We start from the raw sequence: 56,856 nt of genomic DNA, 5'->3' as shown, positions 1-56,856 counted from the left end.
CGCCGACAAGTACGGCATCCGCCCGAAAATCCGTTTCCAGACCGAAGTCAGCGGCGCGCGTTTTGACGAGGCGCGGGCACGGTGGATAGTGGAAACATCCTCCGGCGAGACCGTCGAGGCGCGCATCCTGATCAGCGCCTGCGGCCAGCTGAACCGTCCGGCGTATCCGCGCCTGAAGGGCTTGGAATCGTTCAAGGGCGACACCTTCCATTCCGCGCGCTGGAACCACGAGGTCAAGCTGAAGGGTAAGCGCGTTGCCGTCATCGGCACCGGCGCCAGCGCCATCCAGTTCGTGCCGGAACTGGTGAAGGAGGTCGGCGCGCTGACCCTGTTCCAGCGTTCCGCGCCCTATGTCATTCCCAAGCCGGATCGCGGCTATACCCGCGCCGAGCAGGCGGTCTACGCCCGTCTGCCGCGCCTGCAGGAGCTGAGCCGCACCGGTCTGTACTGGCAGCACGAGGCCCGCGCCTTCGCCTTCGGACCGCTGAAGAAGCTGATGAAGGTGTTTGAATACGATTTCCACCGTCATCTCAACGCCTCGGTCTCCGATCCGGCGCTGCGGAAAAAGCTCACCCCGGATTACCCGCTCGGCTGCAAGCGCATCCTCATTTCCAACGAATATTACGAGGCGCTGGCCAAGCCGCATGTCGAGGTGGTCAACGACGGTATCGACGCCGTGACCGAAACCGGCATCCGCACCCGGGACGGTCGCGAGCATCCCGCCGACGCCATCATTTTCGGCACCGGCTTCCAGGCCACCGATTTCCTGGCGCCGATGAAGATCACCGGTCGCGGCGGCCAGGACCTCAACCAGGCGTGGAAGGACGGCGCGGAGGCCTATCTCGGCATCAGCGTCCACGGTTTCCCCAACCTGTTCATTCTTTACGGCCCCAATACCAACCTCGGCCACAACTCGATCCTGTTCATGCTGGAAAGCCAGTTCGATTACATCGAGCAATGCCTGAAGGCGATGCAGGCGCGGCAGCTGGCGACGATGGACGTGAAGGCGGCGGTGCAGGGCAAGTACAACCGCTGGGTGCAGGACCAGATCAAGCGTACGGTGTGGGAAGACGGCTGCACCAGTTGGTACAAGAACGAGGCGGGCAAGAACACCAACAACTGGCCGGGATTCACGCTGGTCTACAAGCAGCGCACGCACGCGTTGCGGCTGGGCGATTACGAACTGGTGGGGGAAGGACAGGTGACGCGCGCGGCCTGAACCGCCGCCATGAAAAAAGCCCCGCGTGACGGGGCTTTTTTCATGAACCGGGCGCTTACTTGCGCAGCGATTCCGGCAGGTGCGGCGAAATGGTGGTGACCAGCGCCTTCATCACCTTGATGTTGCCCGCGACAACGTTGCCCGACTTCAGGAAGTTGTGGCCGCCGCCCATGTCGCAGACCATGCCGCCCGCTTCGCGGATGATCAGGTCGCCGGCGGCGATGTCCCAGGACTTCAGGCCCAGTTCAAAGAAGCCGTCCATGCGACCGGCGGCGACATAGGCCAGATCCAGCGAGGCGGCCCCGGCGCGGCGGATGCCGGCGGTGTTCAGCGCCACGTCCTTGAACGCGGCCAGATACGAGTCCATGTAACTGTGCTGGTCGGGACGGAAGGGGAAGCCGGTGCCGATCAGCGCGCCTTCCAGACCGCGACGGTTGCTGACGCGGATGCGGCGCTCGTTCAGCGTCGCGCCGTGGCCGCGGCTGGCGGAGAAGCATTCATCGTTGATCGGGTCATAGATCACGGCGTGTTCGGTCTGGCCGCGATACTGCACGGCGATGCTGACCGCGAACTGCGGGAAGCCGTGGATGAAGTTGGTGGTGCCGTCGAGCGGGTCGATGATCCAGAGGTAGTCCTTGCCTTCCGCCTTGCCTTCGATGAAGCCGCTTTCCTCGCCCTGGAAACCGTGGGTCGGGTAGGCCTTGCGCAACGCCTCGATGATGATGCGCTCGGCGTCGCGGTCGACGCGGGTCACGAAGTCATTGACACCCTTGGCCTCCACTTCGACATCGATGTACTGGAGTTGCTGGGCGGCCTTGGCGATCATCTGGCCGGCCTGTTTGGCGGCGCGAACGGCCATGGTCAGCATGGGTTGCATGGAGGACATGGGCAGGGAACTCTGAAAGAACAAAAAAGGGGCGGCGCATTATAGCAGAGGTTTGAACGCGAATTTGCTACCATTGACGGCCGTTCCCCGCTAAACGGCGTCAAGCCGACGGATGTCACCGCACATGTTCAGCAATATTCGTGTCGTCATGGTCAACACCAGCCTGCCCGCCAACATCGGCGCGGCGGCGCGCGCCCTGAAAACCATGGGTCTGGGCAACCTGGTGCTGGTCGACCCGCAAATGTTCCCCAACGCCGACGCCACCGCGCTCGCCTCCGGGGCCTCCGACATCCTGCATCGCGCCCGCGTCGTGCCGACCCTGCAGGACGCCATTGCCGACTGCAAGCTGGTGATCGGCGCCAGCGCCCGCAGCCGCACCATTCCCTGGTCGATGCTCGACTCGCGGCAGGCCGGGGAGTTGGTGCGCACCGAGTCGGAACGTCATCCGGTAGCGCTGGTCTTCGGTCGGGAAGACCGGGGTCTCACCAATGAAGAATTGCAACAGTGCCACTATCATGTCTATATCCCCAGCGACAGCGAGTACGGGGTGCTGAACGTGGCGGCGGCCATCCAGGTGATCTGTTACGAAGTGCGTATGGCGCACCTGATTGCCGAAAACCGCCCGACCACCGACATCGTGCAGCCGGCGTCGATGCCGCTGCCGCACGCGCCCTGGGACGAGGAACTGGTCAACGCCGAGGACATGGAAGGCTTCTACCAGCACTTCGAGGCGGCGATGGTCGAGTCCGGTTTCCTCGACCCGGACAATCCCCGGCAGATGCCGGTGCGGGTGCGGCGCATGTTCAACCGCATGCGGCTGGACCGGCTGGAATATAACTTGTGGCGTGGTATCTTCAGGCAGATGCAGGCCATGGCGGCGGAAATCGCCCGAGCGAGCAAGAAATGATGATCAACGAATTCCTGGAACAGTTGCGTGAGGATGTCGATTCGGTCTTTGACCGCGATCCGGCGGCGCGCAACACGCTGGAAGTGCTGCTGAACTATCCCGGCATCCACGCGCTGATGTTGCACCGCGTGGCGCACGGGCTGTGGAAGCGCGAGTACAAGGGCGGGGCGCGGCTGGTGTCGACGTTCAGCCGTTTCCTGACCGGTATTGAAATCCATCCCGGTGCGAAGATCGGCCGCCGTTTCTTCATCGACCACGGCATGGGCGTGGTGATTGGTGAAACCGCCGAGATCGGGGACGATGTCACGCTCTATCACGGCGTTACGCTGGGCGGCACCAGCTGGAATAAGGGCAAGCGCCACCCGACGCTGGAGGACGGCGTGGTGGTCGGCGCGGGCGCGAAGGTGCTGGGGCCGTTTACCGTCGGCAAGGGCGCCAAGATCGGCTCCAACGCGGTGGTCACCAAACCGATTCCCGCCGAAGCGACGGCGGTCGGCAACCCGGCGCGCATCATCATCAAGCAGCCGCTGGTGCTGGGCGAGGAAGAAGAGGCCCGCCGCCACTTCGCCGCCAAGATCGGCTTCCAGGCCTATGCCGCCACGCCCGATTTGCCCGACCCCGTGGTGGAGGCGCTGCGCGTGCTGCTGGACCACATGCAGGCCACCGACAAGCGACTGGACCTGATGTGTTCGGCGCTGAAGCGCGTCAACGGCGACTTCTGTGACCAGAAACCGGAAAAGCTGGATACCGAACAGCTGATGCAGAAAACCGAACACTACTAGGCCGCCGTGCCTGCGGAGGGCTTACCCGCAAGCCCTCCGTCCTCCTTCTTCCCCTCCCGGTATTGCCCCGGGGTTTCCCCCGCCAGCTCCCGGAACCAGCGGACAAAGGACTGGCTCCCCCCGAAATGCAGTCGCAGGGCAATGCCGCTGATCGGCTCCCGGCTTTGCGCCAGATACCGTTTCGCCATGTCCAGACGTAACTCGTCATGCAATTCCCGGTAACTGCTGCCCTCCCGCTCCAGCTGGCGGTGCAGGCTGCGGCTGCTCATGCCCATGATTCGGGCCAGAGCTTCCCGCGACCCCTGTCCCTGCTGGAGCAACGACAGCAGTTGCGCTCTGGCCCGGCTCAAGAATGAATCGGCCTGGTCGCGGCGGTCGATCAGCTGCAGCGCATGTTGTTCCAGTACCTGTTGCAAGGCGGCGTCCGGGTGTGCCAGCGGCCGTGTCAGGGCGCTGTTGGGCAACACCAATGCCGATACCGGTTGGTTGAACAACACCGGGCAACCGAAGATTCGTTCGTATTCTCGGATCAGCGCCGGCTCGGCAGGGGGAGCGTGACGCAGCAGAACTCGGAGCACCGGGTGCGGCCCCGTGTTCAGCATGCGGATCTGGATCGTTCGCCAGCATCCCAGCAGGTATTCGGTGGCCTGACGGCGGAAGAGCGGATTGTCGGTCTTGCAGTCCCAACACCAGAGCGTTACGCCGGGACGCCGCATCAACGTCGTCCGGCCGATATCGCTGACCAGCACCTCGTAGCGGATGGTCATGTCGATGACCTCCTGCAAGGTGGCGCAGGACTGACGAATATAGCCCAATACCCCGAAGCCGGTGGGGCTGGCGTGCTCGGACATGTGCAGGCCCAGCAGCGGGTCGCGGGCCAGTTTGACGCCTGCGCAGACCAGCCGCTCCAGATAGCGGGCGGCAACGCGGCCGCCGGGATCGGCGGACAGGGTCGGTGGCAACCCCGCCGCCTCGCGCATGGCATCAACCGGCAGGCCGCGGGCATCAGCGCTGTTGATGGCGTGCAGCAACAGACTGGCCAGGACGGTGTCACCCGCCTCGGGGGCGTTATCAGGAGGTTTGTGGTCAGTCATGGCGTGGTGTCGGTAACCCGGAAGTCAGCGCGGCCCGGAGTACGGCCAGCTGTCTGGCATCATTCTAGCCTTGCGAATCCATCCGGCGCATGACGGCAGCCGCCAAAATGAGGAGGTGTCCGTCGTGTCGGTTAACCCGGGAGCAGCTGCTGTGTGGCACTGACGGCCATGAGCCAATTCGGACAAGCCTGTTCCTTAGGCCAGTTACCCCGTGCCCGGCGTCCGTATTACCCTGTATTTCAGTCGGGTTCTATTGTTGACTAAATCAGTCGGGATTGACTACAATCAGATTGACATCAACCGGTGGAGGGCATGAATCATGCGTCTGACAACCAAGGGCCGCTACGCGGTCACCGCCATGCTGGATTTGGCCATTCACGCCCGCCGCGAACCGGTGAGCCTGGCCGACATCTCCGACCGGCAGTCCATTTCCATTTCCTATCTGGAACAGCTCTTCGCCAAGTTGCGCAAGAAAGGGCTGGTGTCCAGCGTGCGCGGTCCCGGCGGCGGCTACCAGCTGGCCCGCAGCGGTGGCGAGATCTTCATCGCCCAGATCATTGACGCCGTGGATGAACTGGTCGACGCCACCCGCTGCGCCGGGCAGGGCGATTGCCAGCAGGGCGCCATGTGTCTCACGCATGAACTATGGACCGACCTCAGCAAGCAGATTCACAGTTTCCTTTCGGGCATCAGCCTGGAAGAACTGGTGAACCGCCGCGAAGTGCAGGCCGTGGCCTTGCGCCAGTCGCACGGCGCGCATGCCCGCGATTCCGGACTGCTGGGCGATCTCGCCTTCTCCTGATCCGGGCAACCGAATTCTTTTTCAAGTGCAAGCCAGGTGTCTATGAAACGCCAGATTTATCTCGACTACTCGGCCACCACGCCCGTTGATGAGCGCGTCGCCGCCAAGATGATGGAATGCCTGACCTTTGACGGCAACTTCGGCAACCCCGCTTCCCGTTCGCACAGCTACGGCTGGATGGCGGAAGAAGCCGTGGAAACCGCCCGTCAGCAAGTGGCCGAACTGGTCAATGCCGACCCGCGTGAAATCGTCTGGACCTCCGGCGCGACCGAGTCCAACAACCTCGCCATCAAGGGCGCGGCGCACTTCTATCACAGCAAGGGCAAGCACATCATCACCTCGAAGATCGAGCACAAGGCGGTGCTGGATACCTGCCGCCAGCTGGAGCGCGAAGGCTTCGAGGTGACGTACCTCGATCCCGAACCCGGCACCGGCATGATCACCCCGGCGATGGTGGAAGCGGCCCTGCGTCCGGACACCATCCTGGTGTCGCTGATGCATGTGAACAACGAAATCGGCACCATCACCGATATCGACGCCATCGGCCAGCTGACGCGCAGCCGCAAGATCCTGCTGCATGTCGACGCCGCCCAGTCCACCGGCAAGCTGCCCATCGACCTGGTCAACACCCAGGTCGACCTGATGAGCTTCTCCGCCCACAAGACCTACGGTCCCAAGGGCATCGGCGCGCTGTTCGTGCGCCGCAACCCGCGCGTGCGTCTCGAAGCCCAGATTCACGGCGGCGGTCACGAGCGCGGTTTCCGCTCCGGCACGCTGGCCACGCACCAGATCGTCGGCATGGGCGAGGCTTTCCGCATTGCCCGTGAAGAAGGCGCGGCCGAACAGCAACGCCTGCTGGGCCTGCGTAACCGCCTGTGGGCCGGCCTGTCCGGACTGGAGCAGGTGTTCATCAACGGCTCGATCGAACACCGCATCGCCGGTAACCTGAACGTCAGCTTCAATTTCGTGGAAGGCGAGTCGCTGATCATGGCGCTCAAGGACATCGCGGTGTCCTCCGGTTCGGCGTGCACCTCCGCCAGCCTGGAGCCTTCCTATGTGCTGCGCGCGCTCGGCCTGTCCGATGAAATGGCGCACAGTTCCATCCGTTTCACCATCGGCCGCTACACCACCGAGGCCGACATCGATCATGTCATCGGCCATGCGCAAGACGCGGTCAACCGCCTGCGCGAACTGTCCCCGCTGTGGGACATGTTCAAGGAAGGCATCGACCTGAATTCGGTGGAATGGGCCGCCCATTAATTTCGAGAGGTTTGCATCATGGCATACAGCGACAAGGTCATTGACCACTATGAAAACCCCCGCAACGTGGGTGTTCTCGACAAGGACGATACGCACGTCGGCACCGGCATGGTCGGCGCCCCGGCCTGCGGTGACGTCATGCGCCTGCAAATCCGCGTCGGCGACGACGGCGTCATCGAAGATGCGCGCTTCAAAACCTATGGCTGCGGTTCCGCCATCGCCTCCAGCTCGCTGGTGACGGAATGGCTGAAGGGCAAGACCCTGGATCAGGCCCAGACCATCAAGAACAGCGCCATCGCTGAAGAACTGGCCCTGCCGCCGGTGAAGATCCACTGCTCGGTGCTGGCCGAGGATGCCATCAAGGCCGCCATCGCCGATTACCGCAAGAAGCAGGGCGCAAGCGAGGTCTGATCATGTCGATATCCCTGACGCAGGCCGCCGCCAAGCACGTATCCGACTTCATTGCCAATCGCGGCAAGGGCGAGGGAATTCGTCTGGCCGTGAAGACCTCCGGGTGTTCCGGTCTGGCCTATGTGCTCGAATTTGTTGATAATGCCGATGCCGGCGACGAAGTCTTCGAAGCGCATGGCGTGAAGGTCTTTGTCGATCCCAAGAGTCTGGTCTATCTGGACGGCATGGAAATGGACTTCGTGAAGGAAGGATTGAACGAAGGCTTCAAATTCACCAATCCCAACCAGAAGGGCGAATGCGGCTGTGGAGAGTCCTTCACCGTCTGATTGCCTTGCACCGAGGCTGATGTGGACCTGAACGACGACTATTTCACCCTGTTCGACATGGAGCGGGGCTTCACCCTCAACAGCGAAGCCCTGTCCAGCCGCTACCGCGAGCTGCAGCGCCAATACCATCCGGACCGTTTCGCCCATGACCCCGACCAGCAGAAGCAGGCCGTGGAGTGGACGGCGCACCTGAACCAGGCCTATCAGACCCTGGCCAGCCCGGTGTTGCGCGCCGCCTACCTGCTGGAGCTGGCCGGCCAGCCGGTCAGCCTCAACACCAGCATTGCCGACCACGACTTCCTGATGAGCCAGCTGGAGCTGCGCGAGCAGATGGACGAGGCGGCCGGGGCGCATGAACTGGCCAGCCTGCGGCTGGAAGTGGAAGAGTGGATTCACAGCCTGTCCCGCGAATTCGTCATCGACTACGACGAGCAGGACTGGACCGAGGCCCGCGATACCGTGCGCAAGCTGCATTTCATGGCCAATTTTCTCCTCGACATCCGCGCCGCCGAAGACCGGCTGGATGACGAAGACTTCTACGACGAAGACTGACCTGTCGGCTTTACATTATGGCGCTCCTGCAAATTGCTGAACCGGGCCAGTTCCAGGCTCCGCATCAACATCGCCTGGCGGTCGGCATCGACCTCGGCACCACCAATTCGCTGGTGGCCGCCGTGCGCTCCGGCAAGGCCGCAACCCTGCCCGACGCAGCGGGCCGTCACCTGCTGCCGTCGGTAGTGCGCTACCTGCCGGATCAGGGCCGCGTGGTCGGCGAGGAAGCCCGCGCCGCCGCCGCGACCGATCCGCTGAACACTATTATTTCCGTCAAGCGCCTGATGGGGCGCGGCCTGGAGGACATCCGGAAACTGGGCACCGAAATGCCGTACCGTTTCCGTCCGTCCTTGCAGGGCATGCCCGCCTTTGAAACCGTCCAGGGTGACAAGACGCCGGTGGAGGTGTCCGCCGATATCCTGCGTCACCTGCGCGAGCGCGCCGAGGCGACGCTGGGCGGCGAGCTGGCCGGGGCGGTGATTACCGTGCCCGCCTATTTCGACGAGGCCCAGCGCCAGGCCACCCGCGACGCCGCCACTGTTGCCGGGCTGAAAGTGTTGCGCCTGCTCAACGAGCCGACCGCTGCCGCCGTCGCTTACGGCCTCGATCATCAGGCCGAGGGCGTGCACGCCATTTACGACCTCGGTGGCGGTACCTTCGACATCTCGCTGCTGCGCCTGCATCAGGGGGTGTTTGAAGTGCTGGCCACCGGCGGCGACGCCGCGCTGGGCGGCGACGATTTCGACCGCGCCATCGCCCTGTGGTTCATGAAGCGGCACGGCATCGACAGCCCCGACGCCGGGTTGCAGCGCGACATCCTGCAACAGGCCTGCGCCGCCAAGGAGGCGCTGACCGCCGCCGAATCGGTGACGCTGGCGGCCGCAGGCTATCAGGACGAACTGACCCGCGCCGAGTTTGAAGCCCTGATCATGCCGCTGGTGGAAAAGACCCTGAAGGCCTGCCGCCGCTGCCTGCGCGATGCCGGCCTCAAGACCGACGAAATCCGCGAGGTGGTGATGGTCGGCGGCTCCACCCGCGTGCCGCTGGTGCGGCACAGGGTCGGGGAATTTTTCGGACGTCCGGTGCTGACCGATATCGACCCGGACAAGGTGGTCGCGGTCGGCGCCGCCATCCAGGCCGACGTGCTGGCGGGCAACAAGCCGGACAGCACCATGCTGCTGCTGGATGTGATCCCGCTGTCGCTGGGGCTGGAAACCATGGGCGGACTGGTGGAAAAGATCGTGCCGCGCAACACGCCGATCCCGGTGACGCGCGTGCAGGAATTCACCACCTATCAGGACGGCCAGACGGCGATGAGCATCCACGTGTTGCAAGGCGAGCGCGAACTGGTGGCCGATTGCCGGTCATTGGCGCGTTTCACCCTGCGCGGCATTCCGCCGATGGCGGCGGGCGCGGCGCGCATCCGCGTCGTCTTTCAGGTGGATGCGGATGGCCTGCTGGAAGTGTCCGCCACCGAAATGCAGACCGGCGCGCGCAGCGAGATTGTCGTCAAGCCGTCCTACGGCCTCAGTGACGGCGATGTCGAGCGCATGCTCAGTGACTCCTGGCAGCAGGCCGAGGCCGACAAGGCCGCGCGGGCGCTGCTGGAGGAAAAGGTCGAGAGCCGCGCCATCCTCGAAGCGGTGCGCCAGGCGCTGAAGGTCGACGGCGGTTTGCTCTGTGAGGGCGAACTCAAGACCCTGGAAGAGGGCATCAAGCATCTCGACATCGCCTTGGGCTCCAGCCAGATCGTCGTGGTGCGCAAGGCGCGCGAGGCGCTGACGCCGCTGGCCGACGCTTTCGCGGCCCGCCGCATGAACCAGCACATTCAAGAAGCGCTGAGCGGGCACAAGCTCAGCGATTGGGAGTAACCGAACCATGCCGCAAATCATTTTCCTGCCCCACCACGAAATCTGCCCGGAAGGGGCGGTCGTGGAAGCCCAAAAGGGCGAGAGCATTTGCCAGGCCGCGTTGCGCAATGATCTGGCGATCGAGCATGCCTGTGACATGGTTTGCGCGTGCACCACCTGCCACGTCATCGTCCGCGAGGGGCTGGACAGCCTGAACGAGATGGACGACCTGGAAGCCGACCTGCTGGACAAGGCCTGGGGCCTGGAGCCGGATTCGCGGCTGTCCTGCCAGTCGATCGTCGGGGATGAAGACCTGGTGGTGGAAATACCCAGGTACACCATCAACCACGCCGCCGAAAAACACTGAGGAACCCGTCATGAGCCTGAAATGGACCGACTCCCGCGAGCTGGCGATTGCGCTGCTGGAAGCTCACCCCGAAGTGGACCCGAAGACCATCCGCTTCACCGACCTCTACAACTGGATCCTGGCGCTGCCGGAATTCGGTGATGACCCGAAGCATTCCGGCGAAAAGATTCTGGAAGCCGTGCAAATGCTATGGATTGAAGAAGCCGATTGAGGCGGTACAGACATGAAAAAGGCCGGTAAATCCGGCCTTTTTCATGGGTGGGGGTACGGCTGGTTGATCAGGACGCGCTGATCTTGCGCAGCTTGCCTTCCTTCAGGGCGCGGGACAACTTGGGAATGGCGACGACGTAGCAGGCCAGCAGGCTGATAAAGCTGACGAAAATGGCGCCTTCATGCAGGTGCAATTCGTTGGCCAGGACGCCGACCAGGCCTAGGGAAAAAGCCAGGCCATAGATGATCAGGACGGTTTGCCGGACGGTGAAGCCCAGATCCAGCAGGAAATGGTGCAGGTGGTCGCGACCGGCGGTAAAGATGCCGCGGCCTTCACGGCGACGCTTGATCATGACACAGGCGCAATCCAGCAAGGGCAGGGCAATCAGCCACAGGGTCACGGCGGGTGGGCAGGCGCCTTCACGCGCCAAGCGGATCAGCAGCCATGCCAGAATGAAGCCGAGCACGGTGCTGCCGGCATCGCCCATGAAGATGACAGCCCGCTGGCGCCAGGGAAACCGGAAGTTCAGGGCGAGGAAGCCGATGATGCAGCAGGCCAGAACGCCAATCAGCATGAAGGTGTGATCCATGCCGGCGCTGAGCGCCAGCCAGCCCATCAGGGTCAGGGTGACCAGCGTCAAGCCGCCGAGAAGTCCGTCCACACCGTCGGTCATGTTGACCGCGTTGATCGAGCAGGCGACGCAAAAAAGGGTGAAGGGCACTGCCAGATAGCCCAGATGGATATCGCCGATGAACAGCAGGTCGCCCAGCGAATCCAGACGGTTATCTCCCCAATAGATCATCATGGTGCCAGCCAACAGATGCACCGCGAGCCGGATATTGGCCGGAAGGTCATGCCGGTCATCCAGGATGCCGACGATCAGCAGCAGGGCGGAAATCCCGTAGAGGGGCAGGAATACCTGGAAGCTTTCCCACGAGGCATACGCCAGAGACAGCATGCCGATGAAGATGCCGATGCCGCCAATGAGCGGAGTGTGATGCGTGTGTATCTTTCGCCCGCCGGGAATGTCGACCAAGCCGACTTTCTCGGCCACCGGCTTCAGTAAAAAAAGTACCAACAGTGTTATAAGGCAAGCCAGTCCCATACTGATCATTATGGTTTCCTCCTAAAGAATCCCTTGCATGCACCCGATCCGTGCTTTTGAAAGTGCCGAACGATCAATCAAAATGTGATCGGATTCTAGAGCAAGTTCACACTTTTTGCGAAGGGTAAATCGCGCCAAAATCCGCCGCGCAAACGCCCCAATTGTTACGATTTTTCTCTGTCGGCGGAAAGGACCGGTTATCGAAAGGGGGTGTGTCCATGGGGAAAATAAGCGTATAATCCTCGCTCATTTTTACGGCTATCCCTTTTCAGGAGTTTTACCATGGCTATCGAACGCACCCTGTCCATCATCAAGCCCGATGCCGTCGCCAAGAACGTGATTGGCGAAATCTACAGCCGCTTTGAAAAGGCCGGCCTGAAGATTGTTGCCGCCAAGATGAAGCACCTGTCCAAGGCCGAAGCCGAAGGCTTCTACGCCGAGCACAGCGCCCGCGGTTTCTTCGGCGACCTGGTGGCCTTCATGACCTCCGGCCCGGTCATCATCCAGGTGCTGGAAGGTGAAAACGCCGTCGCCACCCACCGCGACCTGATGGGCGCCACCGACCCGAAGAAGGCTGAAGCCGGCACCATCCGCGCCGATTTCGCCAGCTCCATCGACGAAAACGCTGTCCACGGTTCCGATTCCACGACCTCCGCCGCTCGTGAAATTGCCTACTTCTTCAGCACCATCGAGCTGGCTCCGCGCACTCGCTAAGGCTGAACGGCCGGATCCCGCCCGGGGTCCGGCTTCCACCCCGATGCTCGCGCCCTCCGCGAACATTCGTGCTAGAATCTTTCCCTCTCTTCTCCTGACGACATAACTGGTGTAGCAACCGGTCGCCCATGATGACTACAGACAACATTTCCGCCGCTCCCGCTCCGGTCAACCTGCTGGGCTATGACCGCGCCCGCCTTGAAGCCTGGTTCGAAAGTATCGGCGAAAAGAAATTCCGCGCCGCCCAGGTCATGAAGTGGGTGCACCAGTTGGGTGTCGCCGATTTCGACGAGATGAGCAACATTTCCAAGGCGTTGCGCGAGAAACTTAAGCGCATTGCCGTCATTCGCGGACCGGAAGTGGTCTACCGCGAATTCTCTGCTGACGGCACCCGCAAGTGGGTGTTCAAGGTTGGCGAGAACAGCATGGTCGAGACCGTGCTCATCCCCGACGGTGATCGCAAGACGCTGTGCGTATCCTCGCAGGTCGGCTGTGCGCTCGACTGCTCGTTCTGCTCCACCGGCAAGCAGGGCTTCCAGCGCGACCTCAGCGCCGCCGAGATCATCGGCCAGGTCTGGGTGGCGAACCGCTCCTACTTCGAGGACGTGCCCGACTATGACGCCCGCGAGCGCGCCATCACCAACGTGGTGATGATGGGCATGGGCGAGCCGCTGCTGAACTTCGACAATGTCGTGCCTGCGATGGACCTGATGCTGGACGATTACGCCTACGGGCTGTCGAAGCGCCGCGTCACCCTGTCCACCTCCGGCGTGGTGCCGATGATGGACCGCCTGACCCAGACCATCGACGTCGCCCTGGCTGTGTCGCTGCATGCGCCGAACAATACGTTGCGCGATGAACTGGTGCCGATCAACCGCAAGTACCCGCTGGAAGACCTGATGGCCGCCTGCCGTCGCTACCTGCATCATTACCAAGGCGATTTCGGCCGCCGCAAGATCACCATGGAATACGTGATGCTCGACGGCGTCAACGACCATCCCGAGCATGCGCGGCAGCTCATCCGCTTGCTGAAGGATGTGCCCAGCAAGATCAACCTGATTCCGTTCAACCCCTTCCCGCATGCCCCTTACGGGCGGTCGCCGCGTTCACAGATTCTCGCTTTTCAGAAGCTGCTGGTTGAGGCAGGTTATATCTGCACCATCCGGGCCACCCGCGGAGACGATATCGACGCTGCCTGCGGGCAATTGGTCGGGCAGGTGCAGGACCGGACACGCCGGTTCGAGAAATGGCAGCAGGCCGTCAAGGCCGGTGAAATTCTTCGCAGTCCCCAATAAGGATGTCCCGCATGCGCATTGTTTGGCTATTCGCACTGATGCTGTTGGTCAGTGCCTGTACGACGGAGGAGGTGCTCAAGCCCGGCGTCAATCCGGTGGATAGCGCCCGCAGCCGGGTCGCGATTGCGGCCCAGTACCTGCAGCAGGGAGAGCAGGAGAAGGCCCTGCGTCATTTGCAGCGGGCGCTGGAACAGGACCCGAAATCCTGGGAGGCCTACACCGTCATGGGCGTGCTGATGGAGCACGAGGGCGATGACAAACGCGCTGAAGAAAACTATCGCAAGGCGATCAGTCTGAATGACGAATACCCGCAAGCGCATAACAATTACGGAGTCATGCTGTTCCGTCTCGGACGCTACAGTGACTCCGTCCGCCAGCTGGGGTTGGCGGCCGCCAACCTGGCCTATGACCGGCGCGAGTCCGCGTTCGAGAATCTCGGCAAGGCCTATCTGGCCCTGAATGACAAGGCTCAGGCCCAGCAGGCCTTCGAGAAGGCGCTGCGGCTGGCTCCGCGCCTGCCGGACGCCGCGCTCGAGCTGGCCTATCTGGCGTTTGAGCGGCATGAGCTGCCCTTGGCCAACCAGTATTTCCAGCGTCACCAGAAAGCCCTGGCGGGCACAGCGCCTTCGCCGCGCAGTCTGTGGCTGGGCATCATGCTGGCTCGGGAACGGGGTGATCGCGAAGCTGCCGCCGCCGCCGCCGCCAATCTTAAGAAAGCGTATCCTGACAGCCGTGAATATCAGGCCTACCTCAACTCCCTGAGCCAGGACTTGCACTGACCGGAGCCGCAATGCCGTCACCCGCCGAATCCCCGAGCAGTCTTGGCACCCTGTCTTACCGACCGGGCGAACGGCTGCGCGAGACGCGGGAGAAGGCGGGTGTCCCGGCAGAGCAGATTGCCGCGGAATTGGGGCTCCTCCCCGCTGTGCTGGCGGCCTTGGAGGCCGACGATTACGCCGTTCTGCCCGAGCCGGTCTTCATTCGCGGCTACATGAAGCGCTATGCCGCGCGCTTGGGGTTGCCGCCCGAGGAGCTGGCCGAGCGGTTTGATGATTTTTACCAGTCCAAGACCGGACGCTCACCCGAGGCGTCGCTGCGCCCCAACCCTGTCCGGGTCTTGGGCGAGCTGAATGACAAGCCTCGGCGTCGGCGCGGCGTGCGCTGGAGATGGATCGGTCGCGCGCTGGGGCTGGGGTTGGTGATCGCCTTGGTTACGGTGGCGGTCAGGCTGGCTCCGACGGCGGGGCAGTGGTCATGGCCGGGCCCGGCCCCGTCGTCAACGCCGGTTGCCGAAACTACGCAAGCCCTGACCGGCGCCGCGACCCTGCCTGCGATGCCGGACAAGTTATTGCTGCAATTGCAGGGCGACAGCCAGATCAGCGTCCATGATGCCGACGGCCGTGAACTCGCCTCCGGTCTGCACAAGGCCGGGGAAGAGCTTGTCATGGAAGGCTCCTCGCCTTTCAGTATCGAGCTCAAGCCTGCCAGCGCGGTGCGCTTGCAGTTCAATGGCCAGCCGATTGATCTCGGCCCCTATACCGTCAACGATATCGTCAATTTCAGGCTTTCCAGGTAAGACATGAGCCATCCTTCTCCCATCCAGCGTCGTGTTACCCGCAAGATCCGCGTCGGTTCGGTTTACGTCGGCGGCGATGCCCCGATCACCGTTCAAACCATGACCAATACCGATACCTGTGATGTCGAGGCTACGGTCGCGCAGATCCAGCGCTGTGTGAATGCCGGCGCCGATATCGTGCGTGTGTCGGTGCCGTCGATGGACGCCGCCGAAGCCTTTGGCGTCATCCGCCAGCGCGTGCCGGGCGTGCCGCTGGTGGCGGATATCCATTTTGACCATCGCATCGCGCTGGCGGTGGCGGAGAAGGGGGTCGATTGCCTGCGCATCAATCCCGGCAACATCGGTTCCGACGACAAGGTGCGGGAAGTGGTCGATTGCGCCCGCCACCACGGCATCTCCATGCGTATCGGCGTCAATGCCGGGTCGCTGGAAAAGGATATCCAGAAGAAATACCGCGAACCGACCGGCGAGGCCCTGCTGGAATCGGCGATGCGCCATATCGACATTCTGGATCGCCTGAACTTCCACGAATTCAAGGTCAGCGTCAAAGCGTCCAATGTCTTCCTGACCCTGGACGCCTACCGCCTGCTGTCGAAGCAGATCGACAACCCGCTGCATCTGGGCGTCACCGAGGCTGGGGTGTTCCGTTCCGGCACCGTCAAGTCGGCCATCGCCCTGGGCGGCCTGCTGCTGGACGGCATCGGCGATACGCTGCGGGTGTCGCTGGCCGCCGAGCCGGAAGAAGAGGTGAAGGTCGGTTTCGATATCCTGAAGTCGCTGGGCATCCGCTCCAACGGCATCAATTTCATCGCCTGCCCCAGCTGTTCGCGCCAGGAATTCGACGTCATCCGCGTCATGCAGGCGCTGGAGGCGCGGCTGGAAGATGTGCGTCTGCCGATGGATGTCTCGGTGATCGGCTGCAAGGTCAACGGGCCCGGCGAAGCCAAGGAGGCCGATATCGGCGTCGTCGGCGCTTCCCCGAAAAGCCTGGTCTACCGCCATGGCGAAAAGAGCCACCTGATTCCCACCGCCACGCTGGTGGATGAAATTGAAAAGATGGTGCGCGAGCGGGTTGCCGAAGAAACCGCGCGCCAGTCCCGCATCATCGTTAAAGGCTGAACTGATCAATGTCTTCCCGGATTACCGCCATTCGCGGCATGAACGATATCCTGCCGGTCCCGGTCAAGGATAACCCCATCACCACCGGCCGCTGGCAGCAGGTCGAGCAGGTCCTGCGCGGCCTGATGCAGCAGTACGGTTACGGCGAAATCCGCCTGCCGGTGGTGGAAAGCACGCCGCTGTTCGCCCGCGCCATCGGTGCGGTGACCGACATCGTCGAGAAGGAAATGTATTCCTTCATGGATCGCGGTACGCCGCCGGAGTCGCTGACCCTGCGTCCCGAGGGCACCGCCGGTTGCGTGCGCGCCTGCCTGGAGCACGGCCTCACCTACAACCAGACCCAGCGCCTGTGGTACACCGGCCCGATGTTCCGCTACGAGAAGCCGCAGAAGGGACGCTACCGCCAGTTCCACCAGTTTGGCGTGGAAACCTTCGGCATGACCGGCCCGGATATCGACGCCGAGCTGATCCTGATGACGGCGCGGTTGTGGAAACTGCTGGGCCTGGAGGGCGCGGTGCAGCTGGAATTGAACACGCTCGGACAGCCTAATGAGAGGCAAAAATATAAAGAGGAGTTGATGAAGTATCTATCAGCCCCTGAAGTTTATACGTTGTTGGATGATGACTCGAAAAGAAGATTACATTCCAATCCCTTGCGAGTCCTTGACTCCAAAGAGCCGCAAACCCAGTTTTGCTTGGACCTCGCGCCGCAACTTGTTGACTTCTTGGGAGAGGAGTCAAAAAGACACTTTGAAGAGCTTTGTGGAACTCTTAACGCTAACGGAATTTCTTTCAAATTTAATCCCCGTCTGGTGCGCGGGCTGGATTATTACAACAAGACCGTCTTCGAATGGACCACGACGGCCTTGGGCGCCCAGGGTACGGTCTGCGCGGGCGGCCGTTACGACGGCCTGGTCGCGCAGCTGGGCGGCCAGCCGACCCCGGCGGTCGGCTTCGCCATCGGGCTGGAGCGGCTGGTGCTGCTGCTGGAGGCGCTGATCCCGCGCACCGATACAGCGGAGGCGGACATCTACGTCGTCGCCGGGGATGAAGCCCGTCACGCCGCGCTTTTGTTAGCAGAAACGCTAAGGAACTCGCTGCCGGAATTGCGTATCGTCACGCACTGCGGCGGCGGCGGCTTCAAGGCGCAGTTCAAGAAGGCCGACAAGCTGGGCGCCCGGGTGGCGCTGGTGCTGGGCGGCGATGAGCTGGCGGCGGGGCAGGTGACCGTGAAATGGTTGCAAAGCGGTGAACAATCAACAACAGGCCGGGCGGAACTGGCTGAATTTCTTAAACAGGGTTTGGGAGCAAGCGCGTGAGCTACAGTGAAGAAGAACAGGTAGAAAAGCTGAAGCGGTTCTGGACCGATTTCGGAACCCCGATCCTGGTGGGAGTCAGCCTGGCGCTGGCGGTTTTCGCCGGGTGGCGCTACTGGCAGCAGACCCAGCTGCAAGCCGCTACGACCGCCGGAACGGCCTACCAGTCCGCGCTGGAAGCGAGCCAGAAACTGACAGCCGATACCGCGGACAAGACCGCCAACACCGAGTTGCAGCGCCAGTCGCTGAAAGTGATCCAGGAATATCCGGGGACGCCTTACGCCATTAACGCCGCTTTGCTCTTGTCCAAGCGAGCGATGGATGTTGGCGATCTGAAGGCGGCTGAGAAGCATCTGCGCTGGGTGCTGGAGCAAAAGACGGATGACGGCGTCAAGTCCATGGCCACGCTGCGCCTGGTGCGCGTGCTGGCGGACAAGGGCGACCGCAAGGCGGCGCTGGCCCTGCTGGATCAGGACCAGTCCGCGGCTTTCCTGCCCACCCGTGAAGAGCTGCGCGGCGATATCCTTCGCACCGCCGGTGATGTTGCGGGTGCGCGCAAGGCGTATGAGGCGGCCGCCAAGGCGTTGGTGTTGCGTAAGGAGCCCCGCCCGTTGCTGGATGCCAAGCTGGCGGATGTCGGCGTCGAGGCGCCGGAAGTGAAGCGGCCTTCGCCGGTCCTTGAGGAAAAGGGAGCCTGACCCTGTGAGATTTCCGCTGCTGGTCCGAATCGGTTTGCTTGGCGTATTGCTCGCCGGTTGCAGCCATGACCCTGTCGCCGTCAAGCCGGCGGCATTGCCGCCATTGCCTCAGGCCGCAATAACCGCTGTTCGTGACTGGATTGCCGGTCCGGGAGACGCTTCGGCCGAGGCCTTGATCCGCCTGCGTCCGGCGCGGGCCGGCAACGTGGTTTTTGTCGCGGCCGGCAACGGCGTGATTGAGGCGGTGGATGATGACACGGGTAAGACGATCTGGACGCAGCGCACCCGTCTGCCGATTACCGGCGGCCTCAGCGCGGGATTCGGCCGGGTGGTTTTCGGGACGGGTGAGGGCGATGTGGTCTCCCTGTCCGCTGCCGACGGGACCGTGCAATGGAAGCGGCGGCTTGCCTCCGCCGTGATGGCGCCGGCGGCGCTGGCGGCGGACCGGATTGTCGTGCAGAGCCAGGAGGGGCGTGTTCAGGTGCTGGACGCATCCGACGGCCATCCGGTGTGGAGCTATGACCTGCCGATGCCGGTTCTGTCGATCCGCGGCTATGCCATGCCGGTGATTGCCGGCGACCAGGTCATCGCCGCTTCAGCCTCCGGAAAGATCGCATCGCTGGACTTGGCGACCGGGGCCGGACGCTGGGAGAGCCGCGTCGCCACCCCGCGCGGGCGCACCGAGGTTGACCGGCTCGTGGATATTGACGGCGACATGCTGTTGTCGTTTGACGATAAGCTCTATGTCGGGGCTTATCAGGGAAAGCTTGCGGCTTTCGATCTTCGGGACCGGCCCGAGGCATTCTGGGAGTATGAGGTCTCTACCCTGCAGCCGTTAACGGAAGGCTTGGGCAATGTTTATGTCGTGGACACCGCCGGGCAGGTAATCGCCGTCGATGCGGCAACCGGCAAGGCGGTCTGGAAACAGGATGCGTTGCATGCCCGTGAGGTGGTGTCCCCCGTGGTGACGGCAGGCCTGCTTGCGGTTGGCGACGCCTTTGGTTATGTGCATTTCATTTCCCAGGCCGATGGCCGCATCCTCGGACGCATCAAGGTGTCGGGGGCGGTGACGCATTTGATGGCCGATGGCGAGCATCTCCTGGTTTCCACCGCCAAAGGCAAGACCTCCCGCTGGACCCTTCCCGCCGCTTCTCCCCGTTAATGGTCACCCGGCAGGCGCAGTCCTGCCGTCCTCTCTGGTATCATTCGCCCTTATTGATTGTTTTTGCCGCATGGCCGCCCTCCGGGCGCGGCGGCTCCGTTCCGAGATTTCGTTCATGAAACCCGTCATCGCCCTCATCGGCCGCCCCAATGTGGGCAAATCCACCTTGTTCAACCAGTTCACCCGCTCGCGGAATGCGCTGGTCGCTGATATGCCCGGCCTGACCCGCGACCGCCAATACGGCGACGCCAAGCATGAGAACAAGTCTTTCATCGTGATTGATACCGGCGGTCTGGGTGAGAGCGATGAAGGAATCGACGCCTACATGGCCGAGCAATCGCGCAGCGCCATTCAGGAAGCCGATATTGTGCTGTTTGTGGTGGATGCCCGCGCCGGTTTGCTGGGCTCGGACCAGATGATCGCCGATGAGCTGCGCCGCCAGAACAAGCCGTTCTTCCTGGTCGTGAACAAGATCGACGGTTTGCACGAAGAAGCGGCCGCCGCCGAGTTCCATCGGCTGGGACTCTCCGAGCGCATGTTCTGCGTCGCCGCCAGTCACAGCCGCGGCCTGCGCCAGCTGCTGTCGGACGTTCTGGAGCCGTTCCCGGAAGATGCGGAAGATGCCCCGGTCGAGGAAACCGGCATCAAGATTGCGATTGTCGGCCGTCCCAATGTCGGCAAGTCGACGCTGGTCAACCGGTTGCTGGGCGAAGAGCGCGTAGTGGTTTATGACATGCCCGGCACCACCCGCGACAGCATCTACATTCCCTTTGAGCGCCAGGGCCGGAAATATACCCTGATTGATACGGCGGGCGTGCGCCGTCGCGGCAAGGTTAATGAAACGGTCGAGAAATTCTCGGTTATCAAGACCTTGCAGGCGATCAAGGATGCGCATGTGGTAGTGGTGGTGGTGGATGCCCGCGAAGGCATTGTCGACCAGGATCTGCATATGCTGGGTTTTGCGCTGGAAAGCGGCCGGGCCGTGGTGCTGGCGGTCAATAAATGGGATGGCATGACCGAATACGACCGCACCATGGTCAAGCAGGCGATGCAGCTGCGTTTTGACTTCATTCCCTATGTCAAGATTCACCTGATTTCCGCCTTGCACGGCACCGGCGTCGGCGATCTGTATCCGTCCATCCACCGGGCCTTTGAATCGGCCACCCTCAAGATCAATACTCATCGCCTGACCCAGATATTGCAGGATGCCGTGGAAGCGCACCAGCCGCCGCTGGTGGGTGGACGCCGCATCAAATTGCGCTATGCTCACATGGGTGGGCAGAATCCCCCCGTATTCGTCATTCACGGCAACCAGACCGAATCGGTGTCCAAGGACTATCGCCGGTATCTGGAGAATGTTTTCCGGAAAGTGTTAAAAATGCAGGGGACACCCATCCGGATCGAGTTCAGGACCAGCGACAACCCGTACAAGGATCGTCCCAACGATCCTGCGTATGGCCCGCAGACCCGCAAGACGCGGGCAATACTGGAATTCAGGAAACAGCGCCCGAAGCGTTGAGGTTGATAATAAATAATAAGGGGAACTCTTTTATGAGCCGGCCGTTAGTGCTTGCCATCCTTTCTGTTGCATTTGTTCGGTCCGCCCCGGCGGCCGATGTTTTTCTTCCGGATACGGAAGCAGGGGAAATACCCACGGTTTTTTCGGCAACCCGGTTGCGGCAATCGGTGGCCGATGCTCCTGCGTCAATTTCCATTATCGATCGCCAGATGATTGACCAGTCCGGGGCCCGGGAAATTCCCGAGTTGCTGCGGCTGGTGCCGGGTATGGTGGTGGGGTATGACACCGGCTGGAACGCGTTTGTCAGTTATCACGGCACATCGGCTGACATGGCGCGGCGGATGCAGGTGCTGGTTGACGGCCGCTCCATTTATCAGCCAAGCCTGGCGTATGTCGACTGGATTGGCCTGCCGGTGGAATTGGGCGATATTGACCGCATCGAGGTGATTCGGGGCCCGAATGCGGCGGCGTATGGCGCCAACAGCTTTCTGGGCGTGGTGAACATCATTACCCGCCATCCCGCCGACTTGCCCCGGTTTCGCGCCTATACGCGTCAGGGTGGCGATGGCATCAACGATAGTTTCGCCAGTGTCAGCATGTCCGGCGCTGCGGCCAGCGGCGTGCTGTCCGTCAGTCAGCGCCGTGACAACGGATACGCCCAAGTACTCGACAGGAATGGCAACCCGGTGACGGATTATGCCGACAACAAGAACGAGAAGTCCCTGAACGGCAAGCTGGTCATGGATCTGGGGGCGGATTCCTCCCTGACGATCAAGGCCGGACACTCCGAGCTGCGAGGTCAGAATCATGCTGTTGACCCCGGTTTCATCGAATTTCTTGATACCCATGACACCGAAACCCAGCAGGATTATCTCGGGTTCTCCCTTGATCAAACGCTGGACAGCCATCAACTGCAGTTGAGCGGTAACTACACGCGTTTCAAATACGATGAAAAGCTGAGGGTGCTGACCTATCCGGGGCTGATGCTGCCGGAGTTGCGGCAATTGTTCGTCTACAACCGGCGGTATGTCACCAAGGGGTTGCTGCCTTCCCTGGTCGGGATGTTGGGCGGTGACATTACCCCCGGCGTGCTTTTTGGGCCACAGGCCGGATTTGACGCCTGGGTCGCGTCAACGACCGGCAGCAAGGCGAACCCCTACATCTATTTCCGCGACCGCTATCTGAATGACCCGACCATCAACAGCGGTACGGATGCCTTTCTGGGCAAGATATTTGCGGATCCGATCCTGTCGTCGCAGCAGGTTTACCTCTCCGCCATTGACAATGTCGAGGCGCGTACCGAGTTTGAGCTTCAGGACACCTGGACCATTTCGCCCACGTTGCGGGTTGTCATGGGCGGCGGCATTCAGGAGTCCACCAGCGACTCACAGTATTATTTCAATGGCACGCGGGTCGAGAATGGCGTATGGCGGTTGTTTGCCCATGGCGAGTGGCAATTCCGTCCCAACTGGCTGTTGAATGTCGGCGTCATGGATGAGCATGACGACACCGTCGGGGAGCTGTATTCCCCGCGTGTCGCCGTCAACTGGCGCTTTGCCCCGACGCAAACCCTGCGCCTGGTTTCGTCGACCGCCTATCGTACGCCCGATTTACAGGAGTCCAAGGCGGACTGGGAGTTCCGGCCGAGGACCGAGGACCGTTCACTGAGCAAGTACGACGGCACTTTGTTCTACGTTGGCAAGACACCGCAAGGCATGACTTGCATCGACTCCCCCAGTCATTACAAGGTGGTTTGCAGCGCCGGTGCCGAGAGTGAAAAGATCGTCTCCACGGAAATCGGCTATTACGGAGATTTTCCGCCCAGTCATTTGACGCTGGATGTGCGCGTTTTCAGCGACAAGCTGGAACTTGCCGAACACAATCTGGAAATCGAGAACTTCGTGATTGCACCGGTAGAGCCGCATGAACAACGCGGGGTCGAAATTTCAGGCCAGTGGCGACCGCTGCCCGAATGGCGCGTACTCGCCAACTATGCGTATGACGACATTACGGGCACCAATGACAACACCATGTTTGTGCCCAAGCACAGCGGCAACTTTACTTTCTGGTATGAAAATCCCAATGGTTATCAGGCCAGTCTGGGGTATCTCTTTTATGACCATCTTTTCAATAACCCCGTTGAAACGTATACCCGTGACCTGCATTTGCTGAACCTGCGTCTCGCCAACAAGTGGTCGTTGGCCAAGCGGCACGACCTGGAACTGGCAGCGGCATGGCAAATCCGGCTGACCAATGATCATGAATTGCGCAAGGAAAACGGCGCGCCCCGTGATAGGGTATGGTTCCAGTTATCGTACGCCTTTGATTGATCAGACCTTCTGAATGGCCGCACAAGGAGTCGTGCATATGACAAGGAAAGTGATCCGGCTTCTGATCTTTCTCGGATGTGCCTGGCTGAGTCTGGGGGCCTTCGCGCTCCCCCGGATTCAGGTGGTCGCCAATCCCGATGGCGAAGCCCAGGAGCTGGTTCGCGCTCTTGGCGGACTGCTGGGTGACGAGGCGGAGTTGGTGACCTCCCCGACGGTGTTGCCTGATGTTCAACTGTTGGTGGTTTTGAGCGGGGAGGCATTCCGCCGCCTTCCTGAAAGCCGTCCCCCCGCCTTGCTGCTGACTCCCTCGCCTTCCAATACCCAATTGCAAAAGCAGGACGGCGCCTTGTACTGGGCGCCCAGTCTGGCTGCCCAATTGGCGTTGATTCGCTATCTGTTGCCCGGCACCAACCGTATCGGCATGCTGGTCAGCAATCCGGAAGATGCCTCCTGGATACGGACGTTCCGCCAATACGCGTCCGAACAGTCGATTGATGTCCGCTACCTGATGGCGGACAAGAGCCGTCTGGCGCGGCAGGTGGCCGAGCTGGCCGCCGGCTCGGATGTATTGCTGGCGCAGCCGGATCCCGATATCTACAACCGCGACAGTATCCGCCTCGTTCTGCTGGCGGCCTACCGCCAAAACAAAGTCTTCGTCGGTCCCAGCCCCGCCTTTGTCCAGGCCGGATCGCTGGCGACCCTCTACGCCCCCACGACCGCCATTGCTGAAGGGATAGCTTCGCAAGTGCACCACTTTATTCGTAACGGCAAGTTGCCGGCTCCCAGTCGGGTCCGGCAACTCAGCGTCAGCCTCAATGCGCAGGTTGCCAAAGCCATGGGATTGACAATCCCGTCCGCCAAGGAACTGGAGCGATTGATCCGTTTTGAGGAGCTGCCGACATGGCCCTGATGTCCAAGTGGAGCCTCCGGCGACGGACCCTGGTGCTTGCCCTGGCGCCGGCGCTGCTCATGCTTTGTGTTCTGATGGGCTATCACGTTTATGCCCGGTTGAGTGATTCGCGTCATGAGCTTGAGCAGTCCGGGGTGCTGATGGCAACCCAGTTGGCGGCGGCGGCGGATTACGCGGTGATTTCCGGGAATCTGGACAGTCTGGAAGGGCAGGTGCAGGGCTTGTTGAAGCAGCCCGGCGTGGTTTCCGTGCGTTTGTTCGACATGGACAACCGCGTCTTGCTGAGCCGTCAGAAACCGGATGCCGGCACCCCGTCCGAGTGGCATCGTTATCTGGCCACGATCCATCAGCAAAGCATCGCCCTCGACAATCAGGATTTGCTGGTGGCGGGGCAGGCCAGCAGTCCTAATCCGGCGGTTGGCAAGGTTGAGATCGGCATCAGCGGGCGCTATATGCTCGACAAGATCCAGAGCATCCCGCTCAACAGCCTGTTTCTGGGATTGCTGGCCCTGGCGCCCATCCTGGCGCTGGGCGGGCTGATGGCGCGGGATCTGGAAGCGCCGCTGCGGTCCATTATCGGCATGGTGGGCGCGCTGAAGAACCGTCACTTCGAGGCCCGGGTCAGCATCGCCCATGAAGGTGAATTGGGGGTGCTCGCCTATCACCTGAACCTGTTGGCATCCATGCTGGAAGAGCACCGCTCCCTGCAGATGAAATATACCGAGGAACTGATCGAGTCACGTACGCGTGCGGACAAGGCCAGCCAGGCCAAGGGGGAATTTCTGGCGATGATGAGCCATGAGCTGCGAACGCCGCTGAATGCCATTCTGGGCAGCCTGCAGTTGCTGAACAGCGGTTCCCTGGAAAGCGAGCAGCGCGAGTATGGCCAACTGGCCTCGCAGGCGGCCAACGACCTGCGCCGCCTGGTGGACGATGTGCTGGATTTCTCCCGGCTGGATGAAGGTCGTTTGATGTTGCAATTGCGCGACTTCAGCCCGGCGGCGCTGGTGGAGTCGCTGCGCAGCGCCTGCATGCCGGAAGCCCACGGCAAAGGACTGGAAATGGACGTGCAGCTGGAAGGACAGACCCAGCTCTGGCTGCGGGGGGACGAGGTGCGGATCAGCCAGGTGCTGCGCAAGCTGATCGACAACGCCATCAAGTTTACCGACAAGGGAAGAGTGGGCTTGCGGGTGCGGATCAACCAGTTCAACGAGGTGCAGGCGCACCTGTTGTGCGAAGTGTTCGATACCGGTATCGGCATCAGCGCATCCTCGTTGCCGCATGTCTTCGAACCCTTCATGCAGGTTGACCGCTCTCACAGCCGCCGTTATGGCGGGGCCGGGCTGGGATTGACCATCGCCAGTCGCCTGACAAGGTTGATGCAGGGCGACCTGCGGGTGGAGAGTGAACCCCTGGTGGGGACCTGCTTCTGTTTTGAAGTCGCCCTGCCGATCAGTCATGAACATGCGCCCGAGGGGCTGACGGTGGAAGCGCCGCCGCGCAAGTCGGCGTTTGACGCCCGGGTGCTGGTGGTGGATGACAATCCGGCCAATCGCAAGGTTGCCGAGGCCATGCTGCGGGCGGCCGGCTGCACCGTGCTGACGGCCAACAACGGCAAGGAGGCCTTGGACAGCCTGCATTCCGGCGAGGTCGATCTGGTGCTGATGGACTGCCAGATGCCGGTCATGGATGGCTATGAAGCCACCCGGCTGTGGCGGAATCAGGAGCACGACCGCCGCCTGCCGATCATTGCGTTGACGGCCAACGCCAGTCCGGATAATGAAACCGCGTGCCTGGAGGCGGGGATGGACGCTGTGCTGGGCAAACCGTTCCGCCGCCAGCAGTTGGAGATGCTGCTGGGAGCCTGGCTAGAAACCTGAGCGCAGGATGTGCACGTCGCCATCGCCTTGCCACGCGATGGCGAGATGAAGTCCGGAGATCATTTCCGTCCTCACATGCAGGGATACGTCAGGGCAGTCGGCGGGCAGGCGGACCGGTTCGTTCCGTTCCGGCCCAAAGACGATTCGGTCGAGGTGACCGGCAATGCCGCGTCCCAGCGCCTTGATGACGGCTTCCTTGCGGGTCCAGAGATCCAGGAAGCGGGTCTGCCGCGCTTCGGGCGGCAGGCCGGACAGCCAGGCCTGCTCCTCCGCCGCGAAATAGCGCGCCATGACCGCTCCGCCGTTGACCGTGCGGGAGGCGGATTCGATATCGATCCCGCAACGCCCGGCCGTCGACCAGACGCAGGCGGCGAATCCCGCCGTATGGCTGACGCTCCACCAAGGCGGTCCGGCGGTTCGATCGCGCAGGCTTGCGACAGCATCGGCGGGGCGCAGTTCCGGCGGCAGCTGCGCGACGGTTGAAAGCAGCAGGGTCCGGCTGGCGGCAAACCCCGCCCGTTTGTTTTCGTGCCAGGTCCCAGCCGCCGGCGGCAGCAGTGACGGGGGCAACGCCGCCAGCGTGCGCCGCACCTGCGCGGTATCGGCCGGCAGGGCGGTTAACCCGATCACCAGCCAGTCCCTCATGGCGCGTCCAGCAGCAGCAGGGGGTCGACGCGGGCATTGTTGATGCTGACGGTCCAGTGCAGGTGCGGTCCGGTCGCCCGGCCGGTGTGCCCCACCTTGCCGATGATGTCGCCCTGCTTGACCGTCTGGCCGGGTTTGGTATCGATGCGGCTGAGGTGGCAGAGCATGGAGATGACGCCGTTGCCATGATCGATCATTACGGTTTGGCCGTTGAAGAAGTAATCCCCGGTCTGCACCACCTTGCCGTCGGCGGGCGCGCGCGCCGGGACCCCTTCGGCGATGGCGATATCCAGTCCGGCATGGGGCGCCCTTGGCTCACCATTGAAAAAGCGCTTCAGGCCGAAGGGGCTGCTGAACGGACCGACGCCCGGCAATTTGAAAGAGGGCCAGGCGGGTTGTCCCGGCTCATAATGCCGGTAAACGGCATTCTGCTCCGCCGCCTCGCGCTCATAGCGCGCCAGCTGCTCGGGGGAGGGCGTCACGTGTTCCTGCGTTTTCAGGGTAATGTGCTGTTCGGGATAGTCCTTGCCGCTCACCGTGAATGACAGGCTGTCGTTGCCGCTGGCGCTGCGCGCCTCAAGCGAGACTTCGCCTGGCGGCTGCGACATCGGAATACCGACAATCGCCTTGCGCTCCATGGCGCCCGCGATGACGGGAACCTCCATGCCGGACAAGAAAATCCGGACATCGGCCGGCAGGTATTCGGGGACAGTCAGCACCGCGACGCCGCCGGGCGTGCGCTGGTCTCGCGGCAGGGCGGCGGCGTGGACGTTGGCGACCAGCAGGCAAGCGGGCCACAGATACAGGGGCAGTTGTTTCATTACGTTTGAGCCGGACAGGGTAGGGCGGTATCCTATCGCGCCGGAATTCAAAAATCCTCAGGAGATTGTTATGTCGTCTGGTGCAAAGCTGGCGCTGGTCGCTCTGGTGGCGGGTCTTGCCGCCGCGGGCTGGATCAAGCGTCAGGAAATCAAGGACTGGGCTGCGGCGCCCGAGCAGCGTCCGGCCGTCAGCCAGGATGTGTACTCCTGGCGCGACAAGGATGGCACTGTGCATTATGGCGACAGGAATGGCCGTAAGGATGGCCGCCGTGTCGATGTGGACACGTCCAAGATCGGGCGACTTGAACCTCTGCCTGAGCCACCCAAGCCGGTGGAAGAAGCGCCCAAGGAGCATTATCTGCAGAAGATGGGGCGTGAAATGCAGGAACAGCAGGCCAAGGCCCGGCAGGCACAGATGGACAAGGCGATTGACGGCCGCTAAACCGGTGCATTCTTAACAGATGTTGCATTGCGGAGCCTTGACCGAGCGACTATAACTCTGTGGGTAAATAATAAGAACGGAGCGGTAAAAATGATGAGAACTACTCGCCTGTCGGCGGCCGTCCTGTCCGTTGCCCTGTTGCTGACGGGCTGTTTCGAGGACAAGGAGAGTCAGAGCGGCTCGGTGGATGTCATGGCGGGGTTCGACCCGCTGCCCTTGGGTACAAATCCGACAGTGATCCCTTTCCCCTTTGACGGGCTGTTTGCCGGGGCGGCGACGCCGACCCTGAATATTCCGGGAGCGGCCACGAACCCCCTGGTTGCCCAGATCAACCAGTTGGACGGGTTCTCGACAACCGCGTCCGGCTTCATTGATGTTTTCGGTTTCCTGGATATGGATACCGTGGCCGCCAATCTGGTGATCGTGAATCTGTCGACCGGCGTCATCCTGAAAGCGGGCGAGGATTTTACCGTGCAGTCGGCGACGGTCCCGGATAAAACCGGCGAGGAAATCAACCGCCAGCGGACCCGTATCCTGATCGAGCCGTTGAAGCCCTTGGCGCCTTCGACCACTTATCTGGTCGGCTTGAAGAAAGGCGTTCGCACCCGCGACGGCGGCATGCTTTATCCCAGCCCGATGTTCAAGATACTTTCCAGCAGCACCAAAGTTGCCGATCAGACCGATCCGCTCCTGGCGCAGTACACCGATCCGGTCAAGCTGGCCCAGTTGGAAGGATTGCGCTCGCAGATTATCCAGCCCTCCGTGGCGCTGCTGGCTACTTTCGGCCATGTAGCGGCGGACGACCTGGTGCTGGCTTATCGCTTTACCACCGAAAGCACCACCAAGTCGCTGGACCGGCTGGCCGCGACAGCCTCCGCCCAGCTTATTGCCGCCATGCCGACCGGCATGACCACGCATGATGTCCAGGCGGCGCTGCCCGCCACGGCGGATATCTATGCCGGCTACACCAAAGTGCCTTTTTACCTCAAGACGGCGGGCGGCGATACCCATTCAACCCTGCCGCTGACCTCCTTCTGGGCCGCGGACGCCACCCAGCCGGATGTTGCCGCCAAACACCTGAGCCTGATTCCCTGCGGTGCGTACGCGGCCGGCGCCAATATCGGCGGCGGTGTGATCGGCGCCCCCAGCGCCAGCACGACCGCCTGCTTCCCGGTGCCGGTCAAGCAGTCGGATGAAACCATTCCGATGCTGGTGACCGTGCCGAATGCGGCCTCCCTGCACACCAAGCCGGCCGGCGGATGGCCGGTCGTGATCTTCCAGCACGGCATTACCCGTAACCGCACCGATCTGCTGGCGGTGGCTCCCGCCCTGGCGGCGGCGGGCATGGTTGGCGTGTCGATCGACCTGCCGTTGCACGGCGTCGCCGCAACCGGCGCGGAAAGCGCCTTCCGGATCCCCGGCGTGGGCGAGCGCACCTTTGATCTTGACCTCGTGAACAACACAACCGGCGCGCCTGGCCCTGACGGCCTCGCCGACGGCTCCGGCACGCATTTCATCAACCTCAGCAGTCCCATCACCAGCCGTGACAACCTGCGTCAGGGGGCAGCGGATCTGCTGACGCTGCGCAAGAGCCTGGCCAATCTGGACCTGGACGGCGACAACGTGCCGGATATCGATATGAGCCAGGTTCGCTTTGCCGCCATTTCCCTGGGAGGCATTGTCGGTGGCGTGTTCCTGGGGGCGGACAAGGGGGCCTCGCAAACGGTTGGTGCAGCGGCCCTGTATGTGCCCGGCGGCGCGATCGCCAAACTGCTGGACGGCTCGCGTTCTTACGGTCCGATCATCTCCCGCGGGCTTGGCGCGGCAGGCGTGAAGGAAGGAACCGATGATTACGAAACCTTCATGCGTCTGGCGCAAACCCTCGTGGACAGCGGCGATCCGGTCAATTACGCAGCGGCGGCCTCGGCGGCCCATCCGACCTTGCTGACGGAAGTGCTGGGTGACACCGTGGTGCCCAACAGCGTCATGGTCGGACCGGCCGGAGCCGCTCAGGATCTGGTGGCCCAAAGCTCCTTCATGGCGGGCACCGACCCCTATGGCCGCACCCTCGGCCTGACCCCGGACGCCACCAAGCTGAACGGCACGCCGACGCCGCGCGCCATCCTCAATGCCGGCGGCCTGCATACCTGGCTGCAGTTCAGTGTCGGCAAGCACGGCTCGCTGCTGGATCCGACCCATCCCGATCCTGCGGCTTCCGCGGCTGACAAGGCGGCCTTCCAGGCGGTGACCCTGGAAATGCAGCGCGAAATGGTCAGCTTCCTCAAGTCCAACGGCACCTGCCTGCTGATAGGCGACGGCAGCACCTGCGCGGCGCCGTAAACCACCCGGCCCCTGCCTTCCGGAGACAAATTCCGGGAGCAGGGGCCTTTTTCATCCATTCCTGTTTTACCCCGCCGCCTCACGCGCATATAATTGACGACTTTTCCTGCCCGTGAGTGATGCGCCATGCTGACCATCGTTCAGGAAGCCCTCACCTTTGATGATGTGCTTCTCCTGCCCGCCTACTCCGAAGTCCTGCCCAAGGACGTCTGTCTGAAAACCCGTCTGACGCGCGGCATCCAACTGAACATCCCGCTGGTGTCCGCCGCCATGGATACCGTCACGGAAGCGGGCATGGCCATCGCCATTGCGCAGGAAGGCGGCATCGGCATCCTGCACAAGAACATGGACATCGCCGCCCAGGCCGCCCAGGTGCGCCGCGTTAAGAAGTACGAGGCGGGCATGGTCAAGGATCCGATCACCGTCGGTCCTGAAACCACCATCCATGCTTTGCTGGCGCTGACGCAGGCCCACAAGATTTCCGGAGTTCCCGTCGTCCAGGGCGACAATCTGGTCGGCATCGTCACCAGCCGTGACCTGCGTTTCGAAACCCGTCTGGACCAGCCGGTCTCGGCGATCATGACGCCCAAGGACAAGCTGGTGACGGTCAAGGAGGGCGAGTCCCCCGAAACCATCAAGGCGCTGCTGCACCAGCACCGCATCGAAAAGGTGCTGGTCATTGATGACGCCTTCAAGCTGAAGGGCCTGATTACCGTCAACGATTTCCGCAAGGCCGAAATGTACCCCAATGCCTGCAAGGACGAGCAGGGCCGCCTGCGCGTCGGCGCGGCGGTCGGCACCGGCGCGGACACCGCGCAGCGGGCCGAGGCGCTGATTGAAGCCGGGGTGGATGTGATCGTGGTGGATACCGCGCACGGCCATTCCAAGGGCGTGATCGATCGCGTGGCCTGGATCAAGAAGAACTACCCGAACATGCAGGTGATTGGCGGCAACATCGCCACCGGCGAGGCCGCACTGGCGCTGCTGGACGCCGGAGCGGACGCGGTCAAGGTCGGTATCGGCCCCGGCTCCATCTGCACCACCCGTATTGTTGCCGGGATCGGCGTGCCGCAGATCGGTGCGGTCGATGCCGTCGCCCGCGCGCTGAATGACCAGATTCCCCTGATCGCCGACGGCGGCATCCGCTTCTCCGGCGATATTGCCAAGGCCATCGCCGCCGGGGCCAGCGTCATCATGGTCGGTTCGCTGCTGGCCGGCACCGAAGAAGCGCCGGGTGAGGTCGAGCTGTTCCAGGGCCGTTACTACAAGGCCTATCGCGGCATGGGTTCTCTGGGCGCCATGTCCGGCCTGACTGGTTCCAGCGACCGTTACTTCCAGGACGCCTCTGCCGGGGTCGAAAAGCTGGTGCCGGAAGGCATCGAAGGCCGCGTGCCCTACAAGGGCCCGATGAGCGGCATCATCCACCAGCTGATGGGCGGCCTGCGTTCCTCGATGGGCTATACCGGCTCCGCCACCATCCAGGACATGCGCACCAAGCCGAAGTTCGTGAAGATCACCTCCGCCGGCATGAAGGAATCGCATGTCCACGACGTGACCATCACCAAGGAAGCGCCAAACTACCGCGTTGGTTGATACAACCCGTTGCTGGCGATGCAGGGGCAATTCACAAATTGCCCCTGCGTCTTTTCATCCGGCCCCGTTTGCACCATGACTCCGTTTCCGCAGGTTTAGCTATGCAACTCGATATTCATTCCCACCGTATCCTGATCCTGGATTTCGGCTCGCAATACACCCAGCTGATCGCCCGCCGCGTGCGCGAACTGGGCGTGTTCTGCGAATTGCGCGCCTATGACGCCACCGAAGAGGAAATCCGCGCCTTCAATCCGAAGGGCATCATCCTCTCCGGCGGCCCGGAATCGGTGACGGAAGCCGGTTCGCCGCGCGCCCCCGAAGTCGTGTTCAACCTCGGGCTGCCGGTGCTGGGCATCTGCTACGGCATGCAGACCATGGCCGAACAGCTGGGCGGCAAGGTTGGCACCTCCGACCTGCGCGAATTCGGCTATGCTGAAGTGAAGATCGAGCAGGAAGACGCCTTCTTCGCCAACATTCACGACCGCGCCGGGTATTTGGACGTGTGGATGAGCCACGGCGACAAGGTGGTGAAGCTGCCGGAAGGGTTTGGCGTGACCGCCAGCACGCCCAGCTGCCCGATCGCGGCGATGGGCTGCGACGCCAAGCGTTTCTACGGCATCCAGTTCCACCCGGAAGTGACGCATACCCTGCAGGGCGAGGCGCTGCTGCGTCGTTTCGTGCGCGAAATCTGCGCCTGCGACGACCTGTGGACCCCGGCCCGCATCATCGAGGACAGCATCCAGCGTGTGCGCGAGCTGGTGGGCGATGACGAAGTGCTGCTGGGCCTCTCCGGCGGTGTGGACTCTTCCGTGGTGGCGGCGCTGCTGCACCGCGCCATCGGCGACAAGCTGACCTGCGTCTTCGTCGACAACGGCCTGCTGCGCAAGAACGAAGGCGACATGGTCATGGACATGTTCGCCAAGAACATGGGCGTCAAGGTGATTCGCGCCGATGCCGAAGCCCAGTTCCTGGGGCAGCTCGCCGGGGTCAGCGATCCGGAAGCCAAGCGCAAGATCATCGGTCGTGTCTTCATTGACGTCTTCGCCGAACAGGCGCGGCAGCTGAACGGCGTGAAATGGCTGGCGCAAGGCACCATTTACCCGGACGTGATCGAGTCCGCCGGCAGCAAGACCGGCAAGGCGCACAACATCAAGTCGCACCACAATGTCGGCGGCCTGCCGGACGACATCCAGTTCAAGCTGGTGGAGCCGCTGCGGGAATTGTTCAAGGATGAAGTGCGCAAGATCGGCCTGGAGCTGGGCCTGCCGTACGATATGGTCTATCGCCACCCGTTCCCCGGCCCAGGGCTGGGCGTGCGCATCCTGGGTGAAGTGAAGAAGGAGTACGCTGACGTGCTGCGGGAAGCGGACGCCATTTTCCTGGAAGAGCTGCACAAGGCCGGGTGGTATCACCGCACCAGCCAGTCCTTTGCTGTCTTCGTGCCGGTGAAGTCGGTCGGTGTGGTCGGCGACGGTCGCCGATATGCCTGGGTGATCGCGCTGCGCGCCGTGGAAACCATCGACTTCATGACCGCGCGCTGGGCGCATCTGCCTTATGAACTGATCGAGAAGGTGTCCAACCGCATCATCAACGAGATCGCCGATGTGTCGCGGGTGGTGTACGACGTGTCGTCGAAGCCGCCGGCCACCATCGAGTGGGAATAAGCGAAGCGCAAAAGGGCCGGTGATCCGGCCCTTTTGCATGGAGCGGCGCTGCGGCAGAATAGCGCCATCTTTCTGGAGCCATGATTGACGCCATGAGCAGCGCCGACCGAATCGCCAATGCCGAAGCCGCCTTGCTGGAGCTGATGATGTTCTTCATCCGCCACAGTTTGCCGGGCTGGCCAGCCAAGTTGTCCACCATTCTGGAGTTGTTGCGGGCACAGCAAATTCATGAGGCTCTGGACGAGTGGTCGCGATTTCCGCTGATGGGCGAATACGGCCTGATGCAAGTCGAAGTGACCTATGAATACGGCTATCGCGCCGAGGATTATGACGCCGAACAGGCGCATTTCCGCCGTCTGCTGGACCAGTATCTGCTGACCATGAACAACCTGCGCCTGTACCTGCGCTCCGGCGTGACGCGGCCGCTGGTGGAGATTTACCTTGATCGTTGAAGGCGTGGCGGAGAAACCGGTATTTACCGAAGCCGATGAGGCCTTCATGCGGCGCGCCTTGGCATTGGCGGCCCAAGGGGCGGTGCTGGGAGAAGTGCCGGTGGGCGCGGTGCTGGTATCGGTGGACGGAGAGATCCTGGGGGAGGGCTACAACCAGCCGATCCTGGCGCATGATCCCACCGCGCATGCCGAGGTGGTGGCGATTCGCGCTGCTGCGGCGCAAGTGCAGAATTACCGTCTGGAAGACACGACCCTGTATGTGACCCTGGAACCCTGCACCATGTGCGTGGGGGCGCTGGTGCATGCGCGGATCGGACGAGTGGTGTTTGCGGCGGCGGAGCCGAAGGCGGGGTCGTTGGTCAGCGCCCGGCGGCTGCTGGAGAGCGGTTATTACAACCACGTGTTCCGGTTTGAGGGAGGGCTGTTGGCGGGGGAGGCCGGACAGATGCTGTCCGGCTTTTTCAGGGCGCGCCGCGAGGCGGCGCGCCAGCGGGCTGAGCCCTAGTTTTGCAGGGCAGTGCGGATGGCGGTGATTCCCGCCTCATTGAAGTAAAGGTTCTCATAGGAGAGCCCGGCGGGGAAAGCGGAAACATACACCACTTCGTTGTTGTAGACGGTCCAGGTCAAGGGGATATCTGACGACAGGATGCCGGCCGGCAGGGTGGCCTGCAGAAACTCTTTACCACTGTCAGTGAATCGACGCCAGGTGCCGCTCGGCAGAGGCTGTACGTGGTTCAAGCTGCCGTCGGCATTCAGGTAGACCTGTGCAGCCAGAACGTCTCCTCCGGTTGTGAATTGGCAGTTTATGACGGAGTTCAGTACGCTTTGACCGTCAATCACCTTGGTTTTGAATCGGATAGTAGTGAATCGATTGCCCACGGCCGGATTGAAATAATCCAGAAGTTCGTTCAGCGAGGTGAAATTGCCGCCTCCATCCGATTGCAACTTGGAGGGAGCATACGTTTCGAAGGTGTCATTGAACGGGTCGATATCGCTAAGGAAGTAGTCGCGTTCATGGTTGATACTCAGGTAGCGGCTTGCTTCCGCCCCATCCGGGAAGGTGGCGTCGGCCGGGATCGCCTGCAACATGGCATCGGCTACAGTGTAGCCATTAATCAAGGAGGTACTGCGCAGGTATGCCCGAATATTCAGCCCTTTCAGGCTGGATGTACGTGCGAGGTCGCCATCGAGTTGGCTGACCGAGAAAGACGGAGGAGTGGCGGATGGGAACTGCCAGTCGCCATTCGTCAGTCGCAGGGTGTTGTACCGAGGGAGAGCTACATTGAGAGCGCTTCCATCGGCCAGGCTCCAAAGAGCGTTCGTTACTGTCTGATTTACAGTACCCGCATTGATGGCGGATGTTACAGAGCGGATGAACACACTGTTGGCCGGGTAGTCGGTCGGACACGGCGACGGGATCAATCCGCCCGCAGGATAGCTATGGCAATCGGTCGGGAAAACATCGTTGATGACATAGCGTGGTGCTGCGGATGCCATGAAGTCCTGACCCGAAACAGCCGCCGCCACCGGTTGATGAGCAAACTTGACGAGCAAGCGGGCGGTCTCCATGGCATTCATGCGCGTGGTCGTGTCCAGATATTTTTCACTGACGCTTGCCGCCGAGAAGTCAGCATCCAGAGCCTCACGCAGGAAATCCGAACCGCTCAGACGGACACCCAGCGCAGGCAGGATGTCAGCCTCCATATCTGCGGTATAGTCAGGCATCGAGCGCACATACTTTGTGAAGAAGGCCATCTCCCGCGCCAGTCCGCGACCGATGCGGTGCATCCGCTGTTTGCCGGCATCCGTCAACTCGCCGTTCAGATAATTCCCCAACAATGAGGCAGACGGGATATTCAACAGGTTGCCCAGCATATCCTGCGCCTGAGCTACCGTCATTTCCGGATGCTGCCGCATCGTCCCCGCCAGCAGCGTGCTGAACGGGCTGATGAAAGCGTGCTTACCGACAGGTGCAGTCAGAACATACGCCATGTCCACTGTCGTCCCGGGCGAGTCGGAGTCAATGACGCCGGTATGCACTTCCACCAAAACCCGATGGCTGGACGTATCCGCATTGCTCAGGCCGCTTAGGGTATATGCCCCCTGGCTGTCGGTCATGGTGCGGGGCTCGCCCGTGTCACAACGGAGGTTGTCGTTGCGGTCAAGGCAGACAAACGCGCCGTTCAGGTAACCGTCGGCGGCAATGCCGCTCAGGGAAATCGTGCCGGAATCCGAATTGCCACCTCCGCCTCCACCTCCGCCACAGGCGGTGAGCAGGAGAGATGACAACAGGGTAAGTCCTAAGGGAAGATGGCGTGGCATTGGGCAGTCCATGTCAGTTGTGTGGTTTTGGCGCATTCTAGCAACGTTTCCGCTCTCATATAAGCGCGTTCCATCGAATGCCGGGCATGAAAAAGCCCTCGCGGGGAGGGCTGTTCCTATCCAGGCTGTCGTCCCGGAGTCAGTAGATCACCCGGAAAGTCTTGCCGCTGCTGGCGAACCAGCCGTCGTTGGGCGTGGTCATCAGCAGGGCGTCGTAGTAGCGGCGGACCTCCTGTACATAGACCAGCGCCTGTCCGGCGCGCGGCAACTTGCGCAGATGACGGCTGACATCCAGCCATTGGTCCGGATTGTCCCCGGCAGCCTCCGCCAGCTGGCGCGCCTTCAGGACGTGACCCAGCCCCATGTTGTAGGCGGCGAGGGTCATCCAGGTCCGGTCCGGTTCGCGCACCGTGTCGGGAATCCGCTTGTCGATCAGCTGGTAGTAATCCGCGCCGGCGCGAATACTTTCCTTGGGATTGCCGCGATTGGCCACGCCCATATCGCTGGCGGTGGCGCGGGTCAGCATCATCAGGCCTTCCACCCCGGTCGGCGAGATGGCCTTGGCGTCCCATTTCGACTCCTGATAGCCGATGGCCGCCAGCAAGCGCCAGTCCATGGCATGGCGTTCGGCCTCCTTCTGGAAAGCTTTTTTATACAGCGGGAGGCGGCCTTGCAGATCGTTCTGGAAATTCTTCACGCCCAGCGTATTAAAGGTTTCACCCTGACCGTAGAAACTGGCCAGCCGCTTCAGGGTGCCGTCCGCACGAACCTGATCGAGGAAGGCGTTAGCGAATTTCAACAGTTTGTCATCGCGGCGGTGCAGGCTCCACGCCAGCTGCACTTCACGCACCGGAGCGGCGGCCTTCAATTGTGGAAAGGCGGCGCGCCGGGCCTCGAAGTCGGTCTGGTTGACCACGGCGTAATCGGCATCGCCATCGTTCACTTGCGCCAGCAAGGCCTCCGGTGTCGCGTTGCGCACCTGGATGATATCGGCGGCCGGGGTTCCGGCCTGCAGGGCGGCGGCTTCGGCGCTGTTGCGGCTGACGGCAATGCGGGCGGAGTCCGGCTGGGCGGTTTCGGCATCACTGCGCCGCACCAGTTGCTGGCTGGCGACCAGATAGGGGTGGCTGGCCTGCAGTTTCACAAGACGGGGGTCATCGCTGGGCAGACCGGTAATGCCAATGTCGGCTTCGCCGCGTTGCACCATGCGGATCACGGATTCGGCGTCGGGAGCGGTCTGGATAATCAGTTGCACGCCCAGATCATCGGCGAATTCGCGCAAGAGTTCGTACTGGAAGCCACGGGCGGCATCGCCCTGCGGCAGGAATGTAGTGGGGCCGGCGACTCCGACGACATGGAGTTCACCGCTAAAGCTGACGGCGTCCAGGGAATTCTGCATCGGATGCAGGCGGTAGGACGACCACACAACAAAAACAATGGCTAGAAAGCGCCAGAAATTACGGGAAAACGAGTCAATCGCAACCGTGGCTGGCAAGGCCGATTTGCCTGACATTACAACACCTCGCAGAGTTTCGTTTATCAACTGCCGCCGGATGGCTGCAGCCGTTTTAGCGTTGTCTTTAGAGAGTGTTTCCTCCTGCTTTGTGTAAAAAATATGCATTCGGGGCCGAATTTACCCGCAAAGCTCTCGCACTGTCCACAAAAACCGACCAATGGGCGTCGGCTTGTCGGACAATTCTGGCGTCAATCCGGCGCTCAGGCTTGAGAAATGCAGCCTTGTTTTTGTGAATGTCCGACAGATTTTGTTCGAAAATTGTGCGGATTGCTGGCGTGAGGTTTGCGGTGTGAGTCGCTGCCGGAGCGTGGCTTTCTACCGGTTGTCCTTGGGTTCCGGTCGGGATTCCCGCCAAGACGGCCTGAAAATCAGGTATCATTATGCCCCTGTTTTTTCAGTGTCCCCAGCGAGTGCATCATGCAGGTATTCAGCGGTTCCAAAGCGTTATCGGCCTTCAAGACCCGTCGGTTGTTGGCAGAACTGAAGGCGCTGGCGCCTTCCGTGCAGGGGCTGACCGCCCGGTTTGCCCATCTGGCGCAGCTGAATGCCGAACTGACCGAGGCGGAAACCGCGCGCTTGCAGGAACTGCTGCATTACGGCGAGGATTTTCTGGCCGAAGGCTTCAGCGATGCCGAATATGATGCCGTATTCGTGGTGGCCCCCCGTGTCGGCACCATTTCGCCGTGGTCGTCGAAGGCGACCGACATCGCCCGCAATTGCGACCTGTTCAAGGTTGACCGGCTGGAGCGCGTGACCGCCTACTGGCTGCAGGTGTCCGCCGAACTGACCGCCGATGAGCGCGCCCTGATCGCCGCCAAGTTGCATGACCGCATGACGCAGAGCGTGTTTGAAAGTGTGGAAGAAGCGGAAGTGCTGTTCGATACCCACACGCCGCAACCCCTGCAGTCGATTGACATCCTCGGCGGCGGCCGCGAGGCGCTGGAAGCCGCCAACCGCGAGTTCGGTTTTGCGCTGTCGCCGGACGAGATCGACTACCTGGTCGACAGCTTCCGCCAGCTGGGCCGCAACCCGCATGATGTGGAACTGATGATGTTCGCGCAGGCCAACTCCGAGCATTGCCGCCACAAGATCTTCAACGCCGAATGGACGGTGGACGGGCAGCCGGCGGAAAAGTCGCTGTTCGGCATGATCAAGAACACCTTCAGCTGCTCGCCGGACAACATCCTGTCCGCTTATAAGGACAACGCTTCGGTCATTACCGGCGCGGTGGCCGACCGTTTCTTCCCGGATCCGCAAACGCACACCTACGGTTACTCGAACGAGCCGGTGCACATCCTGATGAAGGTGGAAACCCACAACCACCCGACCGCCATTTCGCCCTTCGCGGGTGCGGCCACCGGCGCGGGCGGGGAAATCCGCGATGAAGGCGCGACCGGTCGCGGCGGCAAGCCGAAGGCGGGCATGACCGGCTTTACCGTTTCCAACCTGAACATCCCGGACTTCGTGCAGCCGTGGGAAGCGCCGTACGGCAAGCCCAACCGCATCGTCACGCCGCTGGAAATCATGATCGACGGCCCGCTGGGCGGCGCAGCCTTCAACAATGAATTCGGCCGTCCCAACCTGACCGGCTATTTCCGCACCTTCGAGCTGGAAGTGAACGGCGTCAACGGCCGGGAAGTGCGCGGCTACCACAAGCCGATCATGATCGCGGGCGGCTTGGGCAACATCCGCGACGGTCATGTGCAGAAGAACAGCATCCGTCCCGGCGACAAGCTGATCGTGCTGGGCGGCCCGGCGCTGCTGATCGGTCTGGGCGGCGGCGCGGCCTCGTCGATGGCCAGCGGCGCCAGCGCCGAGAACCTCGATTTTGCCTCGGTGCAGCGCGACAACCCGGAAATGGAGCGCCGCGTGCAGGAAGTGCTGGATGTGTGCTGGGCGATGGGCGACCACAATCCGATCGTCTCCGTCCATGATGTCGGTGCGGGCGGCCTGTCGAACGCGATGCCGGAGCTGGTGCACGAGCACGACTTGGGCGCGACGCTGGAGCTGCGCAACATCCCGAACCTGGAGCCGGGCATGAGCCCGCGCGAAATCTGGTGCAACGAGGCGCAGGAGCGTTATGTCCTCGCCGTGCATCCGAAGCGGCTGGCGGAATTCGAGGCCATCTGCGAGCGCGAGCGCTGCCTGTTCGCGGTGCTGGGCGAAGCCACCGAAGTGCGTCATCTGGAAGTGAAGGACAGCCACTTCGGCAACAGCCCGGTGGACATGCCGATGCAGGTGCTGCTGGGCAAGACGCCGCGCATGTCGCGCGCTTTTGACAGCCGCGAAGTGCCGCAAGACGGTTTCGATACTTCCGCCATTGAGCTGGCCGATGCCGCCGAGCGTGTGCTGAAGCTGCCGACCGTGGCTTCCAAGTCCTTCCTGATCACCATCGGCGACCGTTCCGTGACCGGTCTGGTGGCGCGCGAGCAGATGGTCGGTCCGTGGCAGGTGCCGGTGGCCGACTGTGCCGTCACCGCCAGCGGATTCCACAGCGTGACCGGCGAAGCGATGGCGATGGGCGAGCGCACGCCGGTGGCGCTGATTGACGCTGCCGCTTCCGCGCGCATGGCGGTGGGCGAGGCGATCACCAACATCGCCGCTTCCCGCATCGCCAAACTGGGCGACATCAAGCTGTCCGCGAACTGGATGGCCGCCGCCGGTTATGGCATTGAAGACCAGAACCTGTTCAACGCCGTCAAGGCGGTGGGCATGGAGCTGTGCCCGGCGCTGGATATCGCCATTCCCGTCGGCAAGGACTCGCTGTCGATGCGCACCGTCTGGAAGGACGGCGACACCGACAAGGCCGTGACCTCGCCGCTGTCGCTGATCGTGTCCTCCTTCGCGCCGGTGCTGGATATCCGCCGCACGCTGACCCCGGAACTGAAGGCCGATGCCGAGACCGCACTGCTGCTGATCGACCTCGGTCAGGGCCGCAACCGTCTGGGTGGCTCGGCGCTGGCGCAGGTCTTCGGCCAGATCGGCAATGTCGCCCCGGATCTGGACAGCGCGGAACTGTTGAAGGATTTCTTCGCCGTCATCCAGTTCCTCAACGCCGACGGCAAGCTGCTGGCTTACCACGACCGCAGCGACGGCGGCCTGCTGGCGACGCTGGCGGAAATGAGCTTCGCCAGCCGTCAGGGCCTGGATATCGACCTGACTCCCTTGGCCAAGACGGCCGCCGATGTGCCCGGTGCGCTTTTCAACGAAGAGCTGGGCGCGGTGATCCAGGTGCGTAACGCCGATGTCGCCGCGGTGAAGGAGGCCTTTGCCGCCACCTCGCTGGCCGCCGCCGTGCATGAGATCGGTCGTCTCAACCTCAGCGCCGAACTGAACTTCAGCTATGAAGGCCTGCGCCTGCTGCACGGCAACCGCGTGCAGTGGCAGCAATGGTGGGCGGAGACCAGTTTCCGCATCCAGTCGCTGCGCGACAATGCCGACTGCGCCGCCGAGGAATTCGCGCTGATCGCCGACGGTTCGCACCAGGGTCTGATCGCCCGTCTCAGCTACAACGTCGATGAGAATGTGGCCGCACCGTTCATCGCCAAGGGCGTGCGTCCGCGTGTCGCCATCCTGCGCGAGCAGGGCGTCAACGGCCATGTCGAGATGGCAGCCGCCTTTGACAAGGCCGGTTTCACCAGTGTCGATGTGCACATGAGCGACCTGTTGTCCGGCCGCGTCAGCCTGAAGGATTTCATCGGACTGGTCGCCTGCGGCGGCTTCTCCTACGGCGACGTGCTGGGCGCGGGCGGCGGCTGGGCGAAGTCGGTGCTGTTCCATAACCGTGTGCGCGATGAGTTCGCCGCCTTCTTCGCCCGCCCGGAAACCTTCAGCCTGGGCGTCTGCAACGGTTGCCAGATGATGTCGCAGTTGAAGGACCTGATTCCCGGCGCGGAACTCTGGCCGCGCTTCGTGCGCAACAACAGCGAAGTGTTCGAGGCGCGGACGGCGCTGGTGCGCATTGAGGCCTCGCCGTCGATTTTCCTGGCGGGCATGACGGATTCGGTGATGCCGATTGCCGTGGCCCACGGTGAAGGCCGCGTGCTGACCGAGGATGCGCAGGCGCTGAGCGACAGCGGCCTGGTGGCGATGCGCTGGGCGGACAGCAGCGGTTGCGCCACCCAGACCTACCCGCTGAACCCGAACGGTTCGCCGCACGCCATGACCGGCGTCACCAGCCGCGACGGCCGCGCCACCATCATGATGCCGCACCCGGAACGGGTGTTCCGCGCCGTGCAGCAGTCGTGGAAGCCGGAGGACTGGACCGAGGATGCCGCGTGGATGCGCATGTTCAGGAATGCGCGGGTGTTCGCGGGGTAAAACCGGCAACAGGGGAAAAGGGCGCTTCGGCGCCTTTTTTCTTGACCGTTTCATTTGCCTTTCCGCCCTGACAATCGTCACGATTGCCCCACCGGAAGCATGCCGCTACATTACAGGGAAACCGTAACCGGGATTACCATGTACAAGATCACCTTTTATGTGCCCGTCACCCACGTCGAGCCGGTCAAGCAGGCGCTGTTCGCCGCCGGGGCGGGCCGCATCGGCGACTATGACAGTTGCAGCTGGCAGGTGCTGGGGGTCGGGCAGTTCCGGCCGCTGGCGGGGGCCGACCCCTTCATCGGCAAGGTGGGCGAGGTGGAATCCGTGGCGGAATACCGGGTGGAAATGGTCTGCGCAGATGAGCGCCTGCAACCGGCCGTGGCCGCGCTGCGCAAGGCGCATCCTTACGAGGAGCCGGCCTACGATGTGATCCGGCTGGAAGCGATTTAGCGGCATAATCGCGACGCGCTGCTATCCTGTTGATATTGCTTTACTTGCAACCCAAAAAAACTAACAATCGGCTCTTCGAATCCGGGCCGGCAGGAAACCATCATGTCCGAACGCACCGATGGCGCCATACTTCTCCGTTTTGTCTACCAAGCCATGCGCAATGCCGGTTTGCCGGCGGAAACCGTATTGATGAAGGCCGGTATCGGCCTGAACCAGGTGGAGGCGCGGGCGCGCACCCCGTCGGCGGCGCAGAATGCCTTCTGGCAGGCCGTGGCGTCGGTGTCCGAGGACCCGGATATCGGCCTGCACCTCGGCGAGCATTTGCCCCTGTATCGCGGTCAGGTGCTGGAATACCTGTTCCTCAGCAGCTCCAGTTTCGGCGGCGGCCTGCGCCGCGTCATGGCTTACCAGCGTTTGATCAGCGATCTGCTGCAAGCCAGGCTGGTTCATAACGACGACGAATGCTATTTCGTGAACCTGGTCGCCGGATTCGCCCTGCGTCATACCGTAGAATGCCTCATGGTCGGCGTGTTGCGTTTCTTCCGCTTTGTCTCGGAAGGGCAGTTCCAGCCGGTGATGATCGAGTTCACCCATGAAACCGGTGCGACTCCGGAAGAATACGAACGGGTTTATGGTTGTCCCGTCATCCTCGGCGCCAGCGAGATCCGGCTGCACTTCAAGCCGGAGGTGCTTAGCTACCCGATCTGGCAGGCCGAGCCCGAACTGCTGCGTTTCCACGAGCAGCTGGCGCATGAAAAACTGCAGGAACTGGCGCGCTTTGATCTGGTAGCCGAAGTCCGCCGCGCGGTGGGCGAGACGCTGGAAAGCGGCACCACCAGCCTGGAAACAGTGGCGACGCGCCTTGGCATTCCGCCGCGGCGGCTGCGCACACAGTTGACCGATGCGGGCACCAGTTTCAATCAGGTGCTGGCCGATTATCGCTGCCGGTTGGCCAAACGGCTGCTGGCGCATACCGGAGAAAGCATCGAGCAGATCGTTTATCTGACCGGTTTCTCCGAGCCCAGCACCTTTTACCGGGCGTTCAAGCGCTGGACCGGCCTGACGCCCATTGAATATCGCAAGAAAAAACAGGCCTGAGTCCGACAGACTCCCCGGAGGCCGCTCAGGAAGAGACTTACCCCGAATAAGGATGGAACATGGCGCGCTACAAAACCTTTGAATTCCGCAGTCGCGGTGTTCGTCTCAATGCCCGAAAGTGGTGGCCAGACAAGGGCTACCCGCGCTCGGTCGTGGTCTGCGTCCACAGCTGGGGCGATCATTCCGGCCGATTTACCGAGCTGGCCGAGCAGCTGACCCTTCACGGCTATGCCGTCTACGCCTTTGATTTTGAAGGGCACGGCGAATCCGAGGGCGATCGCGCCCGGATCCACGACTTTGACGACATGGTGGCTGATCTGACCATCTTTGTCGGGGTTGTGCATAACGAACTGCGCAGCGTCCCCTTGTTCCTGTGCGCCTATGCCATCGGCGGCATGGTAGCGGTGGATTACCTGACGACGCGGCATGATGTCGACGGCGCGATTTTCGCGGCCTGCGCGCTGGCGGAAGGTAAAGCGGTGCCGCCGTTGAAGCGGCTGTTCGCCTGGGTGGTGGGCGGTCTGCTGCCGTGGTTGCCGGTGGCGCGCATTACCTTCGGCCACCAGATGTCGCGCGATCCCGTGCAGGTGCGCGCCTGGGAAGAAGATCCGTTGATCTGGCATGGCAAGATGACGGCCGGGGCGGCCAAGCAAATGATGGTGGGCTTGCAGAAGATCAGCAAGAAGCTGGAACTGGTGGATTTGCCGTTACTGGTGCTGCACGGCTCCGCCGACCCGTTGGTTGACCCGGTCAGCGGCATGGCGCTGGAGAAACGTTCCCCGTCCATCGACAAGCGGCTGATCAATTATGACGGCGCGTATCATGACCTGTTTCATGACAGTCATCGCGAACAGGTGTTTGCCGATGTCCGCGCCTGGCTGGACGGCCACGCGGCCAAGGGTTGGTAGCCGCGTGAAAGCGCTTGTTCTGCTGCTGATGTCAGGTCTGCTCCCTGGCGTGGCAGCGGCTGATTTTTACCAATGTCGTCAGGCCAACGGCGCAATGGCTTTTCAGGATCGTCCCTGCACCGGCAGCGCCCGACCGCTGAAGTCGCGGGTGGATGCCCGTCGCTCCGCCGCCAAACCGGCGGTCCCCGTACCGGTTGCGGTCGCTCCAGCGGTAACGACCACACCGCCGCAACGGGCGGCAATTGCCGAAGGAATGGCCTTGCTGGCCCCGGTCAAGGTGCAGTTGGTTGAGTATTACCAGAGTCAAGGCCGGTTCCCGGCCTCCAATGCCGCGCTCGGACTTCCGCCCGCCAACCAGTACGTTCGCCGTGCGGTCATTGGCCTTGAAGTGCGGCCGAAGGGAGTGTTGCTGGTGCGGTTTAACGGCCAGTCTGGCGTGGAAGGGGGAGAAGTGCGGTTGCAGGCGGATGTGTCGAAGCCGCACATGGGACTGGGGTGGGAGTGCACGACGCCCAGTTTTCGCGATATTGCGGAGTGGGCGGGCAGCTGCCGCTATACCGGAAACTAGCCGCGAGGACGGGCCGGAGGGACAGCCTCCGGCCCGTAAGCCTTACTTCAGCTCCGCCGAGGTCTTGTTCAGCAAACGCCGGGCAATGATCAGCAACTGGATCTGCTGCGTGCCTTCGAAGATGTCGAGGATCTTCGAGTCGCGCGCCCACTTCTCCAGCAGTTCATCTTCCAGATAGCCCACCGCCCCGCACAATTCCACGCACTTCAGCGTCAGTTCGTTGCCGACACGACCGGCCTTCGCCTTCGCCATCGAGGCTTCCTTTGAGTTGGGGATCTTGTTGTCCGCCATCCACGCCGCCTTCAGCGTCAGCAGCTTCGCCGCCTCCCATTCGGCTTCCAGCCGGTTCAGCGTTGCTTCGGCGTGACTGGCGGTGAGCATCGGCTTGCTGTAGTTGGGGGAGAGGTGATCCTTCAGCAGTTCGCGGGTGCGATCCAGCGAGGCGCGCGCCACGCCCAGCGCCATCGCGGCCACCAGCGGACGGGTGTTGTCAAAGGTCTGCATCACGCCCGCAAAGCCCTTCTGCACATCCACTTCCGGCGAACCCAGCAGGTTGGCGGCGGGGACGCGGCAGTCGGTGAAGGTGATGGCGGCGGTATCGGACGCCTTGATGCCCAGTTTCTTCTCTAGGCGCGTCACCTGCATGCCCGGTGTGCCGTGCTTGACCACGAAGGACTTGATGGCGGCGCGGCCGATGTTCTTGTCCAGCGTCGCCCACACCACCACGCTGTCGGCGCGCGCGCCGGAGGTGACGTAGATCTTCTCGCCGTTGAGGATGTAGTCATCCCCGTCCTTGGTGGCGGTGGTGCGGATGGCGGCGGAGTCGGAGCCGCAGCCCGGCTCGGTGATCGCCATCGCCGCCCAGGTGCCCTTGAAGCGCTCCAGTTGCTCCTCGTTGGCGACAGCGGCAATGGCGGCGTTGCCCAGGCCCTGGCGCGGCATGGCCAGCAGCAGGCCGCAGTCGCCCCAGCACATTTCAATCACGCCCAGCACAGTGGACAGGTTCGCGCCGTTCTTGATTTCGCCGGTGTTGTCCTTTGCGCCGCCACCGGTGGCGCTGGTGGCCCCGGCGCTGCCCGGCGCGCCTTCGTTCATGCCGTCCAGCAGCGAGGCCAGCATGTCCAGTTCCTTGGGATAGGTGTGTTCGGCCTTGTCATACTTGCGCGACACCGGACGCAGAACGTTCAGCGCGACCTGATGGGCCTGTTCCACCAGCATGTTGAATTTCTTCGGACTTTCGAGATACATGGTCAATTCCCCCAATCAGATGTGCAGGCCGCTGTGCATGACGCCCAGCAGACGCAGGTCGCGGTACCAGCGTTCCACCGGATGCTCCTTGGTGAAGCCGTGACCGCCCAGCAATTGCACGCTGTCAGTGCCGATCTTCATCGCCTTTTCGGCGCACAGGGCGCGCGCCAGATAGGCTTCGCGGTGGAAGGGCTTGCCCTGTTCGGCCAGCGCGCAGGCGCGCCAGGTCATCAGGCGCATGGCTTCGGTTTCGATGCCGATGTCGGCCACCATGAAGGCGACGGCCTGGCGGTGGCTGATCGGTTCGCCAAAGGCGACGCGGTCGTTGCAGTAGTCGATGACATAGTCCAGCGCCGCCTGAGCCGTGCCGACGGCCAGGGAGCACCAGGCCAGCGAGCCCAGATCCAGGAAGGCCTGGTAGTCGAAGCTGTCGGCCGGAATGCGGTTGGCGGCGGCCACCTGCACGTTTTCCAGCTTGAGGTTGTGGGTGGTGGCGGCCTTCAGGCCCATGCCTTGCAGGGCGCGCAGGCTGAGGCCGGGCGTGCCGCCCTCGACGATGAACAGGCCCACGCCGCTGCCGGTATCGGCGGCGACCAGGAACAGCTCGGCGTCGGCGGCGTTGAGCACGATCGCCTTTTCACCGTTCAGCACATAGCCGTTGCCGTTGCTGCGGGCGGTGGTGGACAGTTTCATCGGGTCGAACAGCGGCGCGGCTTCGGTCACGGCCAGCGCGGCTTCGGGCGGGTTTTCCCCGGCAAAGGCGGGCAGGTAGCGTTGCTGCTGGTCGGCGCTGCCCCAGCGGGTCAGGGCGTTGGCGACGCTGACGGCGCTGAACAGCGAGGCGGCAATGGAGAAATCGCCATAGCCGAGGTCTTCCAGCGCCAGCATCTGCGTGGTGACGGTCTGTTCACCGGCCATGCCGCCCATCGCTTCGGGCACGGCGTAGAACACCAGGCCCAGGTCCTTGGCCTGCGCCTTCAGTTCGGCGGGCACGGCGCCGGCGGCGTCGGCATCATGGGCGGCGGGGCGGATTACTTCGCGGGCGAAGGCGGAGAGGCTGTCGCGCACCATTTGCTGTTCGTCGGAGAGCGACAGGTCAAAGACGCCGCGCTCGGCGGTGGAGGCCAGGCGCACGGCCTTGCCGCCGCCGCTCTTGCCGCCGCCGAACTGGCGGGCGGCGGCGGTCATGATCTGGAAGCCGGTCTTGCTGCCCTTGTAGAGGAATTTTTCCATCGGCTTGCGCAGGCCGAATTTATCGGGCCAGTCGCTGCTGGCGATCTGGGTGAGGATGGCCAGGCCGAAGCCCTGGGCCTGTCCGGCAAAGCTTTGTGCCATTGCGGATTCTCCGTGGTTATTTGGAACGACCCGCTGATCCTGACAGAGCGGCGGCCGGTGCGTCATTTACTTTGCTGACTTCATTTTCGGGAGGGAAAGTCAATCTTGAACCCCCGCAACCGCTCCTCTAAGCTGCCCGCACCCACTTGAAAAGGGAACATCATGCGCGTCCTGGTTCTGGGCGGTTACGGCTTTTTCGGCTCCCGCATCGTCACCCTGCTGTCCCGAGAGTCCGGGCTGGATGTCCTGGTCGCCGGACGCCGCCAGTCCGAGGCGGCCGCTTTGGTTGAGAGGCTGGCCCCGACGGCGGCCAGCCTGACGCCGCTTGTGCTGGACGTATCCGCTCCCGATTTTCCGCAACGGCTGCGCGAGCTGTCTCCGCAGGTGGTCATCCATACCTGCGGGCCGTTCCAGGGTCAGGATTACCGTGTCGCCGAAGCCTGTCTGGAGGCGGGTTGTGATTACATCGACCTGGCCGACGGTCGGGACTTCGTCACCGGCATTACGGCGCTGGACGAACGGGCGAGGGCGAGTGGCGTCCGGATCATCAGCGGCGCCAGTTCGGTGCCCGGCTTGTCCGGTGCGGTGGTGGATGCCCTGGCTCCGGCATTCAGCCGTCTGGACGGCATCGACATCGCCATTTCGCCCGGCAACAAGACTGACCGCGGGCTGGCGACGGTGCGCGCCATTCTTTCCTACGGCGGCGAGGCCATTCCCGGCTGGCGCGACGGTCAATCCATCCGCGTGACCGGTTGGGGCAGCATGCAGCGTCACCGCTTCGGGTCGCCGGTCGGCCACCGCTGGGTCTCGGACTGCGATGTTCCGGACATCTCACTGTTGCCCGCCCGTTACCCCACCCTCCGTCAGGTACGCTTCCGCGCCGGGCTGGAACTGGGCTTCCTGCATCTGGGCATGGTGTTGATGGCCTGCCTGCGCCGCCTGCGGCTGCTGCCCAACCTGTCCCGGTTGGCGGTTCCCCTGAAACGGATCAGCGAATGGTTCCTGCCTTTCGGCAGCGACCGGGGGGCCATGAGCGTCGAGATGCGCGGGCTGGACCATCAGGGCGAGCCCTGCCGCCGTTACTGGGAACTGTCAGCCCTGAACGGTGACGGCCCTTACGTGCCGACTCTGTGCAGCGTGGCGCTGGTGCGGCGGCGGCAGCACGGCAAGCCGCTGGAGCCGGGGGCTTACGCCGCGCCGGGCGGACTCGGGCTGGCGGATATCCTGCCGGTCAGCGAGGGGCTGGCCATTCGCACCACCTTGCAGGGAGAGGCCCCATGAATCCGTCGATTTACCGTCAGTTGCTGGGCGCGGATTACCAGCGCCTGCCGCCGGAGCAGGCCCGCTTTCATGCCCTGAACGGCCGTCATCATTTCCAGGGGGAGGCCGATATCACCTGTGGCCGTCATCCTTTGGCGCGGCTGGTGGCGCTGGTGATGGGGCTGCCGCGCCGCGATGCCCGCGTTACGCTGGAGTTCGACCTGAATGTGGAAAACGGCGTCGAAACCTGGGAGCGGCATTTCGGACCCCAGAAGATGACCTCGGTGCTGCGCGCCCGCAACGGCCTGCTGGTGGAGCGGCTGGGGGCGATGGTGCTGCATTCACGGCTGTACGTGGAAGGCGATTGCCTGCGCATGCGTGTGTTGCGGGCGCGCCTGTTCGGCCTGTTGCCGTTCCCGCTGTGGATGATGCCCGCCGTGCAGGCGGATGAAACCGGCGGCGACGGGCAAGTCCGGTTCACCATCCGCGTGGCCTGGGCGTGGCTGGGCTTGCTGGTCGCCTATCAGGGCTTCCTACGGGTGGCGGTTGACGACAACCCCGTGGCGTGCGACGAATAACGCCGTCCGCGCCGCCTCTGGAGTAACCCGATGCTCGACCCCGAAATTGCCGCCATCCTGCCGCTGATCCACGCCAAGAAAACCCCGTGGTCGGAATTCCCGATTCTGGCCCTGCGGCGCGGACTGGCGCGCAGCCTGAAGGCGCTGGATGTCGAGCCGGTCGATTTACTCGAAGTCCGCGACCTGACGATCCCCGGCGAACACGGCGCGATTCCGGCGCGGTTGTACCGTCCGGATACCACCCGGGAGTTGCCGGTACTGATTTGCCTGCATGGCGGCGGCTGGGTGACGCTGGACGTGGACAGCTTCGACGGCTTTTGCCGTTTGCTGGCGAGGGAAGGGCAGTGCAACGTGCTGTCGGTGGAATATCGGTTGGCCCCGGAGCACAAGTTTCCCGCCGCGATTGAGGATGCCCTGACGGTGCTGGACTGGGCGAAGGCGAACCGGAGCGAAACGGGCGGTGACGGCCGGGTCGGCATCGGCGGCGACAGCGCGGGCGGCAATCTGGCCAGCGTGGTGTCGATGCTGACGCGGACTGAGCCGGCGCGTGTGCCTGACCTGCAATTGCTGATCTACCCGGCCGTGGACCTGTCCGAGCAGCGCGAGTCCTACCACGCTTTCGCCAGCGGGCATGTGCTGGAGCGGCAGGCCATGGAATTCTTCATCGGCCACTACCTCAATCATCCCGACGAGAAATACGACCTGCGGGTGTCACCGTTGTTGCAGCCGGATTTGTCCGGCCTGCCGCCCGCGCTGATCTTCACCGCCGGTTTCGACCCGCTGCGCGATGAAGGCGCGCACTTCGCCGAACGTTTGCAGGCCGCCGGTATTCCTGTGCATTACCGCTGTTTCGACACGCTGGTGCACGGTTTCCTGCAAATGGGCAAGCTGGGCGGACCGCGTTTGGCGTTGCAGGTGATCGCCGATGCCGTGGCGCAGGCGTGGAACAAAAAATAACCGATTCTTTGTCGTCAATTCGGTAGCAATCGCGGGAAAGAGGCGCATAATGTACAAGTGTGCACTAATTTCCCGGGAGCCCGGACATGACACAGCTTTCCCTGTTCCGACGCATTGAAGAGCTTGGCAACACCCTGAGCCACGGCGTCGGCCTGCTGGCGGCCATCGCCGCCACGCCGATCCTGATCATCGCCGCCGCGCGCATGGGCACCACGGCCAATATCGTCGGCGCCAGCATCTTCGCCGCGACGATGATCCTGATGTACTTCACGTCCACCTTCTACCATGCGCTGCCGCACGGCGACAAAAAGCGCCTGTTCAAGAAGCTGGACCATTCCGCCATTTACCTGCTGATTGCGGGCACCTACACGCCTTTCACGCTGGGCGTGCTGAAAGGGGCGACCGGCTGGACCATCTTCGGGGTGATCTGGGCGCTGGCGACCATCGGCGTGGTGCTGAAGCTGTTTGAAAAGCTGAAGAATCCGATGCTGTCCACCGGCCTGTATCTGGCGATGGGTTGGTTGATCGTCTTCGCTGCCGGGCCCTTGATGGCGAAGATGCCGGTGAACGGCCTGCTGTGGCTGGCGGGCGGCGGTCTGGCCTATACGCTGGGCGTGATTTTCTATGTGCTGGATCACCGGCTGAAGCACAGCCATGCCATCTGGCACGGCTTCGTGCTGGCGGGAACGACCTGCCACTTCTTTGCGGTGCTGGGTTACGCCGGGTAGCCGTCCGGCGGGCGGCGGCGCATTCGCGATCCTGAAATGGTACGATGCGCCCCCGATACTTTCCGTTACCCGCCCGGAACCCGTTCATGTCGCAATCCGCCCCTCCCGGCAACAGCGCCCGCCGCGTCCTGTTCGCCAGCCTGATCGGCACCACCATCGAGTTCTTCGATTTCTACATCTACGCCACGGCGGCGGTGCTGGTGTTTCCGCACCTGTTCTTTCCGGCATCCGATCCGGCATCGGCGACCTTGCAATCGCTGGCTACCTTTGCCATCGCCTTCTTTGCCCGTCCGGTCGGCTCTGCTTTCTTCGGGCACATGGGCGACCGCATCGGCCGCAAGGCGACGCTCATCGCTTCTTTGCTGACGATGGGCGTTTCCACGGTGATGATCGGCCTGCTGCCCGGCTATGACAGCATCGGCGTGCTGGCCCCGGCCTTGCTGGCGCTGTTCCGTTTCGGCCAGGGTTTCGGATTGGGCGGCGAGTGGGGCGGGGCGGTGCTGCTGGCCACCGAGAATGCGCCGCCGGGCCGTCGCGCCTGGTACGGCATGTTTCCGCAATTGGGCGCGCCGCTGGGTTTCGTCTGTTCCACCGGTATTTTTCTGATCCTGACGGAAGTGCTCAGCAACGAGCAGTTCCTGGAATTCGGCTGGCGCATTCCCTTTATCGCCAGCAGCGTGCTGGTGCTGATGGGCCTGTATGTCCGCCTGAAGCTGACCGAAACGCCGGTCTTCCGCAAGGCGCTGGAAGCCGAGGAGCGGGTGCGCCTGCCGATTGCCGATGTCTTCCGCAAGCATGGCGGCCGCCTGTTGCTGGGCACCTTCATTGCCGTGCCGTCCTTTGCCATGTTCTACCTGATGACGGTGTTCACCCTGTCGTGGGGCACGACGCATCTGGGCTATACCCGTGCGGAATTCCTGCAGTTCCAGCTGATCGGCGTGGTGTTCTTCGCGCTGACCATTCCCTTGTCCGCCGTGCTGGCGGACCGGCACGGCCGCCGCCTGACGCTGGCGCTGGTCAGTGTGGTCATCATGCTTTTTGGTGCGGCGCTGGGTCCGCTGCTGGGCTCGGGAACCCCGCTGGGTGTGATCGCCTGCTTGTCGCTGGGGCTGGGGCTGATGGGGCTGACCTACGGGCCGGTGGGCACGGTTCTTTCGGAACTGTTCCCGACGGCGGTGCGTTATACCGGGTCGTCGCTGGCCTTCAATCTGGCGGGCATTCTGGGGGCGTCGGTGGCGCCGTATCTGGCGACCTGGCTGGCCACGAATTACGGGCTGGCGTCCGTGGGCGGTTATCTGGCGATGGCCGCTTTGCTGTCGCTGTTGGCGTTGTCGTTGACTGCCGAGACCCGGGAGCGTGACCTTAACGGTTAAGGATGCGGGGTCAGGCTCCCAGAATCCGCTTCAGCGCGGCCAACAGCTCCGCATTGCTGGTGCGTGATTTGGTCAGGATGGCGGTGACCCGCGCCGCCGCCTCCGGCGGGGCGTCCTGGCCGGAGAACACCACCGTGGCGGTTTCGCGGGCGTCAATGTTGTCCAGCAAGTCCAGCCCGCAGCCGTCGGGCAGGTTGATATCAATCAGGATCAGGTCAAAGCGCCGCTGCGCCAGCCAGCGGCGTGCCTCCGCCAGATTGCGGGCGGGGGTGTAGTCGGCAAAGCCTTCCACCAGCGCCTGGGTAATCTGGCGGATATCCTGTTCATCCTCCAGATGCAGGATCTGCGGGCGCCGCACCTTGGCCATGGCCCGTTGCAACGCCTCCCGGAACCGGGGGAATTCCAGAGGTTTCTGCAGCCAGCCGGTCACGTTGTCCAGGTCGGCGGGCATGTTCGGAGCATGACCGCTGATATGTCCCGACACCACGATGACCGGCAGGCTGCGCAGGGCGCTGTCGTCACGCAACTCGCGGGCCAGTTCCAGCCCGCCAATATCCGGCAACGTCAGATCCAGCAGGATCGCCCGGTAGCCTCTCCCGGCCAGCAATTCACGCGCCTGGCCTCCGGTATGCACGATATCGCAGGCGAAGCCTTCGGCATCCAGCAACTCCGCCATGACCTCGGCCAGATCGGCGTTATCTTCGCAAATCAGCATGCGCGGCCGCAGCACTTCCGGGGTGATGAGCGGCTGGTCGTCCTTCAGGGCCGGAATGTCGAAATAGAACTCCGTTCCCGAGCCTTCTTCGGTGTGATACCCGATGATCCCGTCATGACGGTCGATGATCGCCTTGGTGATGCTGAGACCCAGCCCGGTGCCGCCGCGCGCCCGCGAGTCGGAGCCGTCGGCCTGGGCAAAGCGCTGGAACAGCCGCGGGCGGAAAGCGGCGGGAATACCCGGGCCGTGGTCGCGGACACTGACGCGGTAACCCTTCCCGACAGGCCGGATGCTGACATCGACGGTCCCGCCGGCCGGAGAGTATTTGACCGCGTTGGACAGCAGGTTGGAAAAAACCTGCAACAGCCGGTTTTCGTCGCCCAGGATGAAGGCGGTTTCCGGCACTTCGATCAGGCGCAGGGTCACTGCGTGCTGTTCGGCATAGCTTTCGTTACCGGCCAGCGCCTGCCGCGCCACCACCACCAGATCCCGGTTCGCCATCGAGAAGGCGAGGATGCCGGATTCAATCTTTTCCAGATCCAGGATGTCATTGATCAGGAACGCCAGGCGCTCACTGTTGCGGTTGGCGGTTTCCAGTAGAATCCGGGTCTTCTCCGGCAAATTTTCCGAGGCCTTGCCCAGTACCAGGCCAAGGGCGCCGCGGATGGAGGTCAGCGGCGTCCGCAGTTCATGGCTGACGGTGGAAACGAATTCGTTTTTCATGCGGTCGAGGCGCTTGCGCTCGGTGATATCGATGCCAATGCCCAGATAGCCGATGATCCTGTTTTCAGCGTCCCGCTGTGCGGTGACGGTAACCAGTACCGGAACCCGGCTGCCATCTTTGCGGATATAGGTCCACTCGTTTTCGTCCGGCTGTTCCTGAAAGTGGGTTTTGATGACAAAGGCCTCAAAGCCCGGCGCTACAGGGCGTTTCAGCTCAACGGAAAGTTGCTTGGCGCGGGAGGCTGCTTCTTCAGCGTCATGGAAGGCTTCCGGCGTATGCGTTCCGATCATTTCGGCGGCTTGATAACCCAGCAGGTGTTCGGCACCCTTATTGAAGCTGCGTATGATGCCGTTGAGCTCCGTACTGATAATGCTGCAACCCGCATAATCCAGAATGGATTGATTTTCGCGATTGGCCTGGTCGATGGTCTGTTGCTGTTCGCGGATATGCCGTTCATGACGCTTGCGCAGCGAGATGTCGCGGCCGATTGCCAGAAAGCCGCTCAGCCGGTCCTTGTGATCAAAGAGCGGGGTGACGGCCAGTTGCACCGATAGCCGGCTGCCGTCCTTGCGGATGTAAGTCCATTCATTCTCGTCCGGTTGGCCGGTGCGGGCAATGGTGGTCAAAGCGGCAATGCCGGGAGTAATCACACTGCCGCGTTCGCGGCTCAGATCGACTGCCTTTGCGGCCAGTTCGGCGGGGTCATGGAAAGCGGTCAGGGATACGTTGCCGATGATCTCTTCGGCGCGATACCCCAGTTGTTTCAGCGCTCCGGCGTTACAGGTGAGGATGGTGCCGCTGGGATCGGTGGAAATGATGGTCAGGTCGGCGCTGTTCAGGATCGCTTCCTGCCAATCGCTGACTTGTTGTACCTGATAGCGGGCCGCCTCGGCTTTCTGCAGGGTAAAGGCGGCCAGCCAGACCAGCAGCACAAAAATGAAGATAGTGATGGTGGCGAACATGGCCACCGCGAACGACGCCGGCAGCAGATTGCTTCTGACGCCCATATTCAGGAAAAAGCCCAGCAGGGCGGGGGTGAACGTGACCATCGGCAGCATGATGCGCGCCATATGGCCGCCCGCGTCCTCCAGCGTCAGCAATTGCATCGGCGGATGCCGCGGCAGCGCGCAGAGCAGGGCGACACCCATGATCAGGCAGAGCAACGCCGTATGCAGGGCCAGGCTGGTATAGGCCGTAATGGTGTACAGGGCGCTGACGTCATACAGATAGCCCAGGACGGCGATGGAGCCCAAGGCGACCGATGTGCTCGCGCAGATCACCACGCTATTGCGCGCGGTGCGCCCTGAGCTCGTCAACAGGATCAGGCCCAGCCCCAACGCGGCCTGGCAAAGTGCGGTTACCGGCGCCATCCGACCCGGAAAGCTCCGGGTATTGTCGTTATTGAGGTCCTTGAACAACAACTCGTCAATAAGGAAGTCGACGTGCAGCAGATACTCCCCCAGGGTCAGCAGGGCGATCGCCAGTAACGGCAGGGTACAGATGAGGGATACTTTGTGCCATTTTGGCCCCTGGTGGTACAGGCTGAGGGAGGTTCCGGCCAGGATAAAGCCGATGGCGGTATTCGCCTTCATTTCCACGAAGCCGGGCAACATGCTTTTCAGGATGGGGATACCGAAGATCCAGCCGCCCAGCACCAGCAGTCCGGCGATGGCCGATCCCAGGGAGGCCCAACGGGATACCGCGATCAGGCGTTGTTCGTAGCGGTTTATCGTGCCCATCTGTGATATCCGTTTCGGCCGCAAAGGGTGGTCAGGGGGTATCCGGCGTCAATCCGGCGTGCGGTGGATCAGGTCTTCCACACGCACGGGGAATTTCCCGAGTTTCCTGTCCGAAAAATAGTAGCGCAAGGTGCGCTTGATGCTGGGAAACGCCAGTTCGTCCCAGGGAATCGCCTCCTCGGCGAACAGCCCGGCCTCGATGCTTTCCTCGCCGACGCCGAAGTTGCCGTCGACGATTTCGCCCCGGTACATCACATAGACCTGGCTGATTTGCGGAATATTGAAAATGCAGTACAGATCGCCGACTTCCACCTTGGCGGCGGCTTCTTCCCAGGTCTCCCGCGCTGCGCCTTCCTGGGTGGTCTCGCCGTTTTCCATGAAACCGGCGGGCAGGGTCCAGAAGCCGTAGCGCGGTTCGATGCCGCGCTTGCACAGCAGCACCTTGTCCTGCCAGGTCGGCAGGCAGCCGCAGATGATCTTCGGGTTCTGGTAATGGATGGTTTCGCAGCTTTCACAGACAAAACGCAGGCGGTTGTCGCCCGCCGGAACCTTCTGGACCACCGCATGCCCGCAGGCGCTGCAAAACTTCATGAACCTCTCCCGGACGCCTCCTGGCAGGGGAGGCAATTTAAATGTTGGTCGGCCAGTATAAAGGCTGTTGTCGAACGGCGGCTAGACACATAATATGCAATGAATCCCTCTGAACGACCGTCCCATGTTGCAGCAGCTTTGCGAGCGCCTGTCCCGTTACAAGCCCCCGGCGTCGCCG

At 62.6% G+C, this 56,856-nt stretch carries 52 protein-coding genes (2 of these 52 running past the window's edge); 40 read left to right on the top strand and 12 right to left on the bottom strand.

Features of this window, described 5'->3' with window-relative positions:
• On the top strand, positions 1 to 1,219 hold the 3' portion of the coding sequence (locus tag EV700_RS02595; RefSeq protein WP_130410790.1) for a flavin-containing monooxygenase. Its footprint begins 260 nt before the window's first position; only the last 1,219 of its 1,479 coding nucleotides appear in the window; the start codon falls outside the window, past its left edge; the stop codon is at positions 1,217 to 1,219.
• A 55-nt stretch (positions 1,220 to 1,274) separates the two neighbouring features.
• Here EV700_RS02595 and suhB read toward each other — a convergent pair whose 3' ends face one another.
• Positions 1,275 to 2,096: an inositol-1-monophosphatase gene (gene suhB, locus EV700_RS02590; RefSeq protein WP_130411480.1), complete on the bottom strand. Its 822-nt coding sequence runs from the start codon at positions 2,094 to 2,096 to the stop codon at positions 1,275 to 1,277.
• Positions 2,097 to 2,229: 133 nt separating this feature from the next.
• On the opposite strand from suhB, the gene EV700_RS02585 reads away from it, so the two are divergent.
• Positions 2,230 to 3,012, top strand: coding sequence for an RNA methyltransferase (locus tag EV700_RS02585; RefSeq protein ID WP_242610171.1), 783 nt, complete (start codon positions 2,230 to 2,232; stop codon positions 3,010 to 3,012).
• On the top strand, positions 3,012 to 3,794 hold the full coding sequence (cysE, locus tag EV700_RS02580) for a serine O-acetyltransferase (RefSeq protein WP_130411478.1): 783 nt from the start codon (positions 3,012 to 3,014) through the stop codon (positions 3,792 to 3,794). The genes EV700_RS02585 and cysE overlap by 1 nt, the downstream gene beginning before the upstream one ends.
• Here cysE and EV700_RS02575 read toward each other — a convergent pair.
• Complete coding sequence (locus EV700_RS02575; protein WP_130410788.1) at positions 3,791 to 4,888, bottom strand: AraC family transcriptional regulator; 1,098 nt, start codon at positions 4,886 to 4,888, stop codon at positions 3,791 to 3,793. The genes cysE and EV700_RS02575 overlap by 4 nt on opposite strands.
• Positions 4,889 to 5,207: 319 nt before the next feature.
• Here EV700_RS02575 and iscR point away from each other — a divergent pair, with 319 nt between their 5' ends.
• From iscR to iscX, 8 genes are read left to right on the top strand one after another with little or no spacing between them, the layout of a single operon-like run.
• Positions 5,208 to 5,690, top strand: a complete 483-nt coding sequence (gene iscR, locus EV700_RS02570) for a Fe-S cluster assembly transcriptional regulator IscR (RefSeq protein WP_130410787.1) — start codon at positions 5,208 to 5,210, stop codon at positions 5,688 to 5,690.
• 42 nt (positions 5,691 to 5,732) lie between these two features.
• Positions 5,733 to 6,950 carry an IscS subfamily cysteine desulfurase gene (locus EV700_RS02565; protein WP_130410786.1) on the top strand — a complete coding sequence of 406 codons (1,218 nt, stop codon included), beginning with the start codon at positions 5,733 to 5,735 and terminating at the stop codon, positions 6,948 to 6,950.
• Positions 6,951 to 6,968: 18 nt separating this feature from the next.
• Positions 6,969 to 7,361, top strand: coding sequence for a Fe-S cluster assembly scaffold IscU (gene iscU / locus EV700_RS02560; protein WP_130410785.1), 393 nt, complete (start codon positions 6,969 to 6,971; stop codon positions 7,359 to 7,361).
• A gap of 2 nt (positions 7,362 to 7,363) precedes the next feature.
• Complete coding sequence (gene iscA, locus EV700_RS02555) at positions 7,364 to 7,687, top strand: iron-sulfur cluster assembly protein IscA (protein ID WP_130410784.1); 324 nt, start codon at positions 7,364 to 7,366, stop codon at positions 7,685 to 7,687.
• A gap of 21 nt (positions 7,688 to 7,708) precedes the next feature.
• On the top strand, positions 7,709 to 8,239 hold the full coding sequence (gene hscB / locus EV700_RS02550; RefSeq protein ID WP_242610170.1) for a Fe-S protein assembly co-chaperone HscB: 531 nt from the start codon (positions 7,709 to 7,711) through the stop codon (positions 8,237 to 8,239).
• 17 nt (positions 8,240 to 8,256) lie between these two features.
• Positions 8,257 to 10,110: a Fe-S protein assembly chaperone HscA gene (gene hscA, locus EV700_RS02545; protein WP_130410783.1), complete on the top strand. Its 1,854-nt coding sequence runs from the start codon at positions 8,257 to 8,259 to the stop codon at positions 10,108 to 10,110.
• Between the two features lie 7 nt (positions 10,111 to 10,117).
• Entirely contained in the window at positions 10,118 to 10,456 is a 339-nt protein-coding gene (fdx, locus tag EV700_RS02540; protein ID WP_130410782.1) for an ISC system 2Fe-2S type ferredoxin, read from the top strand.
• A 10-nt stretch (positions 10,457 to 10,466) separates the two neighbouring features.
• Positions 10,467 to 10,667, top strand: coding sequence for a Fe-S cluster assembly protein IscX (iscX, locus tag EV700_RS02535; RefSeq protein ID WP_165391304.1), 201 nt, complete (start codon positions 10,467 to 10,469; stop codon positions 10,665 to 10,667).
• Positions 10,668 to 10,734: 67 nt separating this feature from the next.
• On the opposite strand, the gene EV700_RS02530 is transcribed toward iscX, so the two are convergent.
• A complete protein-coding gene (locus tag EV700_RS02530; protein ID WP_130410781.1) occupies positions 10,735 to 11,781 on the bottom strand; it encodes an undecaprenyl/decaprenyl-phosphate alpha-N-acetylglucosaminyl 1-phosphate transferase in 1,047 nt (348 codons plus the stop codon).
• Positions 11,782 to 12,054: 273 nt separating this feature from the next.
• On the opposite strand from EV700_RS02530, the gene ndk reads away from it, so the two are divergent.
• The 9 genes from ndk (at position 12,055) to der (ending at position 21,171) form a co-directional block, all read left to right on the top strand.
• Positions 12,055 to 12,486, top strand: a complete 432-nt coding sequence (gene ndk / locus EV700_RS02525) for a nucleoside-diphosphate kinase (RefSeq protein WP_130410780.1) — start codon at positions 12,055 to 12,057, stop codon at positions 12,484 to 12,486.
• 128 nt (positions 12,487 to 12,614) lie between these two features.
• Complete coding sequence (rlmN, locus tag EV700_RS02520; RefSeq protein ID WP_130410779.1) at positions 12,615 to 13,781, top strand: dual-specificity RNA methyltransferase RlmN; 1,167 nt, start codon at positions 12,615 to 12,617, stop codon at positions 13,779 to 13,781.
• A gap of 11 nt (positions 13,782 to 13,792) precedes the next feature.
• Positions 13,793 to 14,560 carry a type IV pilus biogenesis/stability protein PilW gene (gene pilW / locus EV700_RS02515; RefSeq protein ID WP_165391303.1) on the top strand — a complete coding sequence of 256 codons (768 nt, stop codon included), beginning with the start codon at positions 13,793 to 13,795 and terminating at the stop codon, positions 14,558 to 14,560.
• Positions 14,561 to 14,571: 11 nt separating this feature from the next.
• Positions 14,572 to 15,357, top strand: coding sequence for a helix-turn-helix domain-containing protein (locus tag EV700_RS02510; RefSeq protein ID WP_130410777.1), 786 nt, complete (start codon positions 14,572 to 14,574; stop codon positions 15,355 to 15,357).
• A 3-nt stretch (positions 15,358 to 15,360) separates the two neighbouring features.
• On the top strand, positions 15,361 to 16,476 hold the full coding sequence (gene ispG / locus EV700_RS02505; protein WP_130410776.1) for a flavodoxin-dependent (E)-4-hydroxy-3-methylbut-2-enyl-diphosphate synthase: 1,116 nt from the start codon (positions 15,361 to 15,363) through the stop codon (positions 16,474 to 16,476).
• Between the two features lie 8 nt (positions 16,477 to 16,484).
• The gene (hisS, locus tag EV700_RS02500) at positions 16,485 to 17,795 is read left to right on the top strand and encodes a histidine--tRNA ligase (protein WP_130410775.1); all 1,311 of its coding nucleotides are present in this window, start codon (positions 16,485 to 16,487) and stop codon (positions 17,793 to 17,795) included.
• A complete protein-coding gene (locus EV700_RS02495; RefSeq protein ID WP_130410774.1) occupies positions 17,792 to 18,490 on the top strand; it encodes a YfgM family protein in 699 nt (232 codons plus the stop codon). The genes hisS and EV700_RS02495 overlap by 4 nt, the downstream gene beginning before the upstream one ends.
• A 4-nt stretch (positions 18,491 to 18,494) precedes the next feature.
• Positions 18,495 to 19,652, top strand: a complete 1,158-nt coding sequence (gene bamB, locus EV700_RS02490; protein ID WP_165391302.1) for an outer membrane protein assembly factor BamB — start codon at positions 18,495 to 18,497, stop codon at positions 19,650 to 19,652.
• A 115-nt stretch (positions 19,653 to 19,767) separates the two neighbouring features.
• The gene (gene der, locus EV700_RS02485; RefSeq protein WP_130410772.1) at positions 19,768 to 21,171 is read left to right on the top strand and encodes a ribosome biogenesis GTPase Der; all 1,404 of its coding nucleotides are present in this window, start codon (positions 19,768 to 19,770) and stop codon (positions 21,169 to 21,171) included.
• Here the strand turns inward: der and EV700_RS16975 are convergent.
• Entirely contained in the window at positions 21,146 to 21,367 is a 222-nt protein-coding gene (locus tag EV700_RS16975; RefSeq protein ID WP_242610169.1) for a hypothetical protein, read from the bottom strand. The genes der and EV700_RS16975 overlap by 26 nt on opposite strands.
• A 13-nt stretch (positions 21,368 to 21,380) precedes the next feature.
• On the opposite strand from EV700_RS16975, the gene EV700_RS02480 reads away from it, so the two are divergent.
• The 3 genes from EV700_RS02480 to EV700_RS02470 are packed head-to-tail and all read left to right on the top strand — an operon-like array spanning position 21,381 to position 26,291.
• Positions 21,381 to 23,501, top strand: coding sequence for a TonB-dependent receptor plug domain-containing protein (locus tag EV700_RS02480; RefSeq protein WP_242610168.1), 2,121 nt, complete (start codon positions 21,381 to 21,383; stop codon positions 23,499 to 23,501).
• 37 nt (positions 23,502 to 23,538) lie between these two features.
• The gene (locus EV700_RS02475; protein WP_165391301.1) at positions 23,539 to 24,411 is read left to right on the top strand and encodes an ABC transporter substrate binding protein; all 873 of its coding nucleotides are present in this window, start codon (positions 23,539 to 23,541) and stop codon (positions 24,409 to 24,411) included.
• Positions 24,402 to 26,291, top strand: a complete 1,890-nt coding sequence (locus EV700_RS02470; protein ID WP_130410769.1) for a response regulator — start codon at positions 24,402 to 24,404, stop codon at positions 26,289 to 26,291. The genes EV700_RS02475 and EV700_RS02470 overlap by 10 nt, the downstream gene beginning before the upstream one ends.
• On the opposite strand, the gene EV700_RS02465 is transcribed toward EV700_RS02470, so the two are convergent.
• Both EV700_RS02465 and EV700_RS02460 read right to left on the bottom strand, forming a co-directional pair.
• Positions 26,280 to 26,936, bottom strand: coding sequence for a 4'-phosphopantetheinyl transferase family protein (locus EV700_RS02465; protein WP_130410768.1), 657 nt, complete (start codon positions 26,934 to 26,936; stop codon positions 26,280 to 26,282). The two genes, EV700_RS02470 and EV700_RS02465, sit on opposite strands and share 12 nt — an antisense overlap.
• On the bottom strand, positions 26,933 to 27,757 hold the full coding sequence (locus EV700_RS02460; protein ID WP_130410767.1) for a peptidoglycan DD-metalloendopeptidase family protein: 825 nt from the start codon (positions 27,755 to 27,757) through the stop codon (positions 26,933 to 26,935). The genes EV700_RS02465 and EV700_RS02460 overlap by 4 nt, the downstream gene beginning before the upstream one ends.
• A 70-nt stretch (positions 27,758 to 27,827) precedes the next feature.
• On the opposite strand from EV700_RS02460, the gene EV700_RS02455 reads away from it, so the two are divergent.
• From EV700_RS02455 to tadA, 6 genes are all read left to right on the top strand, one after another.
• Entirely contained in the window at positions 27,828 to 28,199 is a 372-nt protein-coding gene (locus EV700_RS02455; protein ID WP_130410766.1) for a DUF4124 domain-containing protein, read from the top strand.
• Positions 28,200 to 28,289: 90 nt separating this feature from the next.
• Entirely contained in the window at positions 28,290 to 30,539 is a 2,250-nt protein-coding gene (locus tag EV700_RS02450) for a hypothetical protein (RefSeq protein WP_207224549.1), read from the top strand.
• Between the two features lie 126 nt (positions 30,540 to 30,665).
• The gene (gene guaB / locus EV700_RS02445; protein WP_130410765.1) at positions 30,666 to 32,132 is read left to right on the top strand and encodes an IMP dehydrogenase; all 1,467 of its coding nucleotides are present in this window, start codon (positions 30,666 to 30,668) and stop codon (positions 32,130 to 32,132) included.
• Between the two features lie 101 nt (positions 32,133 to 32,233).
• Positions 32,234 to 33,796, top strand: coding sequence for a glutamine-hydrolyzing GMP synthase (gene guaA / locus EV700_RS02440; RefSeq protein ID WP_130410764.1), 1,563 nt, complete (start codon positions 32,234 to 32,236; stop codon positions 33,794 to 33,796).
• A 92-nt stretch (positions 33,797 to 33,888) separates the two neighbouring features.
• Positions 33,889 to 34,248, top strand: a complete 360-nt coding sequence (locus tag EV700_RS02435; protein ID WP_130410763.1) for a hypothetical protein — start codon at positions 33,889 to 33,891, stop codon at positions 34,246 to 34,248.
• Positions 34,238 to 34,753, top strand: coding sequence for a tRNA adenosine(34) deaminase TadA (gene tadA, locus EV700_RS02430; protein WP_278044867.1), 516 nt, complete (start codon positions 34,238 to 34,240; stop codon positions 34,751 to 34,753). The genes EV700_RS02435 and tadA overlap by 11 nt, the downstream gene beginning before the upstream one ends.
• Here tadA and EV700_RS02425 read toward each other — a convergent pair.
• Both EV700_RS02425 and mltF read right to left on the bottom strand, forming a co-directional pair.
• A complete protein-coding gene (locus EV700_RS02425) occupies positions 34,750 to 36,537 on the bottom strand; it encodes a hypothetical protein (RefSeq protein WP_130410762.1) in 1,788 nt (595 codons plus the stop codon). The two genes, tadA and EV700_RS02425, sit on opposite strands and share 4 nt — an antisense overlap.
• Positions 36,538 to 36,709: 172 nt before the next feature.
• The gene (gene mltF, locus EV700_RS02420) at positions 36,710 to 38,083 is read right to left on the bottom strand and encodes a membrane-bound lytic murein transglycosylase MltF (protein WP_165391300.1); all 1,374 of its coding nucleotides are present in this window, start codon (positions 38,081 to 38,083) and stop codon (positions 36,710 to 36,712) included.
• A gap of 420 nt (positions 38,084 to 38,503) precedes the next feature.
• On the opposite strand from mltF, the gene purL reads away from it, so the two are divergent.
• The 5 genes from purL to EV700_RS02395 all read left to right on the top strand — a co-directional run bounded on the left by purL (position 38,504) and on the right by EV700_RS02395 (position 45,430).
• A complete protein-coding gene (purL, locus tag EV700_RS02415; RefSeq protein ID WP_130410760.1) occupies positions 38,504 to 42,406 on the top strand; it encodes a phosphoribosylformylglycinamidine synthase in 3,903 nt (1,300 codons plus the stop codon).
• Between the two features lie 138 nt (positions 42,407 to 42,544).
• Positions 42,545 to 42,856, top strand: coding sequence for a YqfO family protein (locus EV700_RS02410; protein ID WP_130410759.1), 312 nt, complete (start codon positions 42,545 to 42,547; stop codon positions 42,854 to 42,856).
• A gap of 102 nt (positions 42,857 to 42,958) precedes the next feature.
• Positions 42,959 to 43,954, top strand: a complete 996-nt coding sequence (locus tag EV700_RS02405; protein WP_130410758.1) for an AraC family transcriptional regulator — start codon at positions 42,959 to 42,961, stop codon at positions 43,952 to 43,954.
• 59 nt (positions 43,955 to 44,013) lie between these two features.
• Entirely contained in the window at positions 44,014 to 44,862 is an 849-nt protein-coding gene (locus EV700_RS02400; RefSeq protein WP_130410757.1) for an alpha/beta hydrolase, read from the top strand.
• Positions 44,863 to 44,866: 4 nt separating this feature from the next.
• Positions 44,867 to 45,430 (top strand): pilin, encoded by a 564-nt coding sequence (locus tag EV700_RS02395; RefSeq protein ID WP_165391299.1) that lies wholly within the window; start codon positions 44,867 to 44,869, stop codon positions 45,428 to 45,430.
• A 42-nt stretch (positions 45,431 to 45,472) separates the two neighbouring features.
• Here the strand turns inward: EV700_RS02395 and EV700_RS02390 are convergent, their stop codons facing one another.
• Both EV700_RS02390 and EV700_RS02385 read right to left on the bottom strand, forming a co-directional pair.
• Positions 45,473 to 46,678, bottom strand: coding sequence for an acyl-CoA dehydrogenase family protein (locus tag EV700_RS02390; protein ID WP_130410755.1), 1,206 nt, complete (start codon positions 46,676 to 46,678; stop codon positions 45,473 to 45,475).
• A 15-nt stretch (positions 46,679 to 46,693) separates the two neighbouring features.
• The gene (locus EV700_RS02385; RefSeq protein WP_130410754.1) at positions 46,694 to 48,013 is read right to left on the bottom strand and encodes an acyl-CoA dehydrogenase family protein; all 1,320 of its coding nucleotides are present in this window, start codon (positions 48,011 to 48,013) and stop codon (positions 46,694 to 46,696) included.
• Positions 48,014 to 48,175: 162 nt separating this feature from the next.
• Here EV700_RS02385 and EV700_RS02380 point away from each other — a divergent pair, with 162 nt between their 5' ends.
• From EV700_RS02380 to EV700_RS02360, 5 genes are all read left to right on the top strand, one after another.
• The gene (locus EV700_RS02380) at positions 48,176 to 49,294 is read left to right on the top strand and encodes a saccharopine dehydrogenase family protein (protein ID WP_130410753.1); all 1,119 of its coding nucleotides are present in this window, start codon (positions 48,176 to 48,178) and stop codon (positions 49,292 to 49,294) included.
• Positions 49,291 to 49,851 (top strand): DUF4166 domain-containing protein, encoded by a 561-nt coding sequence (locus EV700_RS02375; protein ID WP_130410752.1) that lies wholly within the window; start codon positions 49,291 to 49,293, stop codon positions 49,849 to 49,851. The genes EV700_RS02380 and EV700_RS02375 overlap by 4 nt, the downstream gene beginning before the upstream one ends.
• Positions 49,852 to 49,881: 30 nt before the next feature.
• Positions 49,882 to 50,808, top strand: coding sequence for an alpha/beta hydrolase (locus EV700_RS02370; protein WP_130410751.1), 927 nt, complete (start codon positions 49,882 to 49,884; stop codon positions 50,806 to 50,808).
• Positions 50,809 to 50,894: 86 nt separating this feature from the next.
• Positions 50,895 to 51,536 (top strand): PAQR family membrane homeostasis protein TrhA, encoded by a 642-nt coding sequence (gene trhA, locus EV700_RS02365; RefSeq protein WP_130410750.1) that lies wholly within the window; start codon positions 50,895 to 50,897, stop codon positions 51,534 to 51,536.
• A gap of 86 nt (positions 51,537 to 51,622) precedes the next feature.
• Positions 51,623 to 52,909, top strand: coding sequence for an MFS transporter (locus EV700_RS02360; protein ID WP_130410749.1), 1,287 nt, complete (start codon positions 51,623 to 51,625; stop codon positions 52,907 to 52,909).
• 10 nt (positions 52,910 to 52,919) lie between these two features.
• Here EV700_RS02360 and EV700_RS02355 read toward each other — a convergent pair whose 3' ends face one another.
• Both EV700_RS02355 and EV700_RS02350 read right to left on the bottom strand, forming a co-directional pair.
• Positions 52,920 to 56,087 carry a PAS domain S-box protein gene (locus EV700_RS02355; RefSeq protein WP_130410748.1) on the bottom strand — a complete coding sequence of 1,056 codons (3,168 nt, stop codon included), beginning with the start codon at positions 56,085 to 56,087 and terminating at the stop codon, positions 52,920 to 52,922.
• A gap of 48 nt (positions 56,088 to 56,135) precedes the next feature.
• Positions 56,136 to 56,678, bottom strand: coding sequence for an NUDIX hydrolase (locus EV700_RS02350; protein ID WP_130410747.1), 543 nt, complete (start codon positions 56,676 to 56,678; stop codon positions 56,136 to 56,138).
• A 124-nt stretch (positions 56,679 to 56,802) separates the two neighbouring features.
• On the opposite strand from EV700_RS02350, the gene EV700_RS02345 reads away from it, so the two are divergent.
• Positions 56,803 to 56,856, top strand: the 5' portion of a protein-coding gene (locus EV700_RS02345) for a CoA pyrophosphatase (protein ID WP_130410746.1). The gene runs 525 nt beyond the window's last position; only the first 54 of its 579 coding nucleotides appear in the window; its start codon is at positions 56,803 to 56,805; the stop codon falls past the right edge of the window.

Source organism: Fluviicoccus keumensis (assembly GCF_004217445.1).
GTDB lineage: Bacteria > Pseudomonadota > Gammaproteobacteria > Pseudomonadales > Moraxellaceae > Fluviicoccus > Fluviicoccus keumensis.
Note: the sequence above shows the minus strand (reverse complement) of the source record. Positions and strands in the feature narration are given on the sequence as shown.

What these genes read in the sequence shown, in the direction of transcription:
- suhB (WP_130411480.1), bottom strand. Translation starts at nt 2,096, where the DNA reads ATGCAACCCATGCTGACCATGGCCGTTCGCGCCGCCAAACAGGCCGGC.
- EV700_RS02585 (WP_242610171.1), top strand. Translation starts at nt 2,230, where the DNA reads ATGTTCAGCAATATTCGTGTCGTCATGGTCAACACCAGCCTGCCCGCC.
- cysE (WP_130411478.1), top strand. Translation starts at nt 3,012, where the DNA reads ATGATCAACGAATTCCTGGAACAGTTGCGTGAGGATGTCGATTCGGTC.
- EV700_RS02575 (WP_130410788.1), bottom strand. Translation starts at nt 4,888, where the DNA reads ATGACTGACCACAAACCTCCTGATAACGCCCCCGAGGCGGGTGACACC.
- iscR (WP_130410787.1), top strand. Translation starts at nt 5,208, where the DNA reads ATGCGTCTGACAACCAAGGGCCGCTACGCGGTCACCGCCATGCTGGAT.
- EV700_RS02565 (WP_130410786.1), top strand. Translation starts at nt 5,733, where the DNA reads ATGAAACGCCAGATTTATCTCGACTACTCGGCCACCACGCCCGTTGAT.
- iscU (WP_130410785.1), top strand. Translation starts at nt 6,969, where the DNA reads ATGGCATACAGCGACAAGGTCATTGACCACTATGAAAACCCCCGCAAC.
- iscA (WP_130410784.1), top strand. Translation starts at nt 7,364, where the DNA reads ATGTCGATATCCCTGACGCAGGCCGCCGCCAAGCACGTATCCGACTTC.
- hscA (WP_130410783.1), top strand. Translation starts at nt 8,257, where the DNA reads ATGGCGCTCCTGCAAATTGCTGAACCGGGCCAGTTCCAGGCTCCGCAT.
- fdx (WP_130410782.1), top strand. Translation starts at nt 10,118, where the DNA reads ATGCCGCAAATCATTTTCCTGCCCCACCACGAAATCTGCCCGGAAGGG.
- iscX (WP_165391304.1), top strand. Translation starts at nt 10,467, where the DNA reads ATGAGCCTGAAATGGACCGACTCCCGCGAGCTGGCGATTGCGCTGCTG.
- EV700_RS02530 (WP_130410781.1), bottom strand. Translation starts at nt 11,781, where the DNA reads ATGATCAGTATGGGACTGGCTTGCCTTATAACACTGTTGGTACTTTTT.
- ndk (WP_130410780.1), top strand. Translation starts at nt 12,055, where the DNA reads ATGGCTATCGAACGCACCCTGTCCATCATCAAGCCCGATGCCGTCGCC.
- rlmN (WP_130410779.1), top strand. Translation starts at nt 12,615, where the DNA reads ATGATGACTACAGACAACATTTCCGCCGCTCCCGCTCCGGTCAACCTG.
- pilW (WP_165391303.1), top strand. Translation starts at nt 13,793, where the DNA reads ATGCGCATTGTTTGGCTATTCGCACTGATGCTGTTGGTCAGTGCCTGT.
- EV700_RS02510 (WP_130410777.1), top strand. Translation starts at nt 14,572, where the DNA reads ATGCCGTCACCCGCCGAATCCCCGAGCAGTCTTGGCACCCTGTCTTAC.
- ispG (WP_130410776.1), top strand. Translation starts at nt 15,361, where the DNA reads ATGAGCCATCCTTCTCCCATCCAGCGTCGTGTTACCCGCAAGATCCGC.
- hisS (WP_130410775.1), top strand. Translation starts at nt 16,485, where the DNA reads ATGTCTTCCCGGATTACCGCCATTCGCGGCATGAACGATATCCTGCCG.
- der (WP_130410772.1), top strand. Translation starts at nt 19,768, where the DNA reads ATGAAACCCGTCATCGCCCTCATCGGCCGCCCCAATGTGGGCAAATCC.
- EV700_RS16975 (WP_242610169.1), bottom strand. Translation starts at nt 21,367, where the DNA reads ATGGAAATTGACGCAGGAGCATCGGCCACCGATTGCCGCAACCGGGTT.
- EV700_RS02480 (WP_242610168.1), top strand. Translation starts at nt 21,381, where the DNA reads ATGATTGACCAGTCCGGGGCCCGGGAAATTCCCGAGTTGCTGCGGCTG.
- EV700_RS02475 (WP_165391301.1), top strand. Translation starts at nt 23,539, where the DNA reads ATGACAAGGAAAGTGATCCGGCTTCTGATCTTTCTCGGATGTGCCTGG.
- EV700_RS02470 (WP_130410769.1), top strand. Translation starts at nt 24,402, where the DNA reads ATGGCCCTGATGTCCAAGTGGAGCCTCCGGCGACGGACCCTGGTGCTT.
- EV700_RS02465 (WP_130410768.1), bottom strand. Translation starts at nt 26,936, where the DNA reads ATGAGGGACTGGCTGGTGATCGGGTTAACCGCCCTGCCGGCCGATACC.
- EV700_RS02460 (WP_130410767.1), bottom strand. Translation starts at nt 27,757, where the DNA reads ATGAAACAACTGCCCCTGTATCTGTGGCCCGCTTGCCTGCTGGTCGCC.
- EV700_RS02455 (WP_130410766.1), top strand. Translation starts at nt 27,828, where the DNA reads ATGTCGTCTGGTGCAAAGCTGGCGCTGGTCGCTCTGGTGGCGGGTCTT.
- EV700_RS02450 (WP_207224549.1), top strand. Translation starts at nt 28,290, where the DNA reads ATGATGAGAACTACTCGCCTGTCGGCGGCCGTCCTGTCCGTTGCCCTG.
- guaB (WP_130410765.1), top strand. Translation starts at nt 30,666, where the DNA reads ATGCTGACCATCGTTCAGGAAGCCCTCACCTTTGATGATGTGCTTCTC.
- guaA (WP_130410764.1), top strand. Translation starts at nt 32,234, where the DNA reads ATGCAACTCGATATTCATTCCCACCGTATCCTGATCCTGGATTTCGGC.
- EV700_RS02435 (WP_130410763.1), top strand. Translation starts at nt 33,889, where the DNA reads ATGAGCAGCGCCGACCGAATCGCCAATGCCGAAGCCGCCTTGCTGGAG.
- mltF (WP_165391300.1), bottom strand. Translation starts at nt 38,083, where the DNA reads ATGTCAGGCAAATCGGCCTTGCCAGCCACGGTTGCGATTGACTCGTTT.
- purL (WP_130410760.1), top strand. Translation starts at nt 38,504, where the DNA reads ATGCAGGTATTCAGCGGTTCCAAAGCGTTATCGGCCTTCAAGACCCGT.
- EV700_RS02410 (WP_130410759.1), top strand. Translation starts at nt 42,545, where the DNA reads ATGTACAAGATCACCTTTTATGTGCCCGTCACCCACGTCGAGCCGGTC.
- EV700_RS02405 (WP_130410758.1), top strand. Translation starts at nt 42,959, where the DNA reads ATGTCCGAACGCACCGATGGCGCCATACTTCTCCGTTTTGTCTACCAA.
- EV700_RS02400 (WP_130410757.1), top strand. Translation starts at nt 44,014, where the DNA reads ATGGCGCGCTACAAAACCTTTGAATTCCGCAGTCGCGGTGTTCGTCTC.
- EV700_RS02390 (WP_130410755.1), bottom strand. Translation starts at nt 46,678, where the DNA reads ATGTATCTCGAAAGTCCGAAGAAATTCAACATGCTGGTGGAACAGGCC.
- EV700_RS02385 (WP_130410754.1), bottom strand. Translation starts at nt 48,013, where the DNA reads ATGGCACAAAGCTTTGCCGGACAGGCCCAGGGCTTCGGCCTGGCCATC.
- EV700_RS02380 (WP_130410753.1), top strand. Translation starts at nt 48,176, where the DNA reads ATGCGCGTCCTGGTTCTGGGCGGTTACGGCTTTTTCGGCTCCCGCATC.
- EV700_RS02375 (WP_130410752.1), top strand. Translation starts at nt 49,291, where the DNA reads ATGAATCCGTCGATTTACCGTCAGTTGCTGGGCGCGGATTACCAGCGC.
- EV700_RS02370 (WP_130410751.1), top strand. Translation starts at nt 49,882, where the DNA reads ATGCTCGACCCCGAAATTGCCGCCATCCTGCCGCTGATCCACGCCAAG.
- trhA (WP_130410750.1), top strand. Translation starts at nt 50,895, where the DNA reads ATGACACAGCTTTCCCTGTTCCGACGCATTGAAGAGCTTGGCAACACC.
- EV700_RS02360 (WP_130410749.1), top strand. Translation starts at nt 51,623, where the DNA reads ATGTCGCAATCCGCCCCTCCCGGCAACAGCGCCCGCCGCGTCCTGTTC.
- EV700_RS02355 (WP_130410748.1), bottom strand. Translation starts at nt 56,087, where the DNA reads ATGGGCACGATAAACCGCTACGAACAACGCCTGATCGCGGTATCCCGT.
- EV700_RS02350 (WP_130410747.1), bottom strand. Translation starts at nt 56,678, where the DNA reads ATGAAGTTTTGCAGCGCCTGCGGGCATGCGGTGGTCCAGAAGGTTCCG.